Here is a 49,722-nt window from a genome sequence, read left to right as displayed (position 1 = left end):
TGAGAGACGTTACAAGAGGTGGTCTTGGTACCGTACTTCATGAGTTCGCTAATGCTTCTTCCTGCGAAATTCATCTTTATCAGGACAGACTTCCTGTAGGAGATGAAGTCAGAGATTTCTGTAAAATGCTTGGACTTGATCCAGTTTACATGGGAAATGAAGGGAAAATAATCTGTGTAGTTGATGCTTCTGATGCAGATAAAGCCTTACAGATCATAAAGAATTCACATTATGGCGAAACTGCAGCTATAATCGGAGAAGTTAAAAGAGCCGATAATATTGGTGTAGTACTTCATACACCTATTGGCGGAGAAAGACTCATCGGCCCTTTATACGGAGAAGGCCTTCCAAGAATCTGCTGATTTCTTTTGCATTTATGCATTACTGTGATATAATGCACTATATGTTGTAGTTAGGGATAACAGACTTCTTGTACTAGTCAGACCAAAACATTTTACCTTGTGATATTCGAGAAGTCATTACATGGTTATACGTAATGTGGAGTTGTATTTATGAAATTTACAAGAGTTAATAAGGATACCGTTAATTGCATAATCACTGAAGACGACATGGATGAGCAGGGATTAAAGCTAGAGGATCTTTTTGATAAAAGTAAGGAAGCAATGGATTTTCTTCATGATATAATGGAGAAAGCGGCTACAGAAGTGGATTACAAGCCGCAGGGGGCTTTCACTCCAATGCAGATCACTGTATTGCCGGATCATTCAATATCTCTTACACTCTCTGAGAACACAGAGGGAGCTTTTGCAGATATGCTTAAGAATCTTACGGAGAAGGCGGGACTTCGTTTCCCTAAAAACTTCTTAGAAGAGCTTGGTGATACACCTGAGGAGGACAGAATCCCAAGACTTAGTGAGTATCTTCAGAGCCTTAAAGATTTTACCAATTCTGTTAAGGATATGGTTGAAAAGACCAGAACCGAAGCTGAGAAGATAGATAAAGATGCCATTCCTGATAAGAAGAAGGAAAGTGGCAGAAAAACTAAAATCGTTCCGGACGAGCAGAAGGACAATGGAAAAAATGAGCTCGACAGACTTGGATTTTCAACTTTTGTTTTTGAACTCAAAAACTTAAGGACTGCTATTGCACTTAGTAAGCAGATTTCGGGTACGATTTCCATGGAGAGTACTCTTTACAGAAGCAACTCTGCCAATGCTTATTATATGGTATTTGACAGAAGGGATGAGAATGCTAAGACATTTGCTGCTGTATTTTCAATCTGCTATGAGTTTGGTAAATTTGTAACTACTAAAGATAATATTATTTGTCATATGGATGAGAGTTTCGACATAGTTCTTAAGAAGAACGCTATTGAGACACTCCGTAGCTTATAAATACTGTTAGAGAAGTGCGACTGCATTTTATCAGGTTTTCAAACGGGACGACTTCATAATGAAGGACGTTCCGTTTTAGTATAGATTCCTAAATTTCTTCAGAAATTTAGGAATCGTACTGGACTAGGCCCTCACAAAGTGAGGGGCGTATCCCAATGTAATAGAGGAAATGCTATTGATAAACGAAGATAGTAAAGCAATAAGATTAAATAAATATATCGCCATGTGTGGCATTTGTTCCAGAAGAGATGCTGATAAGCTTATCCAGGATAACAGAGTAACAATTAATGGTAAAATTGCCGAAAACGGTGCTAAGGTCACAGACAAAGATGAAGTATGTCTCGATGGGAAAGTCATCAGAATGAATGATGAGAAGGTTGTCCTGGCATACAATAAGCCTGTTGGAGTTGTCTGCACCGAGAAGGATGAGCATGCTGAGAAAACAATAATTGATGATATAAAGTATGAAAAACGTGTAACCTATGCCGGACGTCTCGATAAGGATTCAGAGGGACTGATGATCCTTACAAATGATGGGGATCTTATACAGGCAATGATGAAGTCTGCCAATGGCCATGAAAAGGAATATGTGGTTGAGGTGGATAAAGAGATTTCTGATGCTTTTGTGAAAGATATGGCAAAGGGAGTTTATCTTAAGGATCTTGATCAGACGACAAAAACATGTGTGGTCAGAAAAAACGGTAAAAAGAGTTTTAATATAATACTTACGCAGGGCCTTAACAGACAGATAAGACGAATGTGCGAGGCTTTTGGCTATAAGGTTACAAAACTAAAGCGAATCAGAATTTTAAATATTGAACTTGGTAATCTTGATTATTCTGAATATAGGATTATCCGGGGGCAGGAATTAAAAGAATTATATAAAGTATTAGATAACAGGGGAATTAGTTAATGGTAACAACTGAGATTAAATCAAAATACACGGAGCTTTCTGAGAAAATCCGTTATCATATGGATCGATATTATAATCAGGACTCACCGGAGATATCTGATTATGAATATGATCAGCTTATGCAGGAATTGAAAAAGCTTGAGAGTGAGTATCCCGAGCTGATTACAAAGGACTCACCTTCACAGATAATCGGAGGTACGACAAAGCGCGAGGCTGGAGTTAAGGTTACTCACAATGTACCAATGCTTTCAATAGAGGATGTTTTTGACAGGGAATCAGTTATTGCCTGGGTGAATAAAGTTCATGAAAAACACCCTGATGCGCTTTTTTCAGTTGAGCAGAAAATTGATGGCCTTAGCATGACATTAAGATATGAGAGCATGACCGAGAAGCCGGGATTTATGCATCTGACTCTTGCAGAGACAAGAGGTGATGGCAGAATCGGAGAGGACGTAACCATAAATGCTCTTGTTATTCCCGATGTAAAAAAGGAAATTCAATATGATGCGGCTTATCTGGAACTTCGCGGTGAAGTTTATATGTCTCATGAAGACTTTGACAGATTCAATGAACAGCAGGAAAAGCTTGGTAAAAAGGTTGCAGCTAATCCCAGAAATCTTGCTGCGGGTACACTAAGACAGCTCGACAGTAATATCACTAAAGAGCGCGGACTTAGAATGTTTGTCTTCAATGTTCAGGATGGTCCGGAGGAACTTATGCAGAGCCACTGCAAAGCCCTGGATGAGCTTCAGAAAATCGGAATACCTGTAGTGGAGCACAGACAGTGCAAAACTGCTGAAGAGATCCTTGAAGCAATAGATGCCATAGGCGATGAAAGATTTGATCTTGAGTTTGATCTTGACGGTGCTGTAATAAAGGTAGACAGGACCGGATGGAGAGATGATTTCCCTGCAGGAAGTAAGTACTCAAGCGGCCATATAGCCTACAAGTATCCACCGGAAGAAAGAGTTGTGGTTATGGATGAAATTCTTGTAGATGTGGGTAGAACCGGCAAACTAACTTTTACAGGAAGCTTTCATGATAAAGAGACAGGTAAACCCGCAAGACTGTGTGGTACTTCTGTTTCAAGGGCGACACTTCATAACCAGGATTATATTCGCGAGATGAAGATTGGTGTCGGCGGAGCTTACAAGTTGTTCAAGTCAGGAGAAATCATACCTAAACTGAACGGCTGCGTTGAGGAGCCGGAATCAGTATATGAGGCACCGCAGGTTTGTCCTGTATGTGGACACAAGCTTGTAAGAGAGGAAGACACAGCTGATATCAGATGTGTTAATCCTACATGTCCTGCCCAGGTTACAAGGACAATTGCATATTTTACTTCCAGAGATGCTATGAATATCATGGGACTTGGCGATACCCTCATAGAAGCTCTTACCAAAGACGGATATTTAAAGAGCTATGCCGATATATATGAGCTTAGAAATTATCGTGATGAGATGGTTCAGAAGGGAATTATCGGTAAAGAAAAGAACACTGATAAGCTTCTTGGCGAAATAGAAAAATCCAAAGAAAATGATCCTGTAATGCTTCTTACGGGACTTGCCATCCGAAATGTCGGAAAAGCCACAGCAAGAGAAATAATGAAGCACGTCTCTGACATAACTGAATTGTTTAATGTCACGGTTGACGGATTTTTATCAATGCCTGATATTGGTGAGACTACAGCGAATGACCTGTATGAGTTTTTCCATAGTGAAGAGAACAGACAGCTGATTCTCAGAATGAAGCAGGAAGGGGTAAATACAGCAGTTATCCCGGAGGAGGATGCTTCTGATAAACTTGCGGGAATGACAATAGTTGTTACCGGAACACTGCCTACGCTTGGAAGAAAAGAAGCAGAAGGTCTTATTGTTAAAAACGGTGGCAAAGCGTCAGGAAGTGTATCAAAGAAAACTTCTATGGTTCTTGCCGGTGAAGCAGCAGGAAGTAAGCTTACAAAAGCTCAGGACCTTGGAATCAAAATTATAGATGAAGCTGAGTTCCTGAAAATGCTTGAATAAAATATTATTATACGAGACTAAAAATTAAGGATAAAACTCTTGATATAATTGGGAGGAGAAAAAATCATGCCTATAAAAATTATGAATGATCTCCCGGTGCGGGAAATACTTGAAAAAGAAAACATCTTTGTAGTTGACGAAAATCGCGCCATGCACCAGGATATTCGATCTTTGAATATTTGTATTTTAAACCTGATGCCATTAAAGGAAGATACGGAGTTGCAGCTTCTCAGGTCACTTTCAAATACACCACTGCAGATCGATGTATCATTCATGCGTGTCAGCAGCCACAAATCGCTCAACACGTCGCCTAACCATTTGAACAGATTCTATCATACGTTTGAAGAGCTAAGAGATAATACCTACGACGGCCTTATTATCACAGGTGCACCTGTGGAGCAGATGGAATTTGAAGAGGTTGATTACTGGAAAGAATTATGTGAGATTTTTGAGTGGTCAAAAACAAATGTAACATCAACCTTCCACATATGTTGGGGAGCTCAGGCAGGATTATATTATCATTACGGAATACAAAAGAGAAAGCTTCCGGAAAAGCTCTTTGGTCTGTTCGAACACAGAGTTGAAAATAGAAAGGTTCCTTTGGTAAGAGGCTTTGATGATGTATTTTTGATGCCTCATTCAAGGCATACAGAATCTCCTTCCAATGAGATCCATGCATGTAAAGAACTGGTGGTTCTCGCAGAATCTACAGTGGCAGGTGTATTTTTGTGTATGTCCAGAGACGGAAAAAATATATTTGTTATGGGACATGCAGAGTATGACAGATTAACACTTCATAACGAGTATATCAGGGATCTTAGTAAGGATTTGCCGATACATGTTCCTGAAAACTATTATCCTGATGATGATCCTGATAATACCCCTAAGCTCACCTGGAGATCCCACTGTAATAACCTGTATTCTAATTGGCTTGATTACTATGTATATCAGGCTACACCTTATAAATGGGGCCAGATCCTCGATGATGACAGGAAACAGAAAGCAAGAAGTGAACTGACAAAAGAGGACACAGAATAATTTACAAATAATCCATAAAAACATAAAAGTTTTATGAAAAAAAAGTAACATCTGCCGCAAACGATAAGAAATACGATAAAATGTATTATATCGATTACAGTAGGAAAGCGGGTGCCATTATCCGCGGAAAAGGGGTATACAATGGGTTTAGATCTTGAAGAGGAAGAGAAAGAAGTAAAGACTACTCCAAAGGCAAGAACTAAGAGAACAAAAGAGCTTCTTGAAGAGCATGCAAGGCGTATGGATGAGCTTAAGAACGAGCACTCTAGCCTTGAAAAGGAAATAGAGGAATTGGATTCTGAAGCAATGGCTCTTGGCAATAAGGATGCTATCAATTTAAAGATCACTCATGAAAAATTTGGTGAAGGTACTATAAAAAAGCAGGAAGGCAAGTATATTGAAGTTGAGTTTTCCGATGTAGTGAAGAAATTCGTACTACCCGGTGCTATTGCTGATGGCTATTTGAAAATAGATGATGAAAATCTTCTTGATTATTTCAAGAAGAGAAATGATGTTCACAATCGTTCTCTGAAAGCGCATCTTGCTCTCAGGTCTAATGAATTTGCAATGGAACGGTTACAGGACGATATTGATAAAATTATTGAAAAATCTAAATAGTATTATTTTATAGTGATATTGAGGGTTGTCGCAAATATGCGGCAGCCCCTTTAAATTGTGAATATACGGAGTGTACTAAATGTCTGAGGAGACTTTGGCACTGATAAGAAAATATAATAACAATATTGAAATGAGCGGCTTGGGTGTCATTGCATTCGGCATTTGGGAAGTTCTGAAGTTTTTTATTAAAATTGTTGCCGGGACAGATGATATCAATGGTTACTATGTGCTGGTAGATGACGTACCTACACCTGTCGTAAAAGTTCTGGTAGTTATTTTTCTGATGTGCTTTTATGGTGGCATATTATTTTTACATGTTTATATAGGCTTTTCGGCTATAAGATTTGCCAGGGCAAGAAGTAATAAGAAAACATTTCTGATATGGCTTTGTTTGCTTGCAATATACAGTATATGGAGTCTGGCGGCATACATTGGGACAGGAAATATCAGAGAATGGGATGACGGTGATGTAATTACTATTTTTGTAGAGTTATCATTTATGTCTATTATCTTTGACATTATATATTCATACTACAGAATTAAGAAAATACAAAAAAAAGAGGGGCTGGATAGTTAGATATGCAAGAGGATTTTCATTATTATGCTACATATTGTGCTGCATATCTTGCAGGATATACGCATGAAGAGAGCGAAGATATCTGCTATTGCGCCCAGCTTGTGGATTTATGTTCCGGAACATTTTTAACAAAATTAAATGCTCCTTTATCGGCAGCAACGACACAGCTTCAATTAGAAATGATGGATGCAAGGACAGATATTATAGGACTTCAGAATATAACAAGAATCTGGGCATCATTCCACTTTCTGCCATATGATCTGTATGCTCAAAAGCGCGGTCGCACAAGGATATATATGAATAAATACAGGCTGATCTGTATGCCTAACAGCGACCTTATGGTTAAGACCGTTGAGCTTGCCAAGGGTAAGCCTATACAGGCAGTTGGGGTTGCCATGCATGTGCTGGCTGATACATGGGCTCACAGCTATTTTGCAGGAACACCTTCACTTGCCATAAATAATACGAACTGGAATTTCAGGGAAGTCATCACTATAGAAGGTGAGGAGAGAGAGGTTCCAATAAAATTCAGGCATAACCCTTCAGCTAAAGATGATGTGGCTAATAATCTTTACACAAGTAGTATCTTCCAGAATAATGAAAATTCCGTAATGAACCTTGGACATGGAAGAGCAGGACATCTACCGGATTATTCTTTTATGAAATACAGATATATTCCCGCCTGGGATGACTATAAGGAGATAACTAAGGATAATCCATCTGATTATCTAAAAGCTTTTGCACAGATGATATACGCCATGAAATATATTAGGGGTGATATCAGCACATTTGGAAAAGATAAGTACGACACCGAAGCGATAGAACCATATAAGGATAGAATTAATGCGATTATAAGAAAGAGGCAGCTCATAGCTTCCGAAGACTGGAAGAGCTTTGGTGAAGATCTTTCCGGAAAAAAGATAAGGGATTTTGATCTGGAGATTTATCAGAAGGAGTATATTACAAATTATAAAAAAGAGGATACCTTTTTAGGAAAGTTTATTGAAGCCGCTCTTGCACAAAAGGGAATGGTGACTTATGAAATATATACTTCTAAAAATTATTTGGCGGGATTTTCCAAGACCATATCTAACGGAAACAGTTTATTAAAAACAATCTTTGGGTAATGAATTATAAATCAGGGTAATATTTATGTCTAGAATACATAGAATAAATAACATCATATTTGGCATAGTAATGCTTATTTATGCTTATTTAATGATACAGACACCTGATGAAGCATATCCTGTTATTCTTGCGATTATTGCACTTGGTCTTATGCTTTCTGGATTAAAAGAGCTTTTTTACTTTCTTACAATGGCAAGATTTATGGTCGGAGGGAAACTCAGTCTGTACAAAGGGATAATAACTTTGGATTTTGGTCTGTTAACAGCTACTCTTACAGATATACCATCATTCTATATTTTGATGTATCTTGCCGGAATCCATGCTTTTGCAGGACTCGTGGAGTTCCTGAGAGCCAATGAAGCCAGAATCAATGGCGCCAGATCATGGAAAACTAAATCATTGCATGGTCTTGTGGACATAGGTATTGCGGTTCTGTGCTTTATAAATTATAAAAATCAGGAGACAGCTGTTGTCATCTATAGTCTGGGACTGATTTATTCAGGAGTATTAAGAATCATTTCAGCGCTAAGGAAAACAACGATTATATACATTCCGTAAATGCAAATCGAAGAGATCCTATTAAGCTCGTGAAAAATGATAGGTATAAACAAAATATAAAAAGTGGCGTATCGACCTGACTAATAAAAGTCAGGAAGATACGCCACTTTTTATATGAAAATGTGTTAGCTTTTTATGAATATGGATTCAATCAATATGTCAAGGATTATGAAATGGCTTTCTTTTCTGAAGCATATTCTTCTTCATGTGCTTTTTTATGAGCAGTAGAAAGCATAAGCTTGATTCTGTTAAGCTGGTTAACTTCACTTGCGCCGGGATCATAATCAATTGCGACTATATTACATCCGGGATAGAGCTTTCTCATCTGTTTGATTACACCCTTACCAACTACATGATTGGGAAGGCATCCAAAAGGCTGGGTACATACAATGTTTGAAGCACCTTCCTTTATGAGTTCTACCATCTCACCTGTAAGGAACCAACCCTCACCGGTCTGGTTACCAATGGAAACGATAGGCTTTGCATATTCTACAAGCTTATAAATGCTTGTAGGAGCATCGAAATGTACACTATTTTCAAAAGCTTTGGAAGCGCCGCCGCGGAGCTTCTCAAGAGCCCAGATTCCTGCCTTACAGAAAGCCTTTGTCTTCTTACTTGTACCAAACTGATCTGCTTTATATACCTGATTGTAGAAGCAGTAGAGCATGAAGTCCAGAAGATCCGGTACAACAGCCTCAGCTCCTTCTGATTCAAGCAGTTCGACAAGATGATTATTGGCTGCAGGAGCGAACTTAACAAGAATCTCACCAACAACACCAACTCTTGGTTTAACTTCATCTGTTATCTCAATCTGATCGAAATCTTCTACAATTTCTTTACACAGATGCTGGAATTTGGTAAAGCTCAGATGTTTCGCTGAAACAAACTCAATACACTTTTTCTTCCACTTTTCATGAACTGCATTAACAGAACCCTTCACTTTTTCATAAGGGCGCATGCGGTAAATACATCTCATGAAGATGTCACCGAATACTGCTGCATAGGCAGCTCTCTCAAGCATCTCAAAATTGATATGGAAGCCGGGATTGTGCTCAAGCTTACTTAAATTAACTGATACAACAGGTACTTGTTCCATACCGGCTTTTCTTAGAGCTCTTCTTATAAATCCTACATAATTGGTAGCACGGCATCCACCACCTGTCTGGCTCATCAAAACTGCAGTTTTGTCCAGATCATATTTACCTGAATGAAGCTCATCCATTATCTGTCCAACGACCCAGAGAGAGGGATAACATGCATCGTTATTAACATATTTAAGGCCCATATCAATGGCATGTTTATTGTCATTCTGCATGACTACAATATTGTAACCACATGCAGAGAGGGCAGGCTCCAATATATCAAAGTGGATAGGAGACATCTGAGGAACAAGAATTGTATAATTCTTTCTCATTTCCTCTGTAAACAGGCGTCTCTTTATAGCTGTTGAACCAATAGTGCGTTCCTTGTTTTCCTTAAGCTTACGTACACGTATTGCAGCAAGCAGGGAACGTACACGGATTCTGGCACTGCCTAAGTTGTTTACTTCATCAATCTTAAGGCAGGTATAAATCTTATCTGAACCTGCAAGAATATCATTAACCTGGTCTGTTGTTACTGCATCAAGACCACATCCGAATGAATTGAGCTGTATGAGATCAAGGTCATCTCTAGTGCGTACAAAGCTTGCTGCAGCATAGAGACGGGAGTGATACATCCACTGATCTGATACAATGAGTGGTCTCTCAGGAGTTCCAAGATGTGAGATGGAATCCTCTGTGAGGACAGCAACACCGTAAGAGCAGATCATATCAGGAATTCCGTGATTAATCTCAGGATCCACATGATAAGGACGACCTGCCACAACGATACCGTGCTTGTTATTGTCCTTCATCCACTTAAGAGTCTCTTCACCCTTCTTGCGGATATCATCTCTTGCCTTCGCCATCTCATCCCAGCCGTTTTTTGCTGCAAGAATAATTTCTTTGGCGGGTATTTCTTTAAATTCTTTAACAAGTGCATCAGTAACTGTCTTTAAACTTGTAAAAGACATGAAAGGATTTCTGAACTTAACCTTTCCATCTGTGATCTCTTCTACGTTATTCTTTATGTTCTCAGAATATGAGGTAACAATAGGGCAGTTATAATGGTTGGTTGCACCTTCAACCTCATCTCTTTCGTAGAAAAGTCCGGGATAGAAGATGAAATCAACATTATTCTTTATAAGCCATTCTACATGTCCATGTGACAGCTTTGCAGGATAGCACTCGGATTCACTGGGGATTGATTCAATTCCCAGTTCATAAATCTGATGTGTGGACCTTGGTGATAATACTACGCGATAACCGAGGTTTGTAAAAAATGTGAACCAGAATGGATAATTTTCATAGAAATTAAGTACTCTGGGGATACCTACAGTACCTCTTTTTGCATCCACTTCAGTCAGAGGCTCATAACTAAAAATTCTCTTGTATTTATAATCAAACAGGTTAGGTATTCCTGCTGCATTTTTTACTTTACCGATACCACGCTCACAGCGATTGCCGGATATATGCTGACGACCACCCGTGAATTTATTAATGGTAAGACGGCAATGGTTGGTGCAGCCCTGGCAGGTTGTCATGCTGGTTGTGTATTCAAGTTTGTTGATCTGGTCAATGGTGAGCATGGTTGTCTTAGAGCTGTTCTTTTCATGGAATCTGTTTCTGGCTATAAGAGCAGCACCAAAAGCACCCATAATTCCTGCAATATCAGGTCTTGTTACCTGAGCGCCTGATATTTTCTCAAAGGCTTTAAGAACTGCATCATTATAAAAAGTACCTCCCTGAACAACGATGTGTTCACCGAGCTCCTTGGCATCAGATACTTTAATAACCTTAAAGAGAGCATTTTTTATAACTGAGTAAGCAAGACCTGCTGAAATATCAGCTACTGAAGCGCCTTCCTTCTGAGCCTGCTTAACTCTTGAATTCATGAAAACAGTGCAACGTGTACCAAGATCAATCGGCGCCTCGGCAAAAAGTGCGATTTTGGCAAAATCCTGAACGCTGTAATTCAGGGACTTTGCGAAGGTCTCTATAAAGCTTCCACAGCCTGAAGAGCAAGCTTCATTAAGTTGAACACTGTCTACTGTATCATTCTTAATATGTATGCATTTCATATCCTGGCCGCCAATATCCAAAATACAGTCAACCTTGGGATCAAAGAATGCTGCTGCGTTATAGTGGGCGATTGTTTCAACCTCGCCATCATCAAGCATAAGTGCGGACTTTAAAAGCGCCTCTCCGTATCCTGTTGAGCAGGAGCGGGCGATTGTAACACCTTCCGGCATAAGCTTGTATATTTCCTGAATAGAACTGATTGCAGTCTTAAGAGGACTTCCGTTGTTACTTGAATAGAAGGAATAGAGGAGATCTCCTTCCTCTGAAACAAGAGCACATTTTGTTGTTGTTGAGCCGGCATCAATTCCAAGGAATGCATTACCCTTATAATCATCAAGCTTAGCTGTCTTAACTCTGTAATTATTCTGACGATCAAGAAATTCCTGATATTCACTTTCAGAGTCAAAGAGAGGCTCAAGTCTTGAAACCTCAGCAGCCATTGTAATCTTATGAGAAAGCTTGCCAATCATCTCAACCATTGAATAATGACAATTCTCATCTGCATTCATTGCAGATCCCATAGCAGCAAAGAGGTGTGAATTATCAGCGTCAATGATGTGCTCGTCATCAAGCTTAAGAGTGCGGATAAAAGCTTCCTTAAGCTCTGAGAGGAAGTGAAGAGGGCCTCCCAGAAATGCAATGTGTCCACGGATAGGCTTGCCACAAGCAAGACCACTGATAGTCTGATTTACAACAGCCTGAAAAATAGAAGCGGCAAGATCCTCCTTGGTAGCGCCTTCATTTATAAGAGGCTGAATGTCAGATTTGGCAAATACTCCGCATCTTGCAGCTATAGTATATAAAGACTGGTAATCTTTAGCGTATTCATTGAGTCCTGATGCATCAGTCTGAAGAAGAGATGCCATCTGGTCAATAAAGGAACCTGTTCCACCGGCACAGATACCATTCATACGCTGCTCAACATTACCACCCTCAAAATATATGATCTTGGCATCTTCACCACCAAGCTCTATGGCAACATCTGTCTTGGGTGCAAGAGCTTTGAGGGCTGTTGAAACAGCAATAACCTCCTGCACAAAAGGAACCTCAAGGTGACCTGCAAGTGTAAGACCACCGGAGCCTGTAATTACGGGATGAAGTGTAACATTTCCACTTATTTTGGCAGCATCCTGAAGGAGGGAAAGAAGTGTCTCCTGAATGTTGGCAAAATGCCTCCTGTAATCTGAAAATATAATGTTCCTACCGGCATCCATAAGAGCTATCTTAACGGTAGTAGATCCTATATCAATGCCTAATGTGTAGTCCTTAGAAATCATAAAATCAAACCCCTGAAAATTATAAAACTGATTTGTTATTACTTATTATATATGCGAAATAAATGCGCATTACGCTACATTATAATCTAAGGCGAATCAAAAATCAATTGTGCAAATTACGATGCAAAAGCCCATGAAATGTGATAAACTCATTAAGAATGTGAACAAATTCAATAAATTTTTGCTTGAAAAAGAAAACGGAGAAGATTCATCCGGTTTCTTGAAATAGGAGAAGTATGAGTAATTTTGAAAAGAAATTTGGGAAGTATGCAATTAAAAATTTAACAATTGTATTGATTATCTGCTATATAATCGGATACATTTTCAGATTTGCACCTGTGGGATCTGGTATTCTTAATTATCTGACACTGAATCCATATGCGATTCTTCACGGACAGGTATGGCGACTTATAACATGGATACTTATTCCGCCAACAGAAAGTAATTTGTTTTTTGTACTGATCATGCTTTATTTTTATTATTCCATTGGAACGACAATGGAGAGAGTATGGGGCGAATACAGATATAACCTCTATATTTTTACAGGTCTTATCTTAATGATAGTAGCTTCGTTCTTATCATATGGCTATGTTATGTTCAAATATGGTCAGGTTTTCGGAAGTGCTGAGATTTCAATGCTTATGCAGACCGTGTCATATGTGTTCAGCACATATTATATTAATATGTCTATTCTTCTGGCATTTGCAGCAACATTTCCGGATAATGTTGTTCTGTTTATGTTCATTATTCCGCTTAAAATGAAGTGGCTTGGAATTGTTTACGGCGTATGGCTGGCATTTGAGGCTATATCAGCTGCAATTAGTGGCAACATATACCTCTTCTTTGCAATAACGGCGTCACTTCTTACATTTGCATTATTCTGGGTTTCAAACGGAAGACTTATGCATCTTCGTCCAAAGGAAGTTAAGAGAAGAAATGAATTCAAGCGTTCCGTAAAGATAACACCACCCGGGATTACCAGACATAAATGTGCGGTTTGCGGAAGATCAGAGATTGATGATCCTACTCTTGAATTCCGTTTTTGCTCAAAATGTAACGGTAATTATGAGTATTGTCAGGAACATTTATTTACCCATACTCATGTAAAATGATGAAGTATTGAACGCAAAGCTGAATATGTGTTCATGAATCTATATTTGAAATTTTTAATTTCGGAGATGTAATATGTCTAATCTTGATAATAAAGAACAGGAATTTGCCAAAAGACTCGGTGACCTTACTAAATACGCCAGAAGACAGGGCGGTACTGTCAGTGAGGATGAAATAAGAGATGCTTTTGATGAACTTGAATTAAGTGATGCACAATATGAGCTTATCTATGAATATTTAAAAAAGCATAATATTGGTATCGGGGAGGCAATAGATGCTTCTGAATATCTGACAAAAGAGGAAGTAAGCTACCTTGATAATTATCTTGAAGAGCTGCAGCTGCTTGAAAAGCTCTCAGATGGGGAAAAGGAAGCTCTGATCATCTCTGCAATGGCAGGGGAGAGTGATGCTCAGAAGAAACTTGTGGAGCAGAGCCTGTTAATGGTGACCGATGTTGCAAAGCTTTATGCTGAACAGGGAGTGCTTATAGAGGACCTTGTTGGAGAGGGTAATATCGCTCTTATGAAAGCAGTTACAGAGCTTTCAACTCTTGAAAGCCATAAGGAATGTGATGCTTATCTTGCCCAGAGAGTAATGGATGCCATGGAGAGCCTTATAGAGGACGATGCAGCTGAAACAGCGAGAGCACAGAAGGCTGTGGTTCTTGTACAGGAAGTGGCTGATAAAGCTAAAGAACTGGCTGATGAGCTAAGGAGAAGCTGCACTGTAGAAGAGCTTGCAGAGGAGACGGGAATGGAGGTCTCCAGGATTCTGGAAGCTATTAAGGCCTGTGGTAATCAGATCGAAGATATAGATTATAAACCAGAAAAATAATGAGGGTAAGTTATAGTACACTAAATCTGATATGATATTATCAGAGCGAAACATTAGGGGACGGACGCTTGTATAACATAATTAATGAAGATGATTTTAAATACACAATGCAGGATGTTTCAAGATATTATCTTGGAGCCAGACTCAGCTACAGGGAGATTATGGCAGATGAGATGGCCCCCTTTAAGTTTAAGACGATTGTAGAGCGTTATATTGCAAAGGATATAGACGCGGATACAACTCTTGAAAGTCATCTGTATCATCTGACTGACCAGGACTTTGAATGGCGTGTTTTTAAACAGCTCAAGGCAAAGGTAAGAGTCAGTCAGTTGAAGAAGGGCTCTACAGATCATTATCAGGAAAAAGTTTATACTATGGATCAGCTTGCTGCAATATCTCCTGATAGCAAGGAGAGTGCCGGCATGATAGTCAGGGAGCTGATCATTTCCAAGCTGGCATTACTTGCTTTTTCATTATGATCTAACTATTTTACCTGTTGAATCCTTTTTTTGAAGATCGGATTCAATCAAAAAAACAGGTTGACTTTCGGGGATGATACGTGTAGTATACTAAAGTCTTATTTCCGGCGTTTCGCCAGATATTCCATTTTTTAATTGTCAAAGTAAATGATTTTGCAATTTTGTACTTTTTTATTGACACAAACGAACATTTGTTTTATTATCAATTCAGAACACTTGTTCTGAACAAAGAAGGAGAAGAACAGTATGGAAAGAGAAGATAAGCAGAAAGCATTAGAAGCAGCACTTGGCCAGATTGAGAAACAGTTTGGTAAGGGTGCAGTTATGAAGCTGGGTGATCCGTCAGCACAGATGAATGTAGAGACTACTCCTACCGGATCACTGAGCCTTGATATAGCACTTGGACTTGGTGGTATCCCTAAGGGACGTATAGTTGAGATTTATGGTCCTGAGTCCAGTGGTAAGACCACAGTAACACTCCATATGATAGCTGAGGTTCAGAAGAGGGGCGGTATAGCAGGATTTATAGATGCTGAGCACGCTCTTGATCCGGTTTATGCTAAAAATATAGGTGTTGATGTAGATAATCTTTATATTTCACAGCCTGATTCAGGTGAGCAGGCATTGGAGATCTGTGAGACTATGGTGCGTTCAGGTGCTATAGACATTGTCGTTGTCGACTCCGTAGCAGCTCTTGTTCCCAAGGCTGAAATTGACGGTGACATGGGTGATTCTCACGTTGGTCTGCAGGCCAGACTGATGTCACAGGCGCTTCGTAAGCTTACTGCAGTAATCAGTAAATCAAATTGTACTGTTATATTTATTAATCAGCTTCGTGAGAAGGTTGGAGTTATGTTTGGTAATCCTGAGACTACTACCGGTGGACGTGCTCTCAAATTCTACTCATCAGTACGTATGGATGTCAGAAGAATTGAGACATTGAAGCAGGGCGGAGAGTCAATTGGTAACCGTACAAGGGTTAAGATCGTTAAGAATAAGATTGCTCCTCCTTTTAAGGAAGCAGAATTTGATATTATGTATGGTAAAGGCATATCCTATACAGGTGATGTACTGGATCTGGCGGCAGCTGTTGATATAGTCAACAAGAGTGGCGCATGGTATCAGTATGGTCCTGATAAGATTGGTCAGGGACGTGAAAATGCCAAGAATTACCTCGCTGAACATCCTGATAAACTTGAGGAGATAGCAGCTAAGGTCAGAGCTCAGTATGGACTTGAATCAGATGAGACGGTGAATTCTGAGGAAGCTCCTGCAACAGGAAAAAAAGCAAAAGCTGCTAAAGGCGAAGAGGCATAAAATATATGACTGTAACGGATATAGTACCGCTCGATAATAAAAGATCAAAAGTATATGTAGACGGTGAGTTCGCTTTTATCCTATACAGAGGTGAAATTAGAAATTACAGATTAAGGACTGGCGAAGAAATATCTTCGCCAGTTTTTGATGAGATCAATAATTCACTAATCCCTAAAAGGGCCAAAAAGCGCGCTATGAACCTGCTTCAAAAAAGAGATTATACCGAGTATAAACTCAGAGAGAAATTGAAAGAGGGCTTTTATACTGATGAAATAATAGATGATACTATCGAGTATCTTAAGTCTTACAGATATCTGGATGATGAGCGATATGCAGAGGATTATATCAGATATCATATGGAGTTTAGGAGCAGAAACAGAATCCGTCAGGACCTTATGCAGAAGGGAATCAGTTCTGAGATTATAAGCAGATTACTTGAAGAAGCTTATATGGAGGAAGAGAATAATCCAGAGCTGTTATTATGCGTTAATCTTCTTCAAAAAAAACATTATGATCCTCATACGGTAACCTATGAAGAAAAGCAGAAAATGATGGCATTTTTATACCGTAAAGGCTTTAGTAATGACATCATCACAAAAGCGTTATCTCTTGACACAAGCGGCATCTGAGCGTAAACTTAATATGTTGTTATATTGTATGAATAAAGATTATTAAAATCATTTTATACAAAATATCGTACAATGAAAATTGAATAAGGAGGTGCTCCTGTATGCCTACATTTATTGTAGCAGTAGCAACTCTTGTCGTTTCAGTAGCATGTACCGCATTCATTCTGATTTCCCGTCAAAAGAAAATTGACGCTGAGAATGAGAGTAAAATCGGTAGCGCTGAAGAAAGGGCAAGAAAAATCATCGATGACGCTGTGAGGGCTGCTGATGAATCGAAGCGCGAAAAACTCCTGGAAGTTAAAGAAGAATCACTGAAGGCAAGGAATGAACTTGAAAAAGAAGTGAGGGATAGGAGAGCAGAGGTTCAACGTTCAGAAAGACGAGTTCAGCAGAAAGAAGAGAATGTCGAGAAGAGATCAGAAGCAATTGAGAAGAAAGAAGCCAGTTTAAATGCACGTGAAGATGCATTAAACAAAAAGACGCAAGAGGTTGCGAAGCTTGATGAGCAGAGAAGACAGGAACTTGAGAAAATCTCAGGCTTAACCTCCGAGCAAGCAAAAGAGTATCTTTTGAAAATTGTTGAAGATGACGTGAAGCATGAATCCGCAGTCATGATAAAGAACATGGAAGCGGAGGCAAAGGAAGAAGCAGATAAGCGTGCGAAGGAAATCGTTGTTAATGCGATTCAGAGATGTGCAGCTGATCATGTTTCAGAGACTACAATCTCAGTAGTTCAGCTTCCAAATGATGAAATGAAGGGACGTATTATCGGACGAGAGGGTAGAAATATCAGAACCCTTGAGACTATGACCGGTGTTGATCTTATAATTGATGACACTCCTGAAGCTGTTGTTATTTCAGGATTTGATCCGATCAGAAGAGAAGTTGCCCGTATTGCACTTGAGAAGCTTATTGTAGATGGACGTATCCATCCTGCAAGAATTGAAGAGATGGTTGAGAAGGCTCAAAAGGAAGTTGCTAATAAGATTAAGGAAGAAGGAGAGAACGCTGCTCTTGAAGCAGGAGTTCATGGACTTCATCCTGAGATTATTAAGTTATTGGGACGTATGAGATTCAGAACCAGTTATGGTCAGAATGCACTTAAGCATTCTATTGAAGTTTCCCAACTTTGTGGGCTTATGGCATCTGAGCTTGAGCTTGATGTCAGAATTGCTAAAAGAGCAGGTCTCTTACATGATATTGGTAAAGCAGTCGATCATGAGATGGAAGGGTCACATATCTCATTAGGTGTTGATATCTGTAAGAAGTATAAAGAATCTGCAACCGTCATCAACGCAGTTGAGGCGCATCATGGTGATGTAGAACCTCAGTCACTGATTGCTGTTATAGTTCAGGCTGCTGATACAATTTCAGCCGCAAGACCTGGCGCAAGAAGAGAAACTCTTGAAACCTATACCAGCAGACTTAAAGAGCTCGAAGAGATTACGAATAGCTTCAAGGGAGTAGATCATTCCTTTGCTATTCAGGCCGGAAGAGAAGTCAGAGTTATGGTTGTTCCTGAGCAGGTAAGCGATTCCGATATGGTATTAATGGCAAGAGATATTGCTAAGAAGATTGAGAACGAGATGGAATATCCCGGACAGATCAAAGTTAATATCATTCGTGAAAGCAGAGCAACTGATTACGCAAAGTAATTTTCAACGAAAATTAAACCGATATGTACGAAAATGTACATGTCGGTTTTTTATTTATAAGAAATTCCGATGGGGTTCTTATAAATAAAAAACTCCGCGAGAATGCGCACTCGCGATAGAGGAATATACATCTGAAATGGCAGCATGCGCTGTAGGAATTTCACTGGCGAAATCCTGATTTAATTAAACTTATTATAAGAAATTTATATTTGTTTTAATAAATGCCGTATTATTATCCGTAAGCCTGTACATTGAAGATGTACTCTTGAATGAAGGTGAAATAGAAAAGCCGCCAATCATTTTGAACATTACAAAGCTTCTGTCTGTTATTGCAATATGTCTTGTTGTCATTTCACAGTTTACGGGGATATACTATACTTTTGATGAAAATAATATTTACACCAGATCTCCGTATTATTTTGTAAGCTATGTTTTTCCATATTTTGTTTTAATTATTCAGCTTGCCACACTTGTGCGATATAGAAAAAGACTACGCGGAAAAATTGCTTTGTCAGTTTTCCTTTTTGACGTTGTAAGTCTTACGGCTTCCATGATTCAGTTGTTTATGTATGGTGTATCTCTTGTGGACATGGCTGCCGTTGTCATGGTAATAGGACTTTATATTTTTGCGCTTCTTGACATGAATGAAAGGGTAGAGAGAGCCAATCAGATAGAGATAAACAAGTTAAAGGTTGAACAACAGAACTTGAAGCATCTTTTTGAGCAAACAGTAACTGCTCTTGCGACAGCGATTGATGCCAAGGATAATTTTACCCGTGGGCATTCACTCCGAGTTGCTGAGTATGCCAGGGAAATCGCCCGTCTGTCCGGGATGGATGAAAAAAAGTGTGATGAAGTATATTTTGCTGCTCTTGTACATGATGTTGGCAAAATTGGTATAAAAGATGATATCATACAAAGGGATAGTAATTTGTCTGATGAAGAATATGAGATAAAAAAGAAACACACTGAGATAGGCGGAGAGATTCTTTCATCAATTAGTGAGTTTCCTTTTTTGAGCATTGGTGCAAAGTATCATCATGAAAGATTCGACGGAAAAGGATACTCAAGTGGATTATCAGGTACGGATATACCTGATATTGCAAGAATAATTGCGGTAGCTGACAGCTATGATGATCTGACATCCGGAAGAAGCTACAGGGACCCGCTTCCACAGAGTACTGTCAGGGAGGAAATAGTAAAGGGTCAGGGAACCCTTTTTGATCCTGAATATGCTAGAATCATGGTCAATATGATCGACAAAGATACCGAATACATGATGAGGGAGCAGGAAGAAAATATTAACAGCACAGATCATACTGATCTTAGCAAGGTAACTGAAATGCGCTTTGAAGAATATAAAAACAGTGTTTCAGATGGACTTCAGATAACAGATCACAAAACAAAAATATCCTTTAAAATTAATTCTGATCTGGGATATGAATCAAGATTTGCTATGCCTTCCATTATTCTATTTGATTCATTTGACGGTTGTGTGCATAATGATGATAGGAATATCAGAGTACTGAATTATATCGAATATGGTGAAATCTGGCTGGATGGCAATACAATCTGCACAGCTGCCAGAGATATCAAGTCAACTATTTCCGAAAGCGGTTCATTTTCTCCCAAATGCGAAATTGAAGCCGTAAGAATTAAAGACCATGTTAGAATAAAGATAAGGAACCAGAATAAGAGGATTGATGTAATAGTTGCTCTTTTTGATGATGTCCGGTTTGCATTTATAGGAATTACCGGAGAGCACTGTAAGATACAGAATATAACTGTTGAGCATGATAAAGAAGCAGTTTTAGAGGACTATATTCCAAGAATTGCGGAAGAGGTGAACTATATCAATAATCTTCAGGGTGATATTCCGAATGTTCAGATAAATGGATACAGATCTGATATTACAAAGCCACTACCGGTCAGAGATGGTATGCGGATCAGCTTTTTTACCAAAAGTCTCCCTTCGGCAAATCTAATTTGGCACTGCGCATATGTCCTTTTGTTTGCAGCAGATGATGAAAAGCAGGATGGCACTAATTATAGGGAATTTGCATGTATTCGAATCGACGGCGAAGATGCCACAAAAGTCAAGACAGCATCTAATGAGCTTGTAGTCAGGAAGGACGCGGAATTTGAGAGCTGGGATGTCTGGAAGGAACGCAATAAAAAAGGATTTCCATGTGAGATTACTTTTAAAAGAAGGAAAAATAAGATTACAATGGTGACTTCAAATGCAGGTATTTCCATAAAAAATACCACTATAATTCCGGATAATGAAAAGAATATACTGGTCGCATTGACCGGAGACCAGTGTACTTTAACAAACATTATAGTTTTGTAAGATAAAGGTAGACCTGTTGTTCAAAAAACTATATAATCAATTAAGTAGTAACAAATTTAATTTAGCAAAACACAAGGAGGAGCTATGCAGGAATCGGGTGAAGATTACATCGAAACAATATATCTTTTAAAGAAGAAAAAAGGTTATGTCAGATCTATAGATGTGGCTAATGAACTTGGCTTTTCAAGACCAAGTGTGTCCAGAGCAGTTGGAATTCTTAAGGATGACGGTTTTATTACTGTTGCTCCCGGTGGAGAGCTTGAGCTTACGGATGAGGGCAAGAAAAAAGCTAAAAGTGTTTATGACAGACATAAGAATCTGACAAAATTTTTGATGATTACTGCTAATGTCGATGAAGAAACAGCAGAGAATGATGCTTGCAGAATAGAGCATATAATAAGCGCTGATACCTTTAAAGGAATAAAAAGATTTTTAAAAGAGCACAAAGATGAACTTTGATGAACAGTTTGAAAATAGAATAAGAGCCATTCTTTCTGATGAATATGAAGGATTTGTGGAATCTCTTGACAGTGAGAAAATTACGGCTCTGCGAATTAATACGCTCAAGGCTTTTGGATGCGAAAAAGATGATGAGAATTCTGTTAAGGAATGCCTGATAGAATCAGGAACGAAATTTATTTCTGATGTAAAATGGGAGTCTGATGGATTTATTTATAAGGAAGGTGCTCCCGGAAAACATCCTCTTCATGAAGCAGGAGCGTATTATATTCAGGAACCAAGTGCTATGGCTCCTGTTCATTATCTGGATCCCAGACCTGGGGAGAAAATACTTGATCTATGCGCGGCACCAGGAGGAAAAAGCACTCAGATAGCTTCCTATATGAAAGGGGAAGGAGTGCTTGTTTCAAATGAGATAGATAAAAAGCGCGCTCAGATTCTCTCTCTTAACATAGAGAGGTGTGGCGTAAGAAATGCACTTGTAACCAACATGGAACCGAAGAAGCTCTCGGATATATTTGAGGGCTATTTTGATAAAATTTTGGTTGATGCGCCCTGCTCCGGTGAGGGAATGTTCAGAAAAAATGATGAAGCAGTTACTAACTGGAGTATCGATAATATCAGACTTTGTGCACAGAGGCAGACAGAAATTATAAAGGAAGCGGTAAAAATGCTGGCCCCCGGTGGAAGATTGGTATATTCTACCTGTACTTTTGCGCCGGAGGAGGATGAATATCAGGCGGCAAAGATCCTTTCTTTAGGTCTAAAGCCTGTAAGAATAGAACTTTTTGATGGAATGGTCAGCGGAAATATCGATAACTTGAAAAGGGTGATTGATATTTCTGAGGATGAAGTTATTGATAAAGAGTTTGTGCTTGAACTTCCACAGGATATTATAGATGATGTTGCTTGTTGCAGCGGCAGATTATGGCCTCATAAGATAAAAGGTGAGGGCCATTTTTTTGCTGTGTTTGAAAAGACCGGTGATATAGAACTTAACGCAGGAGTCTATAATATAAACGGCAAGATCAAGGCACTGGGTACTGATGATATAGAACCTTTTGCGAAGTTTGCCAAAGAATTCCTGGGGGATGTGCGGGTTGTTTTGGATGATGCCAAAAGCACAAGAGATCAATCTGAAAAATCTGATAAAAAATCTAAAAAAGGAAAGCGCGCAGTAAAAGGTCTAAAGAATACATGCAGGATAGAGGGTGCGGTCAGAGGTACACCTTTTATGCTTGGCGAACAGCTTTATCTTGCAGGAGAAGGGATGCCCGGAATAGGCGGAATTACTGTTATGAGACCGGGACTCCATTTGGGAACAATCAAAAATGGCAGATTTGAGCCTTCTCATTCATTGGCACTTGCTTTATCAAAAACAGATGCCAAATATGCTTTTGAGCTTGAAAGTGAACAGAAGGCCATGGAATTTATTGGAGGAATCAGCTTTAGAGAACAGAATTTAGAAAAAGGCTGGTACCTTATCACATATTTGGGGTATACTCTTGGATGGGCTAAATATGCAGGTGGAATATTAAAAAATCATTATCCGAAAGGTCTAAGAATATACACATGAAAAAATTACTTAAATATTTGAAGAAATATTCTCTTGAAGCGGTCCTTGGACCGCTTTTCAAATTGCTTGAGGCCAGCTTTGAGCTTGCGGTGCCTCTTGTTGTAGCGGCTATTATCGATAAAGGTATAGCCGGGAGTGATAGACCATATGCAATTAAAATGAGTCTTGTTCTCATTCTTCTGGCAGCTATCGGATATATTTGTGCCGTTACTGCCCAGTACTTTGCTGCTAAAGCAGCTTCTTATTTTTCTGCAGCGGTTAAAAAGGACTTATTTAAGAATATTCAGAGCTTTTCCTATGAACAGATAGATAATATGGGAACAACGACCCTGATAACAAGAATGACCAGTGATATCAATCAGGTTCAGCAGGGTATTAATCTGACATTGAGACTTCTTTTACGTTCTCCGTTCGTTGTTTTTGGAGCCATGGTGATGGCATTCACGATTGACTTTAATCAGGCTATGATTTTCCTTATAACAATAGTGGTTCTGTCAATTGTGGTATTTGGAATCATGCTTTGGGGAATCCCGAGATACAAGAAAATCCAGGAGCTTCTTGATAAGGTATTGGGACTCACCAGAGAAAATCTCTCAGGAGTTCGTGTTATAAGAGCATTTGGACTCGAAGATAAAGAAACACAGAATTTTAAGGATAGAAATGAAATTCTCACAAAGCTTCAGGAATATGTAGGAAGAATTTCTGCCCTTATGAATCCCATAACTTATGTGATTCTTAATCTGGCAATCATTATTCTGCTAAAGACAAGTGCTGACAAGGTATATGCCGGTGTACTTACAACCGGTGCAGTAGTTGCGCTGTACAATTACATGTCTCAGATTCTTGTTGAACTTGTTAAGCTTGCTTCACTAATAATAACCATCACTAAAGCTTATGCCTGTGGAAACAGAGTACAGGCCATGCTTGAAATAAAAGGAGGCATGGAGGCAGGGAGCCTTAATGCACGTACTGCCGTTTGCAGTGAGAATGAGGCAGTTTTAAGTTTTGAAAATGTAAGCCTTAGGTATTATGGTGATGCGGAAGATTCATTATCCGGTGTATCTTTTTCTGCATTAAGGGGCGAAACCATAGGAGTTATAGGAGGAACCGGTGCCGGAAAGACAACACTGGTGAATCTTGTTCCGAGATTTTACGATGCAACCGGCGGAAGAGTTCTTTATAAAGGTAAAAATGTTAAAGAATACACCACTGAGTCCCTGAGGGATGTAATTGGAATTGTTCTGCAGAAGGCTGTTCTTTTTAAGGGGACCATAAGGGATAACATAAAGTGGGGAAATGAAGCTGCTGGTGATGAAGAAATATGGGATGCAATAAAAACAGCCCAGGCAGTAGAAGTTGTTAAGGAAAAGAAGGGAGAGCTTTCAGCTGATATTACCCAGGGTGGAAGAAATCTTTCAGGTGGTCAGAAGCAGAGACTTACGATAGCAAGAGCACTGGTCAAAAAGCCTGAGATCCTGATTCTTGATGACAGTTCATCTGCACTTGATAATATGACCGATAAAAATCTGCGAAAAGCTATTTCTGAACTTCCATATAAGCCTGTAACCATAATCGTGTCTCAGAGAGCTGCTTCTGTCAGATTCTGTGACAAGATAATTGTTCTTGATGATGGAATGGTTGACGGCATCGGCACTCATGAACAGCTCCTTGAAAAGAGTGAGACTTACAGGGAAATATATGAGTCTCAGTTTGGAAAGGAGGCTGCAAATGCGTGAATTAAAAAGAGTACTTAAATATGCAGCTACATACAGACTACTTATATTTTTGTCCATTACTTTTGCTGTAGTTTCGGCGATTCTTGCTTTATATGCACCTATAATTGCAGGTAATGTTGTTGACTGCATAATGGGTGAAGGCAACGTTGATTTTGCAATGATCAAGGTACTGCTAATAAGAATGGGAATTGTAGTCCTTATATCAGCCCTTTGCCAGTGGTTTATGTATGGTGTTAACAACAGAATCACCTATGGCGTTGTAAGAGACGTAAGAAATGATGCCTTTGAGAAAATTCAGATTTTGCCCTTTGAATATCTTGATGGTCATCAGCAGGGAGAAATTGTAAGTAAAATAATAGCTGATGTTGATCAGTTTGCAGATGGACTTTTAATGGGCTTTACACAGCTTTTCACAGGAATAGTTACTATTCTCGGAACGCTGGTGTTCATGTTCTATTTGCAGTGGCAGATTGCTGCAATGGTAGTACTGCTTACCCCGGTTTCACTATTTGTTGCAAAATTTATTGCCACCAAATCATATGTTTTGTTTAGGGACCAGTCCAAGGCGAGGGCAGAGCAGACTGCTCTTATAGATGAGATGGTCGGGAATCTTAAGGTTGTAAAGGCCTTTGGACATGAGGATGAAAATCAGAGAGATTTTGATGAAATCAATGAAAGGCTGGCGTCCACAAGCCTTAGGGCTACATTCTTTTCATCGCTGACTAATCCTAGCACCAGAATGGTAAACAATACAGTATATGCATTTGTCGCTCTCTTTGGGGCTTTTGAGTGTATAAGCGGTATTATGAGTGTTGGTGAACTGACGATTTTCCTGAGCTATGCAACCCAGTACACAAAGCCTTTTAATGAAATTTCAGGTGTGGTTACTGAGCTTCAGAATGCTCTCGCATGTGCAAGAAGGGTATTTGAACTCATTGATGAACAGCCACAGATTCCTGATGCTGATCCTGCAGCACAGCTCAATGAAGTAAAAGGAAACATTGAGATAAAGGACGTGGACTTCTCCTATGATAAGGACAGAGAGCTTATTAAAGATCTGACTTTGTCTGTTAATGAAGGTCAGAGAGTTGCGATAGTAGGACCTACAGGAAGCGGAAAGACTACAATTATAAATCTGCTTATGAGATTTTATGATGTTGACAGAGGCAGTATAAGCATAGAGGGAAATGATATCAGAAAATTAAAGAGGGCGGATATCCGTAAAAATTACGGAATGGTTCTTCAGGAGACCTGGCTTAGAGCTGGAACAATACGTGATAACATAACTCTTGGAAGGAATGACTTTACTGACGAACAGATAGTAGAAGCTGCCAAAAAGTCACATGCCCACAGTTTTATCAAAAGGCTTCCGGAGGGTTATGACACTGTCATCGGTGATGATGGTGGCCTGCTGTCACAGGGACAAAAGCAGCTTCTTTGTATAACGAGACTTATGCTTCAGGTTCCTCCCATGCTCATTCTTGACGAGGCTACAAGCTCGATTGATACCAGAACTGAGATGAGAATCCAGAGGGCATTTAAGAAGATGATGGATGGAAGAACAAGCTTCATAGTTGCTCACAGATTATCAACGATAAAGGAAGCAGACAGAATACTTGTAATGAAAGATGGCCACATTATAGAACAGGGTGATCACGAATCACTTCTTTTGAAAAATGGTTTTTATTCTAAGCTCTACAAGAGTCAGTTTGAACAGTAATATAAATATGTAAAATATTCCTTACCAGATTCGTGTAAAAAAGGTAAAATAATTCAATAAAATGAGTTACAATAAGAACAGTTATCAACTGTTCTTATTTAGTTAAATAGAGTACTTAGCGAGGTAATGTCGAGCTTAGTGGAGTTTGCTTTCTCACAGAGGAGAGATTTATGGTTAAAAGACCTATATATGTAATCGGACATAAGAATCCTGACACGGATTCAATTTGCGCAGCAATTTGTTATGCCAATCTGAAAAACAAATTGTCTACAGATGAAAAATATGAAGCCAGAAGATGTGGACATCTGAACGAGGAGACGCAGTTTGTTCTCAACAGATTTGGAATTCCTGCTCCTGTTTATACCAAGGATGTCAGAACACAGGTATGTGATATGGAGATCAGAGATCTTTATGCAGATGATGACCATATCTCATTAAAGCGTGCCTGGGAACGAATGGAAAAAGAAAATGTTGTGACTCTTTGTGTTACGGATAAGGGAAAGCTTACGGGGCTTATTACAACCAATGATATAATGCAGACCTGTATGGATGTGCATGATGCCACAATTCTTTCAGAGACGAAGACATACTACGGTAATATCGTGGATACACTTGACGGCGAGATGCTTGTTGGCGATATGTCTGAGCAGATTACCGAGGGTAAAGTTCTTATCGCAACTGCTTCTCCTGAGATTATGGAGGAGATTATCAATCCCGGTGATGTAGTAATCTGCGGAAACAGATATGAGACGCAGCTTGTGGCTATTGAGAACCAGGCAGCCTGCATTGTAGTATGTATCGATTCCAAGGTTACAAATACCATAAAGAAGCTTGCTGAGGAGAGGGGGTGCAGGATAATAACCACACCCTATGATACATTCACTGTTGCAAGGCTTATAAATGAGAGTGCTCCTGTGGGTTCAATCATGAAGAGAGAGCAGCTTATATCCTTCCATATGAATGATTTTATAGAGGATATACAGCAGACTATGGCTCAGGTAAGGCATAGATATTTCCCTGTCCTTGATGAGGATGATAATTATGTTGGAATGATTTCCCGTCGTAATTTGCTGGGTGCCATGAAAAAACGCCTTATTCTGGTTGACCATAATGAAAAGAGTCAGACTGTCGATGGCGCGGATTCAGCAGAAATACTTGAGATAATCGATCATCACAGACTAGGCTCATCAATTGAGACTGCAAATCCTGTATTTTTCAGGAATCAGCCCCTTGGTTCTTCTTGTACCATCATCTATTCTATGTATAAGGAAATGGGTGTAGAGGTTGATGAGACTACTGCCGGACTCATGCTCTCAGCTATAATTTCCGACACGCTGATGTACAGGTCTCCCACATGTACAGAGATAGACAAGAGGGCAGGAGAAGAACTTGCTGCAATAGCTAAAATTGATGTTGAAGAATTTGCAAGAGAGATGTTCCGTGCAGGTTCCAACATGGGTGATAAGACTCCTAAGCAGATAGTTCATCAGGACTTTAAGAAATTTACGGTTGAAGATAAGACTATAGGCATAGGTCAGGTTAATTCCATGAGTGCGGAGGAGCTTGCAGAGATAAAGGAAAAAGTTCTGCCTGAGCTCAGAGATATTATGGAGAGCGATGGACTTGATATGATTTTCTTCATGATGACCAATATCATAGCAGAGTCATCAATCGTAGCATTTGAAGGAAATAAGGCTGAAGGAATTATTGATGCAGGCTTTCATGTTACGGCAGGCAGCGATAATGTAGCGCTCCTAAAGGGCGTGGTTTCCAGAAAAAAGCAGCTTTTGCCAACAATTGTTGAAGCTTTACAACAATAAAGATTTCCTTAATAAATGTTTAAAGCACTAAAATATGTTATAATACTCTCAGTAACTATATGTCATAGATTCCTGTTTTTCCTTAGAAAAACGGGAATCGTATTGGACCAGGTCCTCGCAAAGCGAGGGGCGTGTCCTGCAAAGCAGGATTCTTGCTGGCGATTTCCGCTTTTGCCCGCAAGAAGTCATAGTTTTTAGTAGAAACTATGATCACTACTGAGGGTTTTCTTATGAGTAAAAAAATTATGAGGGATTTTTTCAGATCTACGGCTATTGTAATCATAGCTGCTCTTTTTATTTGCTTTTCCGGTTCCGGAGTGCTTATTTCCAATGCGGAAAATAATGGATCGTATATGCCTTCTACAGGGGTTATATATCGTATAAATCCTCTATATGCAGGTGCTATCAGTGAGGATGACATAAACCGCGTACCGGAGTCTAAGATAACCCAGAGTTCTGTCATTGCGGATTCCGGAAGGGCGACAACAGAGGCTCAGATAATTAATGACTTAAGAGATGCGCTTAAAAGAAGAGACCTTAATATACGTATAAACTATGAGTTTGACGGTACAGGGTATGACGGCTCATCTCTTGTTGCAATGCAAAGCAGAGCGTTTGATGCCGCCATGAATCACACCGGAAACGGTAGTGAGGGTGACTATTTAAAATGGGCCTATAGTTCATCAGGTATGCAGGTCGCCTATAGTAAAAAGAACGGTAAAACTATCGGTTCTTTTATCTTTTATATGACTTACTACACTACATCTGAGCAGGAGCAGGCAGTAAGTGCGAAGGTGAATCAGATTGCATCAAGTCTTGGACTTGCCCAGAAAGGCGAGTATGACAAGATTCTGGCAGTGTATAATTATGTATGCCAGAATATCAAATATGATTATGGGAAATCTTTACTTAAATATTCCTGTTATGCGGCAGCTATAAATAATAGTGCTGTATGTCAGGGGTATTCACTTCTGATATACAGGCTTCTTAATGATAATGGAGTGTCCTGCAGACTTGTTGCCGGTAATACAAGTCAGGGTGGTCATGGCTGGAATATTGTCCGCGTTGGAAGTGTTTACTACAATATTGATTCGACCTGGGATGCCGGAAAGCCATCGGAAAAGTATACCTATTTTATGAAGTGTAATAGTGATTTTACCGATCATGCAAGATGGGCGCAGTATGCTGACAGCACTTTTAACTCTCAGTACCCGATGAGCAGCAGCAATTATGAGACAGGAACTGTAGGTTCGTATGTTGCGATAAAGTCTATTACACTTAATAAAAGCAAGATCTCATTAAAAGCCGGTGAAATCGATACCCTTGAGGTTAAGGTCAATCCAAACAAAGGAAAATCAAAGATTATATGGAAAAGCAGTAATACCAGTATTGCAAAGGTGAATTCTGATGGTGAAGTTAAGGCCCTGGCTGCTGGAACCTGTGAAATTTCAGCTTCATCACCTGATGGTGAAGTTAAGGACAGCTGCTATATTACCGTTTCCGGGAAAGCAGCTGAAGTTAAGGCATTAAAATTAAATAAAAAGAAACTAAAACTTGAAAAAGGGAAAAAGTATACATTAAAAGTTACCATAGAACCATCAGCTGCAAAGAATACAGAATTGGTGTGGAAGAGCAGCAATGCAAAAGTTGCTAAGATTTCCAAGAAAGGAGTAGTCAAGGCAAAGGGTAAGGGTAAGTGTAAGATTACTGTTATGACTAAAGATGGCAAAAAGAAAGTAACCTGTAAGGTTACCGTGAAATAGAGAACATGATTAGTTGTACGATAAAAATGGACAAATGCCTGTGGCATATGTCCATTTTTTGAAGTGGGAACTAATTATCAGCTGACAAAGAATTTATCTGCAATAGTCTCCATATAAATTTCTCTCTGTTCTGTAGGAACATCATACTCATCCATAGCCTTAGATACTGACCAATGATGATTACCAATAGAACGAAGCATGTGTCTGATCAAAGTGTAATCAACGACATTATCATTCTGAATATTTGTTTCGCATTCCTGCACTAAAGAAGTTGACATATTAACCCCCAATAGCTAAAACTCTACACAATTACATACATATAGTTGAGACTTTACTTTCGCAACTACTATATATTGTATTACATATTCGGATTAATGCAACAGGTTTCTTTCGAAAAAATGAATATTATTTTTATGTTTTTTTTATCGTTTAGGCATAGCCCAAAACTTGTTAAAAGTATGCTATTTTGATAAAATTATTATCGGAATAATGTGGTTCTATATTATATGTGAGGCAGATATATATGCAAAGTACATATATTGTGGAGCGAGACGGGTATCACATTTCTGGGGAAATATATTTGCCGGATGATTCAAAGGGAAGATATCCCATTGTCATCATGGCCCATGGCTTTGGGGGAAGCCGAGAGGGAACAAGACCATATGCCGAAATGCTGGTAAAAGAAGGGATTGGCTGCTATATTTTTGATTTTTGCGGAGGCGGTCTCTCTTCTAAAAGTGACGGAAAAATGACTGAAATGTCTGTTGTTACTGAGAGTGAAGATATTGAGGCGGTTATTGAAAATATCAGAAAAGCACCCTTTGCCGACAGGAAAAATATTTTTTTGATGGGTGAAAGCCATGGTGGGGTTGCGTCAACAATTGCAGCGGCGCAGGCCGGTAAAGAAATAAGGGCTATGGTACTTTTGTATCCTGCATATGTTCTTTTTGATGATGCCAAAAGAAAATATCCTCAAAAAGAAATGATAGAGGAAACTTCCATGGTATTTGGACTTCCGGTTGGCAGAAAGTATTATGAGGATGCATTTTCACTTGATATAAATGACTGTATGGAAAAATATAACGGGAATGTGCTTATTCTTCATGGGAATGTGGATCAGGTTGTTCCCATGTCATATAGCATCAATGCCCGTAAAAAATTTCCGGCAGCCAAAATGATACAAATAACTGATGCAGGACATGTTTTTTATGGTAAAGAGGCTGTAAAAGCAGGCAAAGAAATGATATCATTTATACATGAGAATATTGACTGAAAGGTCTTGCAAAGGAAGAAAACGTCGTGACGAATTCATGATCTGGAATAGTTCCGACCGGAAGGCAGGACCTCAGCGTAATCGTGCCAATAAATATTTTACGAGGGGGATATAAGGATGAGCTTTTTCTTCGAAGATAAATTAAAGAATTTTAATACAGAGGAGATCAGAAAGAGTGCTCAGAATATTATAGAGCTCACCGGAACCAAGGCAAAGGATACGGTTAGCTTTATTAAAGATAAAATCGACGAACTCGATGAAGATAAGAAAAAAATGATCATTGTAGGAGTGTCTGTCTTTGCATGCGTACTTATTGTTGCAGGTGTATTCTATCTTTTGGGAAAACGAGCAGGCAGGAGAGAAGCCGGAGATCTTGAATTTGATGAATGGGATAGCTAAACTTTTGCAGAGTAATACTTTTATTTATTTGATGCTTGAATATTCATTTTTGATGTGGTAACATATTTGAGTCGCACAAATTTGCGATAGGCCGGTGTGTCGGAATGGCAGACGATGCAGACTCAAAATCTGTTGTCCTCACGGGCGTGTGGGTTCAAGTCCCACCACCGGCACGATAATTATGAAGCTGGTAATTAAGCGATATGAAATCGTTTGATTATCGGCTTTTTTGTATGTATTTGAAAATTTTTCTCAATCAACACAAAAAAATATCGTTATTGTATTTTTGCACAAAATTAGGAAACGAAATTTGAGCAATACGTTTCTTGTTTTGTGGATTGACATAATGTTAATATATTGCTATGGAAACGCTGAAATATATTGACGTTTCTTGAATAGCCTAAGGAAATATGAAATGAGAAAAAGAATATACATAAATGATAATTGGAAATTTAAACCTGAATTTGATGATGAAATGATAAAAGCCGATTATCATGATGAAGAAATGGAAAATGTGCGTATTCCGCACACGGTAAAAGAAACACCGTTTAATTATTTTGACGATAAAACCTACCAGATGGTCAGCGGATATAGAAGAGTGTTTAATGCTGATACTTCATGGAAGGATAAAAGTATCATTCTTCATTTCGAAGGTGCAGCTCATGAAGCCTTCGTGTTTATAAATGGAGATTTTGTGTGTAAGCATTCCTGCGGATATACAGGATTTGCAATTGATATTTCGGATAAGCTGTTATTTGACAGACCAAACATTATTGCTGTTAAGCTTGATAGCAGAGAGAGTCTTAACGTACCGCCTTTTGGGTTTGTTATAGATTATATGACCTATGGCGGAATATATAGGGATGTTTATCTTGAAGTTGCAGAGAAAACTCATATATCTGATGTGTTTGTATATGCCGATGTACCTGAAGTTTTTGATGAAAACATGAATGAAAGTGAAGTGAAACCTGTAGCGATAGGGGCTTTTATTCATGGAGTAATTAAGCTTGAAGGTGATGCGGACGGATACATGGTTACGGAATCCCTTAAGAGAATCGGGGGCGAGCTTCCTGCAGGAGTAACCGATGAGTATAAGGATGAGATTCTCCTTAATTGTGTGAGCGCAAATAACGAGATCCGCCTTTCGTATCATACACTTCCGGTTGTTTTGTGGGATGTGAAGAATCCTGCAATGTATGAGTTTATAGTCAGAATCTGCAAGGATGAAGTGCTGATTGACGAATATGTGGTGCCATTTGGCTTTAGAAGTGCATCCTTTAAGAGTGGTGGATTTTATTTAAACGGAAGAAAACTTAAAATCAGGGGATTAAACAGACATCAGTCCTATCCTTATGTGGGGTATGCAATGCCTGCCTCCATGCAAAAATATGATGCCAGGATAATAAAAGAGGAACTCTGTTTAAATGCTGTAAGAACCTCGCACTATCCCCAGTCACAGGACTTTGTTGATGAGTGTGACAGACTTGGAATACTGGTGTTTATGGAGTTTCCGGGATGGCAGCACATAGGCGATTCGGATTGGAAGAAACAGGCAGTTATCAATGAAAAGGAAATGATCTGTCAGTACAGGAATCACCCCTCTATATTTATCTGGGGGGTTCGTATAAATGAATCAGCAGATGATGATGAATTTTATACAGAGACTAATGCTGTAGCCCATGAACTTGATCCTTCGAGATCGACAGGAGGAGTCAGAGCTTCTGCGAAGATGAATCTCTTGGAGGATGTTTATACACTGAATGACTTTTCACATAATGGTAAGACACCCGGATGCATAAAGAAAAAGGATGCAACTCCTGATATGGCAAAAGCCTATATGGTCACAGAATATAACGGCCATATGTATCCGACCAAGACCTTTGATGCTGAGGATATACGGGTTGAACATACAATGAGACATATCAGGGTTATGGATGCAATTGCCGGAGAATCCGATATTGCCGGAGGATTTGGCTGGTGTATGTTCGATTATAACACTCACAAAGATTTTGGATCCGGAGACAGAATATGCTATCACGGCGTCATGGATATGTTCAGGAATCCTAAACTTGCCGCAAAAGCCTATGAAATGCAGGGAGATGAAAAAAATGTTCTGGAGCTTTCATCATCCATGGATATTGGAGAACATCCTGAATGCATAAGAGGAGACATATGGCTCTACACAAATGCTGACTCCGTTAAAATGTATAAGAATGATGTTTTTATAAAGGAGTTTTATCCCAAAAATTCACCATTTAAGAACATTGCACATGGACCGATACTTGTGGATGATTTTATTGGAGATCTGCTTGCTGACAATGAGAATTTCTCAAGAGGTTTTTCTGAAAAAGTAAAGCATGCTCTCAACACCGCAGCCAGATACGGAATGAACAAACTAAGCATCGGAGATAAGATAACCGGCGGCAGGATGATGCTGATCCACCATATGTCAGTGAAGAATATAGTCGATCTTTATCAAAAATATATTGGAGACTGGGGCGGTGAGGCCACATCCTTCAAATTCGAGGCTATCAAAAACGGTAAGGTTGTTAAAACGCTTATAAAGGAGACTGTAAACAGGATTTCACTTGAGACTGTTGTGAGTCATGCAGACCTGCTGGAGGGTAAATCCTATGATGTTGCATCGGTAAGAATGAGAGTGGTTGACCAGAACGGCAATGTTCTTCCTTTCTTTGCTGAGCCTGTGAAGCTGAAAACAGAAGGAGCAATTGATGTTATAGGACCAAAGATCGTACCGATAAGGGGCGGCATGGCAGGAACTTATATCAGGTCAAAGAGAAAACAGGGATCTACAGGTAAGCTGATCATTAAGCTGGAAGCAGGCGGTGAGAAAATAAGAAAAGAGATTAATTTTAAAATTGAGGAAGAGGTAGTATAAATGTCTGATAAATCCAAGGTAATTTTTGGAAATATTATGCCTGAAGCAGTTTATAAGAAGGCTGTTAAGACAAAAGAAAAGAATATAAAGAAGTTTGGAGATGACTCAAAGGCTAATTATCCTGTGAAAATCAGCGCCAATCCATACATCGGTGAGAGTCTTGGTGTGCAGAATATAGAGGTTCTGCCGGAAGGTGCTCTGACAAACGGAACACTCCCCTTTGACTCTGAAAAGGGACTCATCGTAGGAAATATCCGAATGGGATTTGGACACTACAGAATAAGTATGGCGATAGCTTCATGTGCAAAATATCTTGGCTATACTCCTTACTGGATGGATCTTAATTCATATCCGCACACAACATGTACCAAGGTTATAAGTGCCCAGAATAATCTTTATTCACTTGGATCAAGACTTTCCAAGAACCCCATATTCAACAAGCTTGTATGGGAACCCGTCAATTATGAGGGATTCAGGGCATTGGCATATAATGCTGCAGATCAGAAAAATGCAGAGCTTATGGCACCTGTATATAAAAATGTGCCTAAAAATATACCTGTTGTCGGTACACATGTATGGCCTGCTCAGGCAGCTGTTCATGCCGGAATGAAATATGTGGTTAATGCAATTCCCGACAACTGGCCAATGGCGCTTCATTTTTCAGAAGGTTCAGTTCATACAATCCAGTGCAGAAATGCCTATATGGGGTATAGAATACTTAATGGCATGAATAAGAAAACAGTATGCAAGCCGATGCCACAGGATGATCTTGTTTACACAGGTCATTATATTGATCATGAACTGACATCTAACATTGAAGCTGATTGTGAGGCGAGAATACAGAGAAGGAAGAACAAAAAGCCTATGCGTTTCCTTCTTACGATAGGTGGTGCAGGTGCTCAGAAGGAAATCTTTGCTGCAATAATAAGCTATCTTCTTCCTAAAATTCAGAAAAAGGAAGCAGCTCTTTATGTGAATGTCGGGGATTACAGACAGGTTTGGGAAGATCTGAAAAAAGAAATCAGGGAAATGGCACCGTACGTTCACGAGCATATGGGAGATTTTAAGGAAACAGAAAGCTTTGCGGCAGATGCACTTAAACCTGAAACAGAAGTTGAAGGTATTCATGGATTTTATCATGAAAACATTTTTGAGGCTGTATATTGCACTAATCTTCTTATGAGGAGTTGTGATATACTTGTCACCAAGCCTAGTGAGCTTGCTTTCTATCCTGTACCAAAGCTTTTCATAAAGCGTGTCGGTAAGCATGAAATGTGGGGAGCAATTCATTCTGCTGAAGTTGGTGATGGTACACTGGAGTGCCGTGATATACCGCACACAATACAGATGATCGATCAGTTTTTGGAAACGCCGCTTCTTGATGAAATGTGCGAGAATATCATAAATAATAAAAAGGCAGGCCTCTACGATGGAGGATATAAGGTTGTTGAGCTTGCCATGGGGTTAAAGGAAAAAAGGTCTTAAAGGACTTATTTATTAGTGGAGGAGTGTATTTAAAATGAACGAAAATGGTAAACTTTCAGGAGCCGCTAAGGCTTCCTATGGACTTGGGGCAGTTGGAAAGGATATGGTATATATGCTTTCCGCATCATATATCTTATATTATTTTCAGGATATTCTTGGGGTGAGTGCAGCTGCGATGGGTGTTATTCTCATGGTGGCACGTGTGTTTGATGCATTTAATGATCCGATTATGGGTGCTGTTGTTGCAAAGACCAAGACAAGATTTGGCAAATTCAGACCCTGGCTTTTGATTGGAACCTTAACCAATGCAGTGGTTCTTATCATGATGTTCTCAGCACCGCCTGCATTATCAGGAAGTGGCCTTGTTGCGTATGCTGCAATAACTTATATTCTCTGGGGTGTTACTTATACAATGATGGATATACCTTACTGGTCAATGATCCCTGCTTTTACTGAGGGCGGTAAGGAAAGAGAGGGGCTTACAACTCTTGCAAGATCCTGCGCTGGCGTTGGTTCTGCACTTATTACAATAGTGACAGTTATGGCTGTGTCAGCACTTGGACATATGTTTGGCGGAGAAGGAATTGCTGACAGAGAAATTGAGAGAATAGGTTTTTCTTATTTTACGATTATAGTGGCAGCGTTATTTGTGATTTTTACTGTAATCTGCTGCCTTAATGTAAAAGAAAAATCAACAGCTCACATGGAAACGCCTTCCATAGGTGAAATGTTCAAGGCTCTTATCCAGAATGATCAGGCAATGGCAGTTGTTGTTTCAATAGTCATCGTTAACTGCTCAATTTATATTACATCCAATCTTGTAATTTATTTCTTTAAGTATGATTTTGGTGGAGAAGGATGGAGAGGTGCATATACTCTGTTTTCAACATTTGGTGGTGGAATCCAGATACTTGCCATGATGATTCTTTATCCATTTCTTAGAAGATTCTTTACATCCATTAGAATTTATTTCATCAGCATGGGAATGGCAATTGCGGGTTATATCTCTCTGCTCATACTTGCATCAACATCTATGAGCAGCGTATATGCTTTGTTTGTGCCCGGATTCTTTATCTTTGCTGCAAACGGAATGCTGGCAGTTATTACTACAGTATTCCTTGCAAATACCGTTGATTATGGTGAACTTAAAAACAACAGACGAGACGAGTCAGTAATTTTCTCAATGCAGACCTTTGTAGTAAAGCTTGCATCCGGTGTTTCTGCTTTTATTGCAGCTTTATCACTTCAGGTGCTTGCTCTTAGCAATGACACTGCAGAGACAGCTTCTGCAATTGATTATTCTCTTGGAGTAAGCGTTATGCAGAAAATGGGACTAAGAATGACTATGACAGTTGTTCCGATAATCGGTCTCGTATTTGCAATCTTCTGGTTCAAGCATAAATACATTCTTACAGATGAAAAGATTGAAGAAATCGAAAGACAGATAGAGAACAGGAAGAAGAAAGTCGCATAATAACTCTGTTTATAGAAAGACTTATCAGGTTCGAAAGAACCTGGCAAAGTGTTTTACTCATAGAAAAAATGTTAAAACCCTGCGGATTATCGCAGGGTTTTTCTGACTTTTTCACCTATCTGCAAAGGTGTATTTGAGGTTGTGAGATTAGACATTTTGGTGTATGCTATATATTGTTTAGTAGTATGCTTAGCGATATTCTGTTCATACAAGATATTGGGGTTAGGGAATACTATGGATTGTAAGGAATTTCAGAGGATGATTCCGGACTTCTTAGAGGATGAGCTGGATAACTATTCTCTTGAGGACTTTTTGAATCATATTGAAAAATGCAAAAATTGCAAGGAAGAACTGACAATACAGTTTCTTATAGATGCCGGTATCCAGAGACTTGAAGATGGTAGTACTTTTAATCTTTCAGATGAGTTGCAATTGACGATTGGTGATGCGTGGCAGAGACTTCGCATGAGAAAAAGGCTGCTTAAAACAGCATATTTTCTGCAGGTTATTGTTTTTGCCGAACTGATTGCTGCATTTGCATTGTCAGTGGCTTTAAAATAATGCGATTATATTATTATATTTAGTTGGGGACATATTTAATGGGGAAAAAATTATTACTTATAGACGGACACAGTATATTAAACAGAGCGTTTTACGGACTCCCTGATCTTACTAACTCAGAGGGTCTGCATACAGGTGCTGTCTATGGATTTCTGAATATTCTATTCAGACTCATTGACGAGGAACAGCCTGATTATCTGACTGTTGCTTTTGATGTACATGAGCCGACTTTCAGACACAAAATATATGCTGAATACAAGGGCACCAGAAAGCCCATGCCAGCTGAACTCAGAGAACAGGTGCCTCTTATGAAGGAGGTACTGGACAGTATGAAAGTATGCCGCATGGAAAAGGCAGGACTTGAAGCTGACGATATTCTTGGAACTATTGCCAAGAGAGGCGAGAAAGAGGGCATGGAGGTAAGGCTGGTTTCCGGAGACAGAGATCTTCTCCAGATTGCTTCTGAGCACATATGCGTAAGAATACCCAAGACTAAGGCAGGGAAAACCGAAATAGAGAATTATTTTGCAAAAGATGTGGAAGAACTCTATAAGGTTAATCCTGTTCAGTTTATTGAACTTAAGGCTCTCATGGGGGATTCTTCCGATAACATACCGGGAGTTCCGAAGGTTGGTGAGAAGACAGCCATAGAACTTATGACAACCTATGGCTCTATCGAAAATATTTATAATAACCTTGATAATATAAGCAAGAAATCAATCCGTGAGTCTCTTGCTGCAAACAGGGATCTGTGTGATCTTAGTAAGGTTCTTGCTACAATCAATGTAAATGCCGAATTTGACTATACATTTGAAGATGCCGGGATCGATGATATTTTTAACAGAGATGCCTATGAGATGTTTAAGAGGCTCAATTTCAGGAATCTGCTTTCCAAATTTGAAGGTAATGTGACAAAAACAGAGACAAATCTTGAGCTTAAAGATATTGCTTCCATGGACGAAGCTGAGAAGATTTTTGAAGAAGCTCATGAGTATGCCGCTGATAATAATGACAGATTTATCGGAGTTGGTATTATTTCCGATAATCTCAAGGCAGGCTCTAAAGCTTCAACAAAGCTTGGGCAGTTATCACTTTTTGAAGAGGATAACAAACGTGAATCACAGATAGGTATCGCACTTTGCTTTGATGATGGCAAATGCTGGTATTTTGAGACAGGTGATACTTTTAAAGAAGAGTATATAACCGGGAAACTGGAGAAGCTCTCTGTAGACTGCAGACTGTCATTTTTTGATATTAAGAGTGCCTATAGATATTTTAAGCCATTCGAGGTTGACAATTATGAAACAAAAAAGTGTGCATCCTTTGATACACTTATAGGCGCGTACCTTATCAATCCTCTTAAAAATGACTATCTGCCGGAAGACATAGCAACAGAATATTTACAGATGACAATCAGATCCAGGGAACAGATTTTTGGTAAAAACGACCCCTGGGAATCATCTGCTGACCTTAGAAAAGAGTATGCAGGATACCTTGCATTTGTGAATTTCAAAGCAGCGCCTGTCATCGAAAAAAGATTGTCAGATACAGGAATGACAGATCTTATGAATGATATAGAGATGCCTCTTAGCTATATCCTGTATGATATGGAAAAAGAGGGAATCCTTGTTAAACGCGATGAGCTTAAGCTTTATGGTGAAAGACTCACCGGAAGAATTGATGAACTTGAAAAAGGTATACATGAACAGGCAGGTATTGATTTTAATATCAATTCACCAAAACAGCTTGGAGAGGTTCTTTTTGAAAAGCTCGGCTTAAAGGGCGGCAAAAAGACAAAGACCGGATATTCTACAGCAGCGGATGTACTCGAAAAGCTTGCTCCTGAAAATCCGATAATAAAGGACATACTTGAATACAGAGGACTTACCAAGCTAAAGAGCACATATGCTGACGGGCTTGCTGCATTTATAGGTGATGATGAGAGAATCCATACAAGCTTTAATCAGACTATAACTGCAACAGGAAGAATCAGCTCCACAGAACCCAATCTTCAGAATATACCTATGAGGACTGAGCTTGGCAGAGCTATAAGAAAGGTATTTGTACCAAAGGAAGGCTATATTTTCTCTGATGCTGACTATTCTCAGATAGAGTTGAGGATACTTGCCCATATGTCAGGAGACAAGGGACTTATTGATGCTTATCATGAGGGCAGGGATATACACAGAATTACTGCCTCTAAAGTATTTGGAATTCCTTTTGATGATGTGACGGATATTCAGAGGAGAAACGCTAAAGCTGTTAATTTTGGTATTGTATATGGCATAAGCGCTTTTGGATTGAGTGAAGACCTGAATATATCCAGAGCAGATGCCAAAAAGTATATGGAGGATTACCTTGCTACATATCCGGGAGTGAAGGAATATCAGGACAGGGCAATTGAAGATGCAAAGGAAAACGGATATGCTGTCACTTTGTATAATCGCAGACGTCCGATGCCTGAGCTTAAGTCCGGTAATTTTATGCAGAGACAGTTTGGAGAGAGGGTTGCGATGAATGCACCTATCCAGGGCACTGCTGCAGATATAATTAAGATTGCAATGATCAGAGTCTATAGAAGAATCAAAAAGGAAGAACTGAAATCCAGAATGATACTTCAGATTCATGACGAGCTCCTTATTGAAACTGCTATAGAAGAAGAGGCTAAGATCAAAAAGATACTTGAGGAAGAGATGACAAGTGCAGCCAGCCTCCTTGTTCCGCTGGAGGCAGAGTGTCACACTGGTACAGATTGGTTTGAGGCTAAATAAGTGGTAAAGATTATTGGGGTTACCGGTGGTGTTGGTGCCGGCAAGAGTACGGTTTTAAATTACATAGAAAAGTGTTGCAAGTGCAGGATCATATTTTCAGATCAGGTGGCCAATGATATTAAATTAAAGGGGCAGCCCTGTTATGAGCCTATAGTTGAGTTGTTATCGACGGATATTCTTTCTGATAACGGTGAGATAGATAAAAAGAAAATGGCTGCCAAAATATTTTCTGATGAAAAATTGCTTAAGAAGGTAAATGATATCATTCATCCTGCAGTTAACAGATTTATTTTTGATGAGATTGAGAATGAAAAGAAAAGAGATGAGCTGGATTATCTTTTCATTGAAGCTGCGCTGCTAATCGAGAATGGCTACGATAAAATAGTTGATGAATTATGGTATATATATGCCTCTGAGGATGTCCGAAGGAAAAGACTTAAGGAATCCAGAGGATATTCTGATGAGAAAATCGATGATATTTTTAAAGGTCAGCTGAGCGACGGGGAATTTAGAAAATATGCTGACTTTGTAATAGATAATAGCCAAAATGAAGATAGCATGAAACGTCAAATTGATTTAAAGCTGGGGGTAAATTAATGGCGACTATGGCAGAACAATCAGAAAAAAATGTAGTTTTCGGTCTTGATATCGGAACGAGAAGTGTTGTGGGTACAGTTGGATACATGGAGGATGACATTTTTAATGTTATGGCTCAGTGTGTGGCCAAGCATGAAACAAGAGCCATGCTTGATGGTCAGATCCATGATATCGGAAAAGTCGGCGCTACGATAAGGAAAGTAAAAGAAAATCTTGAGGAGCAGACACAGATACATCTTACAGATGTTTGTATCGCTGCCGCAGGTCGTGTCCTTAGAACAGTAAAGACTAATTTTGAAGAGGAATTCACTGACAACAGAGAGATGACTGAGGAAGAGATCTACAACCTGGAGTCCAAGGCTGTTGAAAAGGCTTATCAGGAATTTCTGACACAGAACCAGTCTGATATGAAATTTTATCTGGTTGGTTATTCTGTTATGCACTATTATCTTGATGATTATCAGATTGCCAATCTGGAGGGACATAATGCGGGAAGAGTTGCTCTTGATCTCATAGCTACATTCCTTCCAGATGATTGTGTGGACGGATTGTATAAAGCATGTGAGAGAGCAAATCTTAAGGTTGCAAATATGACACTGGAGCCTATTGCTGCTATGATGGTTGCAATACCTCCTCAGTTCAGAATGCTCAATCTGGCACTTGTGGATGTAGGTGCAGGAACCTCTGATATTTGCATAACAGATGATGGTACAATCACATCCTATGGTATGCTTCCTATTGCCGGTGACTCTATTACAGAGATAATAGCCCAGCACTGTCTTGTTGATTTTAATACTGCAGATCAGATTAAAATCGATGCCAGTCACATGGATCAGGTTAAATACGTTGATATTATGGGGCTTGAGAAGACAATTTCCGCAAAAGAAATTTCAAAGATGATAAAGCCTCTTGTTGAGAAAATGTCCAAGATGGTTACTCAACAGATTAAACAGCTAAACGGAAATAAGCCTGTAAGTGCTGTATTTGTAGTTGGTGGAGGCGGTTGTGTTCCCGGATATACAAAAGCACTTGCCAAGGAAATGAAAATACCGGAGGAGCGTGTCGCTTTAAGAGGGGAAGAGGTAATGAAGAGCATCCGCTTCCTTTCAGAGGATACCTCAATCGAGCGTGATTCACTGATGGTTACACCTCTTGGTATTTGTGTAAGCTTCTATGAACAGTCCAACAATTTTGTTTTCGTATCCTTTAATGGTCAACAGACCAAGATTTATGATAATGGAAAACTTGCCATTGTGGATGCAGCCATGCAGGCTGATTTCCCTAATGAGGATCTGTTCCCCAAGAGAGGCGAGGAACTCAGATTCACAGTAAACGGACAGGAGAGAATGATAAGAGGTGAACCGGGTGAGGCTGCCGTTATTACACTTAATGGCTCACCTGCTGATATACATACCAAGATCCATGCCAACGATATCATTGAAGTTACCAGCTCAACTGTAGGTAAGCAGGGAAGCAGTGAGATCAATGACATACCTGAATTCAAGACTACTTTCAATATTACCGTAGACGGCAAGAGTATTGACGTGCCGAGAATGGCAGAAGTCAATGGTCAGAAACAGACAGGCCTGTATGATATCAAGACCGGAGATGATATAAAGATACTTGATTATGAGACAGCGGCACAGATTGCTCAGCTTCTTGATATCGATATCGATGAGGATACTGTAATAACGGTTAATAATGAAGTTGCAAATGGCGATACACCGGTTTATGAAAACTTTAAGGTTGAATTTAAGAGCGGTGCAGATGCTATAATGGAATACTATGCAAACTTTCCTAATGCCGATGAAGTTGCAATAGAACAGGAAAATGAAGAGTCTGCTTATGAAGCAGATGCTGATATTGATCTTGAAGAAAATGAAGATGGAAGCATGAGTTTTTCAGGAGGCACAACAACTGTTGCACCTTCTTTAAGGCATGCAAGCCCCACCAGAAGGGTGATTACACGAGATCTTCATGTAACAGTTAACAATGAGCCTATTGTGCTTCATGGAAAATCGGATTATATTTTTGTAGATATATTTGATGTAATAGACTTTGATCTTAGTAAACCTAACGGAAGATCGATAGTTACTACGCTAAATGGTGGTACTCCTGATTACATGCAGGCAATCCATGAAGGAGATAGAATAGAGGTTTATTGGAAATAATAAACTTTTTTCCGAATAGACACATTTTTTTCACAGTTTATATTTAGTATTGAAATGGAGATTTAATAATGAGACTTGCGAGCCTCTCAAGTGGTAGTAGTGGGAACAGTATTTATGTGGGGTCTGACACTACGCACATTCTTGTAGATGCGGGATGCAGTAGAAAAAGGATTGTAGAAGGTTTATCGAAGCTGGATCTTTCCCTTGATGATATTGATGCCATTTTTGTCACACATGAGCATTCAGATCATATTGCGAGCCTGCATACTATATTGAAGAAGTATGATATACCTGTTTTTGCCACAAAAGGAACAATACAGGGAATTCGTATAAGCGATAAAAAAGGCGAGATGGTTTCATCAGAGTTTCACGAGATTCGTGCTGATGAAAGATTGACGGTTAAAGATCTTACGATCAATCCAATTACAATTATGCATGATGCATTGGAACCGGTAGCTTACAGGATATCATGCGGAGACAAAAAGGTCGGAATTGCGACTGACCTTGGCTGCTATAATGATTATACTGTTGACAATTTAAGGAATATGGATGCAATACTTATTGAAGCCAATCATGATGTCAGGATGCTTCAGACAGGTCCATATCCTTATATGCTCAAAAAAAGAATACTTGGGGATAAAGGACATTTGTCCAATGAAAAAAGTGGGGAGCTTCTTTGCAGGATCCTGCATGATAATCTTAAAGGAATTCTTCTTGGACACCTGAGTAAAGAAAACAATCTGCCCGAACTTGCCTATGAGACAGTAAGGGTTGAGATAGAAATGGGTGAAAATCCTTATCACGGCAATGATTTTCCTATTATTGTAGCTGAGAGGAATACACTTTCCCCTGTAATTGAAGTGTAAGAAAAGTAATAGATGAGGAGTATGAGTATGAATAAAATTATAATCACAGTTGTTGGTAAGGATACTGTAGGAATCATTGCAAAGGTATGTTCTTATCTTGCAGATAACAGTATCAATATTCTTGATATTTCCCAGACAATCGTTTCAGGTTATTTCAATATGATGATGATTGTTGATATGTCTAAAAGCTCTGCGGACTTTATGAATGTATCGGACTCTCTTGAAAAGCTTGGTGAAGAAATTGGTGTAGTGATCAAATGTCAGAGAGAAGAGATATTTGATTCAATGCACAGAATCTGATTAAATAGTCAAATTTACACTGAGATGAATTGAGAAAGGGAGCATTAATGATCAACATAAATGAAGTTTCTGAAACAAATGAGATGATTGAAAAGGAGAACCTTGATGTCAGAACCATCACAATGGGTATCAGCCTTTTTGATTGTATCAGCTCAGACCTGGATACTCTTAACAAAAATATTTATGAGAAAATATATAATTCCGCAAAGAATCTTGTCCAGACAGGTGAGGATATAGCTAAAGAGTTTGGAATTCCGATTGTTAATAAGAGAATTTCTGTTACTCCGATTGCACTTATCGGAAGTGCAGCTTGTAAAACCTCAGATGATTTTGTCACCATAGCCAAGACTCTTGATAAGGTTGCGAAAGATGTTGGAATCAATTTCCTTGGCGGCTACAGTGCTCTTGTAAGTAAGGGAATGACTGAAGCAGACAGACTTCTTATTGAATCCATACCGAAAGCTCTCTCAGAAACAGACGTTGTCTGCTCATCTGTTAATGTAGGTTCTACCAAGACCGGAATCAACATGGATGCGGTGAGACTTCTTGGTGATGTTATAGTTGAGACTGCCAAGGCTACTAAGGATAACGACAGCGCAGGATGTACCAAGCTTGTAGTGTTCTGTAATGCACCGGATGATAATCCTTTTATGGCAGGAGCATTCCACGGAGTAACTGAGGCAGACAGAATAATCAATGTCGGAGTAAGTGGCCCCGGAGTTGTTAAGACTGCACTGGAGAAGGTTCGCGGAGAGAATTTTGAAGTTCTCTGTGAAACCATTAAGAAGACTGCGTTTAAGGTTACAAGAGTCGGACAGCTTGTTGCGAAAGAGGCTTCTGACAGATTAGGTGTTCCATTCGGCATTGTAGATCTTTCCTTAGCACCTACACCGGCTATTGGTGACAGTGTTGCTGATATTTTACATGAGATTGGCGTTGAGCATGCCGGAGCACCCGGCACAACAGCTGCGCTTGCTCTTTTGAATGATCAGGTTAAAAAGGGTGGAGCGATGGCATCATCTTATGTAGGCGGACTTTCAGGTGCTTTTATTCCTGTTAGTGAAGATCAGGGAATGATAAATGCCGTTAATGCAGGAGCACTTACTCTTGAAAAGCTTGAGGCCATGACCTGTGTATGTTCAGTTGGACTTGATATGATCGCTATTCCCGGTGATACAAAGAGTACAACCATAGCAGGTATAATTGCCGATGAGATGGCTATTGGCATGATAAATCAGAAGACCACAGCTGTAAGACTTATTCCCGTAATTGGGAAAAAGGAAGGCGATACCGTGGACTTTGGCGGTCTTCTTGGATTTGGACCGATCATGAGTGTCAACAAATTTTCATGTGATGAGTTTGTAAACAGGGGCGGAAGAATACCTGCACCTATACACAGCTTCAAAAACTAAAAGACGGAAACAATAGACTATTTATGGAAAAGCTTAAGAAGATTTCCGGGAACATCTCGGAAATGACGGAAAAACTAAATAGAGCATTACGAAGAAATGCTGCAGGACAGACTGTGGGCGGACCATCCAAACCGCATAATCTGAAATTCAATAAAAATTCTAAAAAGAACCTGAGAGAAACATTGGTTTCATGGGGCTTTCTTTTACCAAGCTTAATGGGAGTAATGACATTTTTTGTCCTTCCGTTCTGTGTTGTGGTGTTCTATGCACTTGTTAATAATCCGATTCAGAAGGAATTTGTTGGATTATTTAATTTTGAAAGAGTATTTACGAATAACGCTTTCAGGCAGGCTGCATATAATACCTTTAAATTTTCAATTATCGCGGTTCCACTGGCGGTGGTGTTATCACTGTTTCTGGCAGTAGTTATGGAATCAGGGATACCATTTAAGAGTCAGTTCAGAAGCTTTTTCTTAAGTCCGATGATGGTGCCGATCGCTTCCATAGTACTGATCTGGCAGGTTCTATTCCACTTTAACGGAATTGTCAATGTTGTCGGCATGTATTTTGGAGGCCCCAAGATAGACTGGCTCAAGTCTGATAAAGCTCAGATAGTTATCGTTGTTCTGTTTTTATGGAAAAACCTTGGATATAATATGATCCTGTTCATGGCAGCGCTTTCAAGTGTGCCCAAGGATCTTATTGAAGTGGCAAGGCTTGAAAGTGCCACAGATGGACAGATTTTCTGGAATATAAAAATGAGATATCTGTCATCAACGATTCTTTTTGTAACAATAATGTCTCTTATAAATTCGTTTAAGGTATTTAGAGAGATATATCTTATGACCGGAGATTATCCGTACAAGACGCTGTACATGATGCAGCACTTTATGAATAATACATTTGCATCAGTTGATTACCAGAAGCTTTCTGCGTCCGCGATTCTCATGGCTCTTGTAATTGTTGTATTGATGCTGATTATGTTTATTACAGAAAACCGGTATGGAAAGGATATAGAAGGTTAAATGGCGGGGATTAAATTGCCTACCGGGGAAGCTGCATTTTATGAAAAAGCAATTCGGAAGGCAAGACGAAAAAGAAAAATATACAAGTACGGGATTATTGTCGGAACCGTAATATGTGCAATATTTGCAGTGTTGTTTCTGCTTCCGACCATCCTTACAATAACGAACTCATTTATGAGTTCTTCTGAAATTAATGCTAACTATGGAGCGGTATTTAAAACCACGGATACCGGAGGAAAGGTTTTCATCTCCAAGACAGTAAACCTTAAATTCATTCCGGATATAGTTACTTTCAATCAGTACTATACCGTATTGTTCAAATCACCGGAATATCTGGTTAAATTCTGGAACAGTGTGATATATGTTGGTCCGATCCTGGTTGTTCAGCTAATAGTTGCCATGCTGGCATCCTATGGCTTTGCAAGATATAAGGGAAGAGTGAGAGAGATAATCTTTTTCCTGTACATAATAATGATGCTGATGCCTTATCAGGTTACTTTGGTTCCTAACTACCTTGTTTCATCGTGGCTGGGAATACTTGATACCAGATGGGCTATATGGCTTCCTGGATTCTTTTCTCCATTTGCGGTATTTTTGCTTACAAAATTTATCAGAAGAATTCCGGCTGAGGTAATGGAGGCTGCATCAATAGATGGTGCCAGCGAATGGCAGATTTTTTCTCATATATGTGTTCCACTTTGCAAAAGCGGACTTATATCCATAGCCATTCTGGTTTTCATTGACTATTGGAATATGGTTGAGCAACCGCTGATTTTGTTAAGCAATGATGAACTTCATCCGCTCTCGGTATTTTTGTCAAAGATAAACGCAGGCGAGATAAGCCTGGCGTTTGCGGTAGCAGTTATTTATCTTGTGCCGCCGCTTTTGATTTTCCTGTATGGAGAAGAGTACCTGATTGAAGGTATTTCATACCAGGGTGGTTTAAAGGGATAAATTTAGTTTTTAAGGGAAGAGGAAATTACGGTATGTCTGAAGTAAAAAATGTAAGACCTAAGAAAAGCAGGAAGGATATTATAAAAGATATTGCAATTGCATTTCTGACAATTCTTTTATTATTGACCTTCTTTTCTAACACAATCATGAACTATTCATTGCCGGAAGTTTATATCCAGCAGATTCAGGAAGGAACAATTTCTCCTATCATCAGAGGAACGGGAACTGTAGAAGCAAAGGATCCTTATAATGTTAAGGTTTCTCAGGAACGTGTGATCAAGAGTGTAGCTGTTTCTGAAGGAGCAAAGGTTAAGAAAGGTGATATCATTTATTACCTTGAGGATAAGGAATCAACTGAACTTACAGAAGCAAAATCTAAGCTGGACGATCTTCATCAGACCTTTGAGACAGCTTTGTTTTCAGGAGATCTCTCAAATGAAGCAATCAACAGAGTAAGAGGCGGACAGACTCTTACAATGGATCAGTTCCAGGCAAAGCTCAAGGCTGCAACTGACAGATATGATGCTGCCAAGCTGGCTGATGAGCAGGCTCAGGCAGCTATTGATGCTCAATCACAGCAGCAGGCATATACGGCAGCTCAGTATAACTATGATGAGGCTACTCCTCAGTACAGAGATGCAGATATCACTTACAAGATAACTGAACTTGATCAGCAGATTGAAGCTGCTAAGGCAGACAGTTCAGATTCAAGCTCTGACACAAATTCTGAAACTGTGCTTAAGGATAAATATGAAAGGGCTAAAGATGATTACTCAACTGCGCAAAAGGAAGAGTCAAGCTACTATGATAAGTGGCAGGAAGCTCTTGCTGATTCCAAGAAAGAAGGCAGTAAGAACACAGCTGAGTCTGTGGCATCTTTAGAAAATGCATATAATCAGAAGGTTCAGGAAACAAAGGATGCCAAGGATAAGTTAAAGGAAGCTGAGAAGAAGTATAAAGCTGCTGAAGGCAATGTGACAAAGAAATCTGTTAATGAAGAACTTATAGCAGCACTTGAAGCTGAGAAAAATCGTCTTCTCCTTGAGCAGGCAAATGGAACAAAGGATGTTTCACAGATTACAACTCAGGCAGGTCAGGTAGATAATGACTACCAGAGAAAAGCCGCTTCACTTCAGGATACCAAAAATAAGACAGCTCAGGAGCTTGATAAAGCTACAACAGAAAGAACAGAGTTACTTACTGAGATTGCTAAGGAAATCGAGCTTGATTCTCAGAGAGATACCATCGAGGAACAGAAGGAAATAGTAGCAAAGCTTGAAAAAGAGGCTGTAGGTGCAACTATTACGGCTCCCGTTGACGGAACAATATCCGAGCTTACACTTAAAGCCGGTGAGTCAACTAACGCAGAGAATCCTGTTGCTATTATCCAGGTTGAAGGTAAGGGAATGCAGACAAGCTTCTCTGTAACAATGGATCA

General features: G+C 39.4%; 39 protein-coding genes and 1 tRNA gene (1 of these 40 cut by a window edge). 38 read left to right on the top strand and 2 right to left on the bottom strand.

Annotation, left to right across the window (positions count from 1 at the left end):
* The 9 genes from G622_RS0103045 to G622_RS0103005 all read left to right on the top strand — a co-directional run.
* On the top strand, positions 1–362 hold a 362-nt coding region (locus G622_RS0103045), incomplete at its 5' end, for an AIR synthase-related protein (RefSeq protein WP_026509449.1).
* Between the two features lie 150 nt (positions 363–512).
* Complete coding sequence (locus G622_RS0103040) at positions 513–1,355, top strand: adaptor protein MecA (RefSeq protein WP_026509448.1); 843 nt, start codon at positions 513–515, stop codon at positions 1,353–1,355.
* Positions 1,356–1,533: 178 nt separating this feature from the next.
* Positions 1,534–2,268 (top strand): pseudouridine synthase, encoded by a 735-nt coding sequence (locus tag G622_RS0103035; protein ID WP_026509447.1) that lies wholly within the window; start codon positions 1,534–1,536, stop codon positions 2,266–2,268.
* A complete protein-coding gene (ligA, locus tag G622_RS0103030; RefSeq protein ID WP_026509446.1) occupies positions 2,268–4,292 on the top strand; it encodes an NAD-dependent DNA ligase LigA in 2,025 nt (674 codons plus the stop codon). The genes G622_RS0103035 and ligA overlap by 1 nt, the downstream gene beginning before the upstream one ends.
* Before the next feature lie 66 nt (positions 4,293–4,358).
* Positions 4,359–5,330, top strand: coding sequence for a homoserine O-acetyltransferase MetA (metA, locus tag G622_RS0103025; RefSeq protein WP_026509445.1), 972 nt, complete (start codon positions 4,359–4,361; stop codon positions 5,328–5,330).
* A 141-nt stretch (positions 5,331–5,471) separates the two neighbouring features.
* The gene (locus tag G622_RS0103020) at positions 5,472–5,948 is read left to right on the top strand and encodes a hypothetical protein (protein WP_026509444.1); all 477 of its coding nucleotides are present in this window, start codon (positions 5,472–5,474) and stop codon (positions 5,946–5,948) included.
* Positions 5,949–6,027: 79 nt separating this feature from the next.
* Complete coding sequence (locus tag G622_RS0103015) at positions 6,028–6,525, top strand: hypothetical protein (RefSeq protein ID WP_026509443.1); 498 nt, start codon at positions 6,028–6,030, stop codon at positions 6,523–6,525.
* A 2-nt stretch (positions 6,526–6,527) separates the two neighbouring features.
* Positions 6,528–7,652: a DUF6765 family protein gene (locus G622_RS0103010; protein ID WP_026509442.1), complete on the top strand. Its 1,125-nt coding sequence runs from the start codon at positions 6,528–6,530 to the stop codon at positions 7,650–7,652.
* 25 nt (positions 7,653–7,677) lie between these two features.
* A complete protein-coding gene (locus G622_RS0103005; protein ID WP_026509441.1) occupies positions 7,678–8,211 on the top strand; it encodes a DUF308 domain-containing protein in 534 nt (177 codons plus the stop codon).
* Positions 8,212–8,377: 166 nt separating this feature from the next.
* Here G622_RS0103005 and G622_RS0103000 read toward each other — a convergent pair whose 3' ends face one another.
* A complete protein-coding gene (locus G622_RS0103000) occupies positions 8,378–12,649 on the bottom strand; it encodes a 2-hydroxyacyl-CoA dehydratase (RefSeq protein ID WP_026509440.1) in 4,272 nt (1,423 codons plus the stop codon).
* A 236-nt stretch (positions 12,650–12,885) separates the two neighbouring features.
* Between G622_RS0103000 and G622_RS0102995 the strand changes: the two genes are divergently transcribed.
* The 13 genes from G622_RS0102995 (at position 12,886) to G622_RS0102935 (ending at position 30,097) form a co-directional block, all read left to right on the top strand.
* The gene (locus G622_RS0102995; protein ID WP_026509439.1) at positions 12,886–13,761 is read left to right on the top strand and encodes a hypothetical protein; all 876 of its coding nucleotides are present in this window, start codon (positions 12,886–12,888) and stop codon (positions 13,759–13,761) included.
* Between the two features lie 73 nt (positions 13,762–13,834).
* Positions 13,835–14,593 carry an RNA polymerase sigma factor region1.1 domain-containing protein gene (locus G622_RS0102990; protein WP_026509438.1) on the top strand — a complete coding sequence of 253 codons (759 nt, stop codon included), beginning with the start codon at positions 13,835–13,837 and terminating at the stop codon, positions 14,591–14,593.
* Between the two features lie 68 nt (positions 14,594–14,661).
* A complete protein-coding gene (locus tag G622_RS0102985) occupies positions 14,662–15,072 on the top strand; it encodes a hypothetical protein (RefSeq protein ID WP_026509437.1) in 411 nt (136 codons plus the stop codon).
* A 246-nt stretch (positions 15,073–15,318) separates the two neighbouring features.
* Complete coding sequence (gene recA, locus G622_RS0102980; RefSeq protein ID WP_026509436.1) at positions 15,319–16,389, top strand: recombinase RecA; 1,071 nt, start codon at positions 15,319–15,321, stop codon at positions 16,387–16,389.
* A gap of 5 nt (positions 16,390–16,394) precedes the next feature.
* Complete coding sequence (locus G622_RS0102975) at positions 16,395–17,018, top strand: regulatory protein RecX (RefSeq protein WP_026509435.1); 624 nt, start codon at positions 16,395–16,397, stop codon at positions 17,016–17,018.
* A gap of 101 nt (positions 17,019–17,119) precedes the next feature.
* Complete coding sequence (gene rny, locus G622_RS0102970) at positions 17,120–18,673, top strand: ribonuclease Y (RefSeq protein ID WP_026509434.1); 1,554 nt, start codon at positions 17,120–17,122, stop codon at positions 18,671–18,673.
* 265 nt (positions 18,674–18,938) lie between these two features.
* Positions 18,939–21,023: an HD-GYP domain-containing protein gene (locus tag G622_RS24250; protein WP_049945656.1), complete on the top strand. Its 2,085-nt coding sequence runs from the start codon at positions 18,939–18,941 to the stop codon at positions 21,021–21,023.
* An 84-nt stretch (positions 21,024–21,107) separates the two neighbouring features.
* Positions 21,108–21,482, top strand: coding sequence for a metal-dependent transcriptional regulator (locus tag G622_RS0102960; RefSeq protein ID WP_026509433.1), 375 nt, complete (start codon positions 21,108–21,110; stop codon positions 21,480–21,482).
* Positions 21,472–23,058 carry an RsmB/NOP family class I SAM-dependent RNA methyltransferase gene (locus G622_RS0102955; RefSeq protein ID WP_026509432.1) on the top strand — a complete coding sequence of 529 codons (1,587 nt, stop codon included), beginning with the start codon at positions 21,472–21,474 and terminating at the stop codon, positions 23,056–23,058. The genes G622_RS0102960 and G622_RS0102955 overlap by 11 nt, the downstream gene beginning before the upstream one ends.
* Positions 23,055–24,794, top strand: a complete 1,740-nt coding sequence (locus G622_RS0102950; protein ID WP_026509431.1) for an ABC transporter ATP-binding protein — start codon at positions 23,055–23,057, stop codon at positions 24,792–24,794. The genes G622_RS0102955 and G622_RS0102950 overlap by 4 nt, the downstream gene beginning before the upstream one ends.
* Complete coding sequence (locus G622_RS0102945; RefSeq protein ID WP_242832942.1) at positions 24,787–26,514, top strand: ABC transporter ATP-binding protein; 1,728 nt, start codon at positions 24,787–24,789, stop codon at positions 26,512–26,514. Before G622_RS0102950 ends, G622_RS0102945 begins: the two co-directional genes overlap by 8 nt.
* A 170-nt stretch (positions 26,515–26,684) precedes the next feature.
* Complete coding sequence (locus tag G622_RS0102940; RefSeq protein WP_026509429.1) at positions 26,685–28,334, top strand: putative manganese-dependent inorganic diphosphatase; 1,650 nt, start codon at positions 26,685–26,687, stop codon at positions 28,332–28,334.
* 230 nt (positions 28,335–28,564) lie between these two features.
* Positions 28,565–30,097: an Ig-like domain-containing protein gene (locus G622_RS0102935; RefSeq protein WP_026509428.1), complete on the top strand. Its 1,533-nt coding sequence runs from the start codon at positions 28,565–28,567 to the stop codon at positions 30,095–30,097.
* Positions 30,098–30,174: 77 nt separating this feature from the next.
* Here the strand turns inward: G622_RS0102935 and G622_RS0102930 are convergent, their stop codons facing one another.
* Positions 30,175–30,375, bottom strand: a complete 201-nt coding sequence (locus G622_RS0102930) for a hypothetical protein (RefSeq protein WP_026509427.1) — start codon at positions 30,373–30,375, stop codon at positions 30,175–30,177.
* 245 nt (positions 30,376–30,620) lie between these two features.
* Between G622_RS0102930 and G622_RS21465 the strand changes: the two genes are divergently transcribed.
* The 16 genes from G622_RS21465 to G622_RS0102850 form a co-directional block, all read left to right on the top strand.
* Positions 30,621–31,370, top strand: coding sequence for an alpha/beta hydrolase family protein (locus tag G622_RS21465; protein WP_049945655.1), 750 nt, complete (start codon positions 30,621–30,623; stop codon positions 31,368–31,370).
* 117 nt (positions 31,371–31,487) lie between these two features.
* On the top strand, positions 31,488–31,769 hold the full coding sequence (locus tag G622_RS0102920; RefSeq protein ID WP_026509426.1) for a hypothetical protein: 282 nt from the start codon (positions 31,488–31,490) through the stop codon (positions 31,767–31,769).
* Positions 31,770–31,859: 90 nt separating this feature from the next.
* Positions 31,860–31,942: transfer RNA gene (locus G622_RS0102915), tRNA-Leu, on the top strand.
* A gap of 242 nt (positions 31,943–32,184) precedes the next feature.
* On the top strand, positions 32,185–34,668 hold the full coding sequence (locus G622_RS0102910; protein WP_026509425.1) for a glycoside hydrolase family 2 protein: 2,484 nt from the start codon (positions 32,185–32,187) through the stop codon (positions 34,666–34,668).
* Entirely contained in the window at positions 34,669–36,153 is a 1,485-nt protein-coding gene (locus tag G622_RS0102905) for a DUF6937 domain-containing protein (protein WP_026509424.1), read from the top strand.
* A gap of 34 nt (positions 36,154–36,187) precedes the next feature.
* Positions 36,188–37,627 carry a glycoside-pentoside-hexuronide (GPH):cation symporter gene (locus G622_RS0102900; protein ID WP_026509423.1) on the top strand — a complete coding sequence of 480 codons (1,440 nt, stop codon included), beginning with the start codon at positions 36,188–36,190 and terminating at the stop codon, positions 37,625–37,627.
* Positions 37,628–37,861: 234 nt separating this feature from the next.
* Complete coding sequence (locus G622_RS21460; RefSeq protein WP_049945654.1) at positions 37,862–38,188, top strand: zf-HC2 domain-containing protein; 327 nt, start codon at positions 37,862–37,864, stop codon at positions 38,186–38,188.
* A gap of 38 nt (positions 38,189–38,226) precedes the next feature.
* Entirely contained in the window at positions 38,227–40,959 is a 2,733-nt protein-coding gene (polA, locus tag G622_RS0102890) for a DNA polymerase I (protein WP_026509422.1), read from the top strand.
* Complete coding sequence (gene coaE / locus G622_RS0102885) at positions 40,960–41,556, top strand: dephospho-CoA kinase (protein ID WP_026509421.1); 597 nt, start codon at positions 40,960–40,962, stop codon at positions 41,554–41,556.
* Positions 41,556–43,727: a cell division protein FtsA gene (locus G622_RS0102880; RefSeq protein WP_242832941.1), complete on the top strand. Its 2,172-nt coding sequence runs from the start codon at positions 41,556–41,558 to the stop codon at positions 43,725–43,727. The genes coaE and G622_RS0102880 overlap by 1 nt, the downstream gene beginning before the upstream one ends.
* A gap of 68 nt (positions 43,728–43,795) precedes the next feature.
* A complete protein-coding gene (locus tag G622_RS0102875; RefSeq protein WP_026509419.1) occupies positions 43,796–44,593 on the top strand; it encodes an MBL fold metallo-hydrolase in 798 nt (265 codons plus the stop codon).
* Between the two features lie 27 nt (positions 44,594–44,620).
* Entirely contained in the window at positions 44,621–44,893 is a 273-nt protein-coding gene (locus tag G622_RS0102870; RefSeq protein WP_026509418.1) for an ACT domain-containing protein, read from the top strand.
* A gap of 47 nt (positions 44,894–44,940) precedes the next feature.
* Positions 44,941–46,305 carry a PFL family protein gene (locus G622_RS0102865; protein WP_026509417.1) on the top strand — a complete coding sequence of 455 codons (1,365 nt, stop codon included), beginning with the start codon at positions 44,941–44,943 and terminating at the stop codon, positions 46,303–46,305.
* A gap of 23 nt (positions 46,306–46,328) precedes the next feature.
* Complete coding sequence (locus tag G622_RS0102860) at positions 46,329–47,330, top strand: carbohydrate ABC transporter permease (protein WP_242832940.1); 1,002 nt, start codon at positions 46,329–46,331, stop codon at positions 47,328–47,330.
* On the top strand, positions 47,331–48,284 hold the full coding sequence (locus G622_RS0102855; protein WP_081675154.1) for a carbohydrate ABC transporter permease: 954 nt from the start codon (positions 47,331–47,333) through the stop codon (positions 48,282–48,284). It abuts the gene before it with no gap.
* A gap of 32 nt (positions 48,285–48,316) precedes the next feature.
* Positions 48,317–49,722, top strand: the 5' portion of a protein-coding gene (locus G622_RS0102850) for an HlyD family efflux transporter periplasmic adaptor subunit (RefSeq protein ID WP_026509414.1). It continues 448 nt past the right edge of the window; only the first 1,406 of its 1,854 coding nucleotides appear in the window; its start codon is at positions 48,317–48,319; the stop codon falls past the right edge of the window.

Source organism: Butyrivibrio sp. LC3010, assembly GCF_000424385.1.
Lineage (GTDB): Bacteria > Bacillota > Clostridia > Lachnospirales > Lachnospiraceae > Butyrivibrio.
The sequence above is the reverse complement of the archived record's forward strand: the minus strand, read 5'-3'. Positions and strand labels throughout refer to the sequence as shown.

What these genes read in the sequence shown, in the direction of transcription:
- polA (WP_026509422.1), top strand. Translation starts at nt 38,227, where the DNA reads ATGGGGAAAAAATTATTACTTATAGACGGACACAGTATATTAAACAGA.
- rny (WP_026509434.1), top strand. Translation starts at nt 17,120, where the DNA reads ATGCCTACATTTATTGTAGCAGTAGCAACTCTTGTCGTTTCAGTAGCA.
- G622_RS0102935 (WP_026509428.1), top strand. Translation starts at nt 28,565, where the DNA reads ATGAGTAAAAAAATTATGAGGGATTTTTTCAGATCTACGGCTATTGTA.
- G622_RS0102860 (WP_242832940.1), top strand. Translation starts at nt 46,329, where the DNA reads ATGGAAAAGCTTAAGAAGATTTCCGGGAACATCTCGGAAATGACGGAA.
- G622_RS0102905 (WP_026509424.1), top strand. Translation starts at nt 34,669, where the DNA reads ATGTCTGATAAATCCAAGGTAATTTTTGGAAATATTATGCCTGAAGCA.
- G622_RS0102990 (WP_026509438.1), top strand. Translation starts at nt 13,835, where the DNA reads ATGTCTAATCTTGATAATAAAGAACAGGAATTTGCCAAAAGACTCGGT.
- recA (WP_026509436.1), top strand. Translation starts at nt 15,319, where the DNA reads ATGGAAAGAGAAGATAAGCAGAAAGCATTAGAAGCAGCACTTGGCCAG.
- G622_RS0103015 (WP_026509443.1), top strand. Translation starts at nt 6,028, where the DNA reads ATGTCTGAGGAGACTTTGGCACTGATAAGAAAATATAATAACAATATT.
- metA (WP_026509445.1), top strand. Translation starts at nt 4,359, where the DNA reads ATGCCTATAAAAATTATGAATGATCTCCCGGTGCGGGAAATACTTGAA.
- G622_RS0102900 (WP_026509423.1), top strand. Translation starts at nt 36,188, where the DNA reads ATGAACGAAAATGGTAAACTTTCAGGAGCCGCTAAGGCTTCCTATGGA.
- G622_RS0103040 (WP_026509448.1), top strand. Translation starts at nt 513, where the DNA reads ATGAAATTTACAAGAGTTAATAAGGATACCGTTAATTGCATAATCACT.
- G622_RS0103005 (WP_026509441.1), top strand. Translation starts at nt 7,678, where the DNA reads ATGTCTAGAATACATAGAATAAATAACATCATATTTGGCATAGTAATG.
- G622_RS21460 (WP_049945654.1), top strand. Translation starts at nt 37,862, where the DNA reads ATGGATTGTAAGGAATTTCAGAGGATGATTCCGGACTTCTTAGAGGAT.
- G622_RS0102910 (WP_026509425.1), top strand. Translation starts at nt 32,185, where the DNA reads ATGAGAAAAAGAATATACATAAATGATAATTGGAAATTTAAACCTGAA.
- G622_RS0102880 (WP_242832941.1), top strand. Translation starts at nt 41,556, where the DNA reads ATGGCGACTATGGCAGAACAATCAGAAAAAAATGTAGTTTTCGGTCTT.
- G622_RS0103020 (WP_026509444.1), top strand. Translation starts at nt 5,472, where the DNA reads ATGGGTTTAGATCTTGAAGAGGAAGAGAAAGAAGTAAAGACTACTCCA.
- G622_RS0103010 (WP_026509442.1), top strand. Translation starts at nt 6,528, where the DNA reads ATGCAAGAGGATTTTCATTATTATGCTACATATTGTGCTGCATATCTT.
- G622_RS0102950 (WP_026509431.1), top strand. Translation starts at nt 23,055, where the DNA reads ATGAAAAAATTACTTAAATATTTGAAGAAATATTCTCTTGAAGCGGTC.
- G622_RS0102870 (WP_026509418.1), top strand. Translation starts at nt 44,621, where the DNA reads ATGAATAAAATTATAATCACAGTTGTTGGTAAGGATACTGTAGGAATC.
- G622_RS0103000 (WP_026509440.1), bottom strand. Translation starts at nt 12,649, where the DNA reads ATGATTTCTAAGGACTACACATTAGGCATTGATATAGGATCTACTACC.
- G622_RS0102940 (WP_026509429.1), top strand. Translation starts at nt 26,685, where the DNA reads ATGGTTAAAAGACCTATATATGTAATCGGACATAAGAATCCTGACACG.
- G622_RS0102995 (WP_026509439.1), top strand. Translation starts at nt 12,886, where the DNA reads ATGAGTAATTTTGAAAAGAAATTTGGGAAGTATGCAATTAAAAATTTA.
- G622_RS0102875 (WP_026509419.1), top strand. Translation starts at nt 43,796, where the DNA reads ATGAGACTTGCGAGCCTCTCAAGTGGTAGTAGTGGGAACAGTATTTAT.
- G622_RS0102920 (WP_026509426.1), top strand. Translation starts at nt 31,488, where the DNA reads ATGAGCTTTTTCTTCGAAGATAAATTAAAGAATTTTAATACAGAGGAG.
- G622_RS0102975 (WP_026509435.1), top strand. Translation starts at nt 16,395, where the DNA reads ATGACTGTAACGGATATAGTACCGCTCGATAATAAAAGATCAAAAGTA.
- G622_RS0102945 (WP_242832942.1), top strand. Translation starts at nt 24,787, where the DNA reads ATGCGTGAATTAAAAAGAGTACTTAAATATGCAGCTACATACAGACTA.
- G622_RS0102855 (WP_081675154.1), top strand. Translation starts at nt 47,331, where the DNA reads ATGGCGGGGATTAAATTGCCTACCGGGGAAGCTGCATTTTATGAAAAA.
- G622_RS21465 (WP_049945655.1), top strand. Translation starts at nt 30,621, where the DNA reads ATGCAAAGTACATATATTGTGGAGCGAGACGGGTATCACATTTCTGGG.
- G622_RS0102960 (WP_026509433.1), top strand. Translation starts at nt 21,108, where the DNA reads ATGCAGGAATCGGGTGAAGATTACATCGAAACAATATATCTTTTAAAG.
- G622_RS0102955 (WP_026509432.1), top strand. Translation starts at nt 21,472, where the DNA reads ATGAACTTTGATGAACAGTTTGAAAATAGAATAAGAGCCATTCTTTCT.
- ligA (WP_026509446.1), top strand. Translation starts at nt 2,268, where the DNA reads ATGGTAACAACTGAGATTAAATCAAAATACACGGAGCTTTCTGAGAAA.
- G622_RS0102930 (WP_026509427.1), bottom strand. Translation starts at nt 30,375, where the DNA reads ATGTCAACTTCTTTAGTGCAGGAATGCGAAACAAATATTCAGAATGAT.
- G622_RS0102865 (WP_026509417.1), top strand. Translation starts at nt 44,941, where the DNA reads ATGATCAACATAAATGAAGTTTCTGAAACAAATGAGATGATTGAAAAG.